The organism is Pseudomonadota bacterium (assembly GCA_040752895.1).
Classification (GTDB): Bacteria; Pseudomonadota; Alphaproteobacteria.
Genome location: JBFMHN010000002.1, coordinates 55580 through 109601 on the forward strand (window position 1 = coordinate 55580; position 54022 = coordinate 109601).

The 54022-nt window shown below is 65.2% G+C and carries 58 protein-coding genes, 1 tRNA gene and 1 riboswitch (2 of these 60 cut by a window edge); of the genes, 30 read left to right on the top strand and 29 right to left on the bottom strand.

Going from position 1 to position 54022, the window contains the following annotated elements; translation table 11 throughout:
* A protein-coding gene (locus AB1781_04020; protein MEW5703739.1) for a pyrimidine 5'-nucleotidase crosses the window boundary here: on the bottom strand, nucleotides 1-110 show its 5' end (the start). Its footprint begins 583 nt before the window's first position; only the first 110 of its 693 coding nucleotides appear in the window; the start codon lies at nucleotides 108-110; its stop codon lies off the left edge, out of view.
* A gap of 166 nt (nucleotides 111-276) precedes the next feature.
* Here AB1781_04020 and AB1781_04025 point away from each other — a divergent pair, with 166 nt between their 5' ends.
* Complete coding sequence (locus tag AB1781_04025) at nucleotides 277-1971, top strand: sensor domain-containing diguanylate cyclase (GenBank protein MEW5703740.1); 1695 nt, start codon at nucleotides 277-279, stop codon at nucleotides 1969-1971.
* Nucleotides 1968-3596, top strand: a complete 1629-nt coding sequence (locus AB1781_04030; protein MEW5703741.1) for a DUF2336 domain-containing protein — start codon at nucleotides 1968-1970, stop codon at nucleotides 3594-3596. The genes AB1781_04025 and AB1781_04030 overlap by 4 nt, the downstream gene beginning before the upstream one ends.
* Here AB1781_04030 and argB read toward each other — a convergent pair.
* Genes argB through rpmH form a run of 6 tightly spaced genes read right to left on the bottom strand, consistent with a single transcriptional unit; the run spans nucleotide 3593 to nucleotide 7803 of the window.
* A complete protein-coding gene (gene argB, locus AB1781_04035; GenBank protein MEW5703742.1) occupies nucleotides 3593-4525 on the bottom strand; it encodes an acetylglutamate kinase in 933 nt (310 codons plus the stop codon). The genes AB1781_04030 and argB overlap by 4 nt on opposite strands.
* 11 nt (nucleotides 4526-4536) lie before the next feature.
* Nucleotides 4537-5232 carry a ribosome biogenesis GTP-binding protein YihA/YsxC gene (yihA, locus tag AB1781_04040; GenBank protein ID MEW5703743.1) on the bottom strand — a complete coding sequence of 232 codons (696 nt, stop codon included), beginning with the start codon at nucleotides 5230-5232 and terminating at the stop codon, nucleotides 4537-4539.
* Between the two features lie 45 nt (nucleotides 5233-5277).
* Nucleotides 5278-6996: a membrane protein insertase YidC gene (gene yidC, locus AB1781_04045; GenBank protein ID MEW5703744.1), complete on the bottom strand. Its 1719-nt coding sequence runs from the start codon at nucleotides 6994-6996 to the stop codon at nucleotides 5278-5280.
* A gap of 9 nt (nucleotides 6997-7005) precedes the next feature.
* The gene (gene yidD, locus AB1781_04050) at nucleotides 7006-7263 is read right to left on the bottom strand and encodes a membrane protein insertion efficiency factor YidD (protein ID MEW5703745.1); all 258 of its coding nucleotides are present in this window, start codon (nucleotides 7261-7263) and stop codon (nucleotides 7006-7008) included.
* The gene (rnpA, locus tag AB1781_04055; protein ID MEW5703746.1) at nucleotides 7260-7658 is read right to left on the bottom strand and encodes a ribonuclease P protein component; all 399 of its coding nucleotides are present in this window, start codon (nucleotides 7656-7658) and stop codon (nucleotides 7260-7262) included. The genes yidD and rnpA overlap by 4 nt, the downstream gene beginning before the upstream one ends.
* Nucleotides 7659-7668: 10 nt before the next feature.
* Nucleotides 7669-7803: a 50S ribosomal protein L34 gene (gene rpmH, locus AB1781_04060; protein ID MEW5703747.1), complete on the bottom strand. Its 135-nt coding sequence runs from the start codon at nucleotides 7801-7803 to the stop codon at nucleotides 7669-7671.
* 207 nt (nucleotides 7804-8010) lie between these two features.
* Between rpmH and AB1781_04065 the strand changes: the two genes are divergently transcribed.
* From AB1781_04065 to AB1781_04080, 4 genes are all read left to right on the top strand, one after another.
* Nucleotides 8011-8772 (top strand): TVP38/TMEM64 family protein, encoded by a 762-nt coding sequence (locus AB1781_04065; protein ID MEW5703748.1) that lies wholly within the window; start codon nucleotides 8011-8013, stop codon nucleotides 8770-8772.
* Nucleotides 8769-10193: an FAD-dependent oxidoreductase gene (locus tag AB1781_04070; GenBank protein MEW5703749.1), complete on the top strand. Its 1425-nt coding sequence runs from the start codon at nucleotides 8769-8771 to the stop codon at nucleotides 10191-10193. Before AB1781_04065 ends, AB1781_04070 begins: the two co-directional genes overlap by 4 nt.
* A gap of 69 nt (nucleotides 10194-10262) precedes the next feature.
* Nucleotides 10263-11714 (top strand): HAMP domain-containing sensor histidine kinase, encoded by a 1452-nt coding sequence (locus AB1781_04075; protein MEW5703750.1) that lies wholly within the window; start codon nucleotides 10263-10265, stop codon nucleotides 11712-11714.
* 65 nt (nucleotides 11715-11779) lie between these two features.
* A complete protein-coding gene (locus AB1781_04080; protein MEW5703751.1) occupies nucleotides 11780-14104 on the top strand; it encodes an MMPL family transporter in 2325 nt (774 codons plus the stop codon).
* Here AB1781_04080 and acnA read toward each other — a convergent pair.
* Nucleotides 14101-16776, bottom strand: coding sequence for an aconitate hydratase AcnA (acnA, locus tag AB1781_04085; GenBank protein ID MEW5703752.1), 2676 nt, complete (start codon nucleotides 16774-16776; stop codon nucleotides 14101-14103). The two genes, AB1781_04080 and acnA, sit on opposite strands and share 4 nt — an antisense overlap.
* Nucleotides 16777-16959: 183 nt before the next feature.
* Here acnA and ccmA point away from each other — a divergent pair, with 183 nt between their 5' ends.
* From ccmA to ccmI, 9 genes are read left to right on the top strand one after another with little or no spacing between them, the layout of a single operon-like run.
* Nucleotides 16960-17598, top strand: a complete 639-nt coding sequence (gene ccmA, locus AB1781_04090) for a heme ABC exporter ATP-binding protein CcmA (GenBank protein ID MEW5703753.1) — start codon at nucleotides 16960-16962, stop codon at nucleotides 17596-17598.
* On the top strand, nucleotides 17595-18260 hold the full coding sequence (ccmB, locus tag AB1781_04095; protein ID MEW5703754.1) for a heme exporter protein CcmB: 666 nt from the start codon (nucleotides 17595-17597) through the stop codon (nucleotides 18258-18260). The genes ccmA and ccmB overlap by 4 nt, the downstream gene beginning before the upstream one ends.
* Nucleotides 18261-18276: 16 nt before the next feature.
* Nucleotides 18277-19032: a heme ABC transporter permease gene (locus AB1781_04100; GenBank protein ID MEW5703755.1), complete on the top strand. Its 756-nt coding sequence runs from the start codon at nucleotides 18277-18279 to the stop codon at nucleotides 19030-19032.
* A 10-nt stretch (nucleotides 19033-19042) separates the two neighbouring features.
* Nucleotides 19043-19222, top strand: coding sequence for a heme exporter protein CcmD (ccmD, locus tag AB1781_04105; protein ID MEW5703756.1), 180 nt, complete (start codon nucleotides 19043-19045; stop codon nucleotides 19220-19222).
* Complete coding sequence (gene ccmE / locus AB1781_04110) at nucleotides 19219-19665, top strand: cytochrome c maturation protein CcmE (protein MEW5703757.1); 447 nt, start codon at nucleotides 19219-19221, stop codon at nucleotides 19663-19665. The genes ccmD and ccmE overlap by 4 nt, the downstream gene beginning before the upstream one ends.
* Nucleotides 19662-21629, top strand: a complete 1968-nt coding sequence (locus AB1781_04115) for a heme lyase CcmF/NrfE family subunit (protein ID MEW5703758.1) — start codon at nucleotides 19662-19664, stop codon at nucleotides 21627-21629. The genes ccmE and AB1781_04115 overlap by 4 nt, the downstream gene beginning before the upstream one ends.
* Before the next feature lie 2 nt (nucleotides 21630-21631).
* Complete coding sequence (locus AB1781_04120; GenBank protein MEW5703759.1) at nucleotides 21632-22159, top strand: DsbE family thiol:disulfide interchange protein; 528 nt, start codon at nucleotides 21632-21634, stop codon at nucleotides 22157-22159.
* A complete protein-coding gene (locus AB1781_04125) occupies nucleotides 22156-22614 on the top strand; it encodes a cytochrome c-type biogenesis protein (protein MEW5703760.1) in 459 nt (152 codons plus the stop codon). Before AB1781_04120 ends, AB1781_04125 begins: the two co-directional genes overlap by 4 nt.
* Entirely contained in the window at nucleotides 22611-23462 is an 852-nt protein-coding gene (gene ccmI / locus AB1781_04130; protein ID MEW5703761.1) for a c-type cytochrome biogenesis protein CcmI, read from the top strand. The genes AB1781_04125 and ccmI overlap by 4 nt, the downstream gene beginning before the upstream one ends.
* Before the next feature lie 6 nt (nucleotides 23463-23468).
* Here ccmI and AB1781_04135 read toward each other — a convergent pair whose 3' ends face one another.
* Nucleotides 23469-24302, bottom strand: a complete 834-nt coding sequence (locus tag AB1781_04135; GenBank protein ID MEW5703762.1) for a phosphodiesterase — start codon at nucleotides 24300-24302, stop codon at nucleotides 23469-23471.
* A 216-nt stretch (nucleotides 24303-24518) separates the two neighbouring features.
* Here AB1781_04135 and AB1781_04140 point away from each other — a divergent pair, with 216 nt between their 5' ends.
* Nucleotides 24519-25991: a DASS family sodium-coupled anion symporter gene (locus tag AB1781_04140; protein ID MEW5703763.1), complete on the top strand. Its 1473-nt coding sequence runs from the start codon at nucleotides 24519-24521 to the stop codon at nucleotides 25989-25991.
* 93 nt (nucleotides 25992-26084) lie between these two features.
* Here AB1781_04140 and AB1781_04145 read toward each other — a convergent pair.
* Nucleotides 26085-26160 (bottom strand) — tRNA-Ala (locus tag AB1781_04145).
* 177 nt (nucleotides 26161-26337) lie between these two features.
* On the opposite strand from AB1781_04145, the gene AB1781_04150 reads away from it, so the two are divergent.
* Genes AB1781_04150 through folD form a run of 3 tightly spaced genes read left to right on the top strand, consistent with a single transcriptional unit; the run spans nucleotide 26338 to nucleotide 27818 of the window.
* Nucleotides 26338-26616 carry a YggT family protein gene (locus AB1781_04150; GenBank protein ID MEW5703764.1) on the top strand — a complete coding sequence of 93 codons (279 nt, stop codon included), beginning with the start codon at nucleotides 26338-26340 and terminating at the stop codon, nucleotides 26614-26616.
* Nucleotides 26609-26938: a DUF167 domain-containing protein gene (locus AB1781_04155; GenBank protein ID MEW5703765.1), complete on the top strand. Its 330-nt coding sequence runs from the start codon at nucleotides 26609-26611 to the stop codon at nucleotides 26936-26938. The genes AB1781_04150 and AB1781_04155 overlap by 8 nt, the downstream gene beginning before the upstream one ends.
* Nucleotides 26931-27818, top strand: a complete 888-nt coding sequence (folD, locus tag AB1781_04160) for a bifunctional methylenetetrahydrofolate dehydrogenase/methenyltetrahydrofolate cyclohydrolase FolD (protein ID MEW5703766.1) — start codon at nucleotides 26931-26933, stop codon at nucleotides 27816-27818. Before AB1781_04155 ends, folD begins: the two co-directional genes overlap by 8 nt.
* 1 nt (nucleotide 27819) lies before the next feature.
* Here folD and AB1781_04165 read toward each other — a convergent pair whose 3' ends face one another.
* From AB1781_04165 to AB1781_04175, 3 genes are all read right to left on the bottom strand, one after another.
* Nucleotides 27820-29028, bottom strand: coding sequence for an argininosuccinate synthase (locus AB1781_04165; GenBank protein MEW5703767.1), 1209 nt, complete (start codon nucleotides 29026-29028; stop codon nucleotides 27820-27822).
* Entirely contained in the window at nucleotides 29018-30142 is a 1125-nt protein-coding gene (gene rlmN, locus AB1781_04170) for a 23S rRNA (adenine(2503)-C(2))-methyltransferase RlmN (GenBank protein ID MEW5703768.1), read from the bottom strand. Before rlmN ends, AB1781_04165 begins: the two co-directional genes overlap by 11 nt.
* A 104-nt stretch (nucleotides 30143-30246) precedes the next feature.
* Nucleotides 30247-30810 carry an invasion associated locus B family protein gene (locus tag AB1781_04175; GenBank protein ID MEW5703769.1) on the bottom strand — a complete coding sequence of 188 codons (564 nt, stop codon included), beginning with the start codon at nucleotides 30808-30810 and terminating at the stop codon, nucleotides 30247-30249.
* 95 nt (nucleotides 30811-30905) lie between these two features.
* Here AB1781_04175 and AB1781_04180 point away from each other — a divergent pair, with 95 nt between their 5' ends.
* From AB1781_04180 to AB1781_04190, 3 genes are all read left to right on the top strand, one after another.
* The gene (locus AB1781_04180; GenBank protein ID MEW5703770.1) at nucleotides 30906-31889 is read left to right on the top strand and encodes an NADPH:quinone oxidoreductase family protein; all 984 of its coding nucleotides are present in this window, start codon (nucleotides 30906-30908) and stop codon (nucleotides 31887-31889) included.
* 78 nt (nucleotides 31890-31967) lie between these two features.
* Complete coding sequence (locus tag AB1781_04185; GenBank protein MEW5703771.1) at nucleotides 31968-32684, top strand: CoA transferase subunit A; 717 nt, start codon at nucleotides 31968-31970, stop codon at nucleotides 32682-32684.
* A 12-nt stretch (nucleotides 32685-32696) separates the two neighbouring features.
* A complete protein-coding gene (locus AB1781_04190) occupies nucleotides 32697-33341 on the top strand; it encodes a CoA transferase subunit B (GenBank protein MEW5703772.1) in 645 nt (214 codons plus the stop codon).
* A gap of 10 nt (nucleotides 33342-33351) precedes the next feature.
* Here the strand turns inward: AB1781_04190 and AB1781_04195 are convergent, their stop codons facing one another.
* Nucleotides 33352-33651, bottom strand: coding sequence for a YciI family protein (locus tag AB1781_04195; GenBank protein ID MEW5703773.1), 300 nt, complete (start codon nucleotides 33649-33651; stop codon nucleotides 33352-33354).
* Nucleotides 33652-33754: 103 nt separating this feature from the next.
* On the opposite strand from AB1781_04195, the gene AB1781_04200 reads away from it, so the two are divergent.
* Nucleotides 33755-34792, top strand: a complete 1038-nt coding sequence (locus AB1781_04200) for a DMT family transporter (GenBank protein MEW5703774.1) — start codon at nucleotides 33755-33757, stop codon at nucleotides 34790-34792.
* A gap of 3 nt (nucleotides 34793-34795) precedes the next feature.
* On the opposite strand, the gene AB1781_04205 is transcribed toward AB1781_04200, so the two are convergent.
* The 3 genes from AB1781_04205 to AB1781_04215 are packed head-to-tail and all read right to left on the bottom strand — an operon-like array spanning nucleotide 34796 to nucleotide 36469.
* Nucleotides 34796-35104, bottom strand: coding sequence for a 4a-hydroxytetrahydrobiopterin dehydratase (locus AB1781_04205; GenBank protein MEW5703775.1), 309 nt, complete (start codon nucleotides 35102-35104; stop codon nucleotides 34796-34798).
* A 46-nt stretch (nucleotides 35105-35150) separates the two neighbouring features.
* Entirely contained in the window at nucleotides 35151-35744 is a 594-nt protein-coding gene (locus AB1781_04210) for a uracil-DNA glycosylase family protein (GenBank protein MEW5703776.1), read from the bottom strand.
* On the bottom strand, nucleotides 35741-36469 hold the full coding sequence (locus AB1781_04215) for an NAD-dependent deacylase (GenBank protein MEW5703777.1): 729 nt from the start codon (nucleotides 36467-36469) through the stop codon (nucleotides 35741-35743). Before AB1781_04215 ends, AB1781_04210 begins: the two co-directional genes overlap by 4 nt.
* Before the next feature lie 42 nt (nucleotides 36470-36511).
* Here AB1781_04215 and AB1781_04220 point away from each other — a divergent pair, with 42 nt between their 5' ends.
* Both AB1781_04220 and AB1781_04225 read left to right on the top strand, forming a co-directional pair.
* Complete coding sequence (locus AB1781_04220) at nucleotides 36512-36997, top strand: low molecular weight protein-tyrosine-phosphatase (GenBank protein ID MEW5703778.1); 486 nt, start codon at nucleotides 36512-36514, stop codon at nucleotides 36995-36997.
* Nucleotides 36994-37845, top strand: a complete 852-nt coding sequence (locus AB1781_04225) for a fructosamine kinase family protein (protein MEW5703779.1) — start codon at nucleotides 36994-36996, stop codon at nucleotides 37843-37845. Before AB1781_04220 ends, AB1781_04225 begins: the two co-directional genes overlap by 4 nt.
* On the opposite strand, the gene thpR is transcribed toward AB1781_04225, so the two are convergent.
* Both thpR and arsC read right to left on the bottom strand, forming a co-directional pair.
* The gene (gene thpR, locus AB1781_04230; GenBank protein MEW5703780.1) at nucleotides 37842-38384 is read right to left on the bottom strand and encodes an RNA 2',3'-cyclic phosphodiesterase; all 543 of its coding nucleotides are present in this window, start codon (nucleotides 38382-38384) and stop codon (nucleotides 37842-37844) included. The two genes, AB1781_04225 and thpR, sit on opposite strands and share 4 nt — an antisense overlap.
* 15 nt (nucleotides 38385-38399) lie before the next feature.
* Entirely contained in the window at nucleotides 38400-38741 is a 342-nt protein-coding gene (gene arsC, locus AB1781_04235) for an arsenate reductase (glutaredoxin) (GenBank protein ID MEW5703781.1), read from the bottom strand.
* Between arsC and AB1781_04240 the strand changes: the two genes are divergently transcribed.
* Nucleotides 38740-41082, top strand: coding sequence for a mechanosensitive ion channel domain-containing protein (locus tag AB1781_04240; GenBank protein ID MEW5703782.1), 2343 nt, complete (start codon nucleotides 38740-38742; stop codon nucleotides 41080-41082). The genes arsC and AB1781_04240 overlap by 2 nt on opposite strands.
* A gap of 2 nt (nucleotides 41083-41084) precedes the next feature.
* Here the strand turns inward: AB1781_04240 and AB1781_04245 are convergent, their stop codons facing one another.
* Nucleotides 41085-41705 (bottom strand): RecX family transcriptional regulator, encoded by a 621-nt coding sequence (locus tag AB1781_04245; protein MEW5703783.1) that lies wholly within the window; start codon nucleotides 41703-41705, stop codon nucleotides 41085-41087.
* A gap of 97 nt (nucleotides 41706-41802) precedes the next feature.
* Here AB1781_04245 and AB1781_04250 point away from each other — a divergent pair, with 97 nt between their 5' ends.
* The 4 genes from AB1781_04250 (at nucleotide 41803) to AB1781_04265 (ending at nucleotide 45362) form a co-directional block, all read left to right on the top strand.
* Nucleotides 41803-42594, top strand: coding sequence for an ABC transporter permease (locus tag AB1781_04250; GenBank protein MEW5703784.1), 792 nt, complete (start codon nucleotides 41803-41805; stop codon nucleotides 42592-42594).
* Between the two features lie 112 nt (nucleotides 42595-42706).
* Nucleotides 42707-43876: an aspartate aminotransferase family protein gene (locus AB1781_04255; protein MEW5703785.1), complete on the top strand. Its 1170-nt coding sequence runs from the start codon at nucleotides 42707-42709 to the stop codon at nucleotides 43874-43876.
* Nucleotides 43873-44775 (top strand): ornithine carbamoyltransferase, encoded by a 903-nt coding sequence (gene argF, locus AB1781_04260; protein ID MEW5703786.1) that lies wholly within the window; start codon nucleotides 43873-43875, stop codon nucleotides 44773-44775. The genes AB1781_04255 and argF overlap by 4 nt, the downstream gene beginning before the upstream one ends.
* Nucleotides 44763-45362, top strand: a complete 600-nt coding sequence (locus tag AB1781_04265; GenBank protein MEW5703787.1) for a hypothetical protein — start codon at nucleotides 44763-44765, stop codon at nucleotides 45360-45362. The genes argF and AB1781_04265 overlap by 13 nt, the downstream gene beginning before the upstream one ends.
* Before the next feature lie 10 nt (nucleotides 45363-45372).
* Here the strand turns inward: AB1781_04265 and AB1781_04270 are convergent, their stop codons facing one another.
* The 9 genes from AB1781_04270 to trpB all read right to left on the bottom strand — a co-directional run.
* Nucleotides 45373-46821, bottom strand: a complete 1449-nt coding sequence (locus AB1781_04270; GenBank protein ID MEW5703788.1) for a TrkH family potassium uptake protein — start codon at nucleotides 46819-46821, stop codon at nucleotides 45373-45375.
* A 91-nt stretch (nucleotides 46822-46912) separates the two neighbouring features.
* Nucleotides 46913-47554, bottom strand: coding sequence for a GTP cyclohydrolase I FolE (gene folE, locus AB1781_04275; GenBank protein MEW5703789.1), 642 nt, complete (start codon nucleotides 47552-47554; stop codon nucleotides 46913-46915).
* Between the two features lie 54 nt (nucleotides 47555-47608).
* Nucleotides 47609-48001, bottom strand: a complete 393-nt coding sequence (apaG, locus tag AB1781_04280) for a Co2+/Mg2+ efflux protein ApaG (GenBank protein MEW5703790.1) — start codon at nucleotides 47999-48001, stop codon at nucleotides 47609-47611.
* Between the two features lie 94 nt (nucleotides 48002-48095).
* Nucleotides 48096-49292: an O-succinylhomoserine sulfhydrylase gene (gene metZ, locus AB1781_04285; protein MEW5703791.1), complete on the bottom strand. Its 1197-nt coding sequence runs from the start codon at nucleotides 49290-49292 to the stop codon at nucleotides 48096-48098.
* A gap of 69 nt (nucleotides 49293-49361) precedes the next feature.
* Nucleotides 49362-49440: riboswitch (SAM riboswitch) on the bottom strand.
* A 52-nt stretch (nucleotides 49441-49492) separates the two neighbouring features.
* Complete coding sequence (locus AB1781_04290) at nucleotides 49493-50506, bottom strand: radical SAM protein (protein ID MEW5703792.1); 1014 nt, start codon at nucleotides 50504-50506, stop codon at nucleotides 49493-49495.
* A gap of 13 nt (nucleotides 50507-50519) precedes the next feature.
* Nucleotides 50520-51857 (bottom strand): Mur ligase family protein, encoded by a 1338-nt coding sequence (locus AB1781_04295; protein ID MEW5703793.1) that lies wholly within the window; start codon nucleotides 51855-51857, stop codon nucleotides 50520-50522.
* A 26-nt stretch (nucleotides 51858-51883) separates the two neighbouring features.
* Nucleotides 51884-52789 carry an acetyl-CoA carboxylase, carboxyltransferase subunit beta gene (accD, locus tag AB1781_04300; protein MEW5703794.1) on the bottom strand — a complete coding sequence of 302 codons (906 nt, stop codon included), beginning with the start codon at nucleotides 52787-52789 and terminating at the stop codon, nucleotides 51884-51886.
* Nucleotides 52786-53673, bottom strand: a complete 888-nt coding sequence (trpA, locus tag AB1781_04305; protein ID MEW5703795.1) for a tryptophan synthase subunit alpha — start codon at nucleotides 53671-53673, stop codon at nucleotides 52786-52788. The genes accD and trpA overlap by 4 nt, the downstream gene beginning before the upstream one ends.
* Nucleotides 53670-54022: the final stretch of a tryptophan synthase subunit beta gene (gene trpB, locus AB1781_04310; GenBank protein MEW5703796.1), read on the bottom strand. The gene runs 874 nt beyond the window's last position; 353 of the gene's 1227 nt are visible here — the last part of the coding sequence; its start codon lies beyond the right edge, outside the window; its stop codon occupies nucleotides 53670-53672. The genes trpA and trpB overlap by 4 nt, the downstream gene beginning before the upstream one ends.

Sequence of the window (54022 nt, forward strand, 5' to 3'; positions counted from 1 at the left end):
TGCGCGAAGAGACCGCAGTCCGCCGGGTAAAGCGTGTTGTCGAGATCGAAAATCCATGTCTCGACGTCTTCAAGGGCCGGCGGCCGGCGGCGGGGTAACGGAACATCCATGGCGTTTCGCGGCGGAACCCTTAAAGCCCCAAGGCTTGCCGCCCCCAAGGCGCTTGAGGAGCCGGTGGAAGGGCCGTGCCTGAAGGGTTCCTTAACCACCCTTTCTTAAGATTCCCCCAAGAGATAAGCCGACGTTCCAAAACAAGCAAGGCGAGGGCGACGCCGAATGAGCGGACCGCTTGCATCAAGGTTACCCGACGCGCCGCGGGCCAGTCCGGCGGCGGCGCGTTTGCTATCCCTGTTCGAGGACGGCGGCGCCATGGCGGGTGCGACCTTCCCGGCGCTGCTGGCCGACGGCGCGGGGCAGATTCTGCGCGCCAACCCGCAGGCCGGCATTCTTTCGGCGGGAAGCGCGGCCGAGCTCGCCACCCTCATCCGCGAAACCTTTCTGGCTGGCGTGGCGCGGCACGTCGAGGTCCAGCGCGTCGAAGGCAGTGGCGAAGCCGCGCTTGAGCTTTCGCTCATTCCCCTGCCGGAAGACAACCTTGTCCTCGTCCTTGCCACCGACGTCACGCTGGACCGCAACCTGCGCAAAGCGCTGATCGAATCGCGCCAGCGCTACAAGGCGCTCGTCGAGACGGCGAGCGACTTCGTATGGGAGACGGCGGCCGACGGCACCTTCGCCTTCGTCTCGCCGAAGGGCGCCCTTGGGTTCGATGCCGAAGCGCTCATCGGGCGCGGCGCGGCGGAACTGCTTTTCGACGCGGCGGAGACCGGGTTTGCCCTTCCCTTCACCACGCGCCGGGAAGTGAAGGAGGTCGAGCTTTGGTTCCAGAGCGAAAGCGGCGAGGCGGTTGCCCTCGCGATCTCGGCCCAGCCGATATTCGATGCGGAGGGCGTCTGGTCGGGCGCCCGCGGGACATGCCGGGACGTGACGAAGGCCCGCCTGCATCAGATGGCGCTTGCCCGCTTCCAGAACCGGGAACGCCTGCTTCTTTTTCTCGTGCGGACGATCCGGGACGAGGTCGCGCCGGACGCGATGCTGGCGCGGGCGGCGACCGCCATCGCGCACGCGGCGAACGCCGACGGCTGCCGAATTCTTACCCTGGACGAGGCCGGCCGCTTCCGCCAAGGCGCCATCGAAGGCGAAGCCCCTGCCTTCGAAGACGAGGCCCTGGCCAGCCAAGACCCGCACGAGCCCGCCCCCGCCCTCTTCGAGGAAGTCGGCCACGGCCACGGCCTCGTGCTCGCGACCTGCTACCGCAAGCGGCGAAACGGCGCGGTAAGCCTGTGGCGCAAGGGCAAACCCTTCGGCGAAGAGGACAAGGAATTGCTGGCCGGCGTCGCCGACCAGATCGGCATCGCGAATGAGCAGATCGCCGTTCACCAACGCCTGCTTCGTCTTTCGACGACGGACGCGTTGACGGGCCTTCTCAACCGACGCGCCTTTCACGAGAAACTCGATCGCCGTTTCGCGCGCGTGGCGCAAGGCCGGGAGCGGGCCGCCCTTTTTTACCTCGACCTCGACAATTTCAAGCAGGCGAACGACCGCCGCGGCCATGGCGCGGGCGATGCCGCCCTCAAGAAGGTCGGTGAAATCCTTCTGCGAAACACCCGCAGCGGCGACCTCCTCGCCCGCCACGGCGGGGACGAGTTCGCGCTGTGGCTGGAAAACACGAACGCGAAGGCGGCCGGGGAAAAGGCCGCCGCCCTGCTTGAGGGCGCGGCCGCGCTGGCCGATTTTTCCGGCGGGGTGGACGCCCCCCTCGGCTTCTCGATCGGGATCGCCGTCTTCGATCCGGACCACCCGGAGAACCTGCACCATCTCCTGAACCGGGCGGACGCCGCCATGTACCGGGCGAAACGCGGCGGCAAGGGCGGCTACGTCCTCGCCGATGCGGCGCAGGAGAAGGCGGAATGAACCGGCTGGGGCCCGCGAAAATCGGCTACGAGAAGGCGAAGGCCCTGGCCCGCGACGAGGACCCGCGCGTCCGCCGCGAGCTTGCCGCGCGCGCCGACGTCCGCCCGGAAGTTCTTTACTACCTGGCGGAAGACGCGGACGTAGAGGTGCGGGCGGCGATCGCCGCCAACGCGACCACCCCGGTCAAGGCGGACCTCCTGCTGGCGCGCGACACGGACGACGACGTCCGCCAGCGGCTCGCCCGCAAGATCGGCCGCCTGGTGCCGAACCTGCCGGAGGACACCCGGGACCGGGCCCGCGACTTAACCCTAGAGGTGCTCGAGGTCCTCATGCAGGACCGTCTGCCGCACGTCCGCCGGATGCTGGCCGAGGAGCTGAAGGCGACGGCGAAGGCACCGGCCGACGTCATTCGCCGGCTGGCTCAGGACCCGGCGATCGAGGTCGCCATGCCGGTCCTCGAATTCTCGCCGCTGCTGACGGAGGCGGACTTGCTGGCGATCCTCGCCGCGGGCCCGGTGGAAGAAGCGATCGCCGCGATCGCCCGCCGGAACGGCGTGTCGGAACCCGTCTCGGACGCCATCGTCGATATGGAAAGCGTCCCGGCGATCGCCGCCCTTCTCGCCAACCCGGTGGCGCAAATCCGGGAAGAAACCCTCGACCGCATCGTCGCCAAGGCGCCGGGGGTGCGGTCCTGGCACGAACCCCTCGCCCGCCGGCCGCATCTGCCGCCACGCATCCTGCGAAAGCTGACCGATTTCCTTGCCGTCTCGCTTCTTCAGACGATGCAAAAACGCGGCGATCTGGAGCCGGAGACGGCAAAACTGGTCGCCGCCGCCTTGCATGCCCGCGTCCGGAAGGAAGAAGTCGAAGAGGGGGACGCGGGGGACGCGGAAAGCGAAACGCGGGAAAGTATCGCGCAGGAAGTCCGCAAGCTCCATGCGAAAGGCGCGCTCGACGAAAAAGCGGTCGCCCTGGCCTTAGGCGCCGGCCAGCACGCCTTCGTCACCGAAGCCCTGGCCGTGCTCGGCCGGATTCCCGCCAAGATCGCCGAACGCGTCTTGAACGCGGGCAACGCCTTTGCCGTCGCCGCGCTCAGCTGGAAGGCGGGGCTTGGCGCGCGCTTGGCCTCCCGTATCCAGACGCGCCTTGCCCATATCCCGCCGACGGAGGCCTTAAGCGTCGAGTCGGACGCCTACCCGATGAGCGAGGACGCCATGCGCCTCCAGCTCGATTCCTTCCAACCGGCGCCGGACCGGACACCCGCGGAAGAGCAGCCGACGAGCGCGCACGAACCGCCGCCGGACCAAACGCCCGAAGACGCAAAACGCCGCACGGGCCCCATCGACCCGGATTGGTCGATGGACGGCGCCGCACGGCCGGTCCGGCGCGCGGTCGAGCCGGACTGGGCGGCAAGGCGGCCTGCCCGGTCGCAGGTCGCCGAGCCGGACTGGGCGCGGGAAACGCCGGCCGACGGGGCGGCAGGGGATAGGGGGGATACGCAAGAAGAACAAGAAGAAATCGGCGCGACCGGCGAAGCCGAAACCGCGGCAAGCTTGGAAGAAGCGTTGAAGGAAGGGATGGACCCGGCCGCGCCGAGGCCGAAAAAGCCGGCCTCGATCCTCTAGCCGGCCTCGATCAACGTGCCGACGCCGTGTTCCGTAAAGATCTCAAGCAGCAGCGCGTGCGGCACGCGCCCATCCAGAATGACGGCGGCGCCCACCCCCGCCCGGACCGACGCCAGGCAGGTTTCGACCTTCGGGATCATGCCGCCGTGAATCGTGCCATCGGCCACGGCGGTTTCAACGGCGCTGGCCGTCATCTCGGGGATGAGCGCGCCTTGCTTGTCGAGCACGCCGACGATGTCCGTCAATAAAAGCAGGCGCGTCGCGCCCACCGCCGCCGCGACGGCACCCGCCACCGTGTCCGCGTTGATATTATACGTCTCGCTATCCGCGCCGATGCCGATCGGCGCGATGACCGGGATGATCCAGGATTTAACGAGCGAGACGAGCGTTTCCGGATTCACGTGGGTCGGTTCGCCCACGAAGCCGAGATCGAGAACGTTTTCGATGTTCGAATCCGCGTCCCGCTGGGTGCGCTGCAATTTTCTCGCCTGGATCAGATTTCCATCCTTTCCGGAAAGGCCCACCGCTTTGCCGCCGGCCGCGTTGATCGCCGCGACGATTTCCTTGTTGATGTTGCCGGCCAGCACCATCTCGACGACCGTGACGGTTTCCTTGTCCGTGACGCGAAGCCCGTCCACGAATTCGCTTTTGATCTTGAGCCGCTTCAGCATCTCGCCGATCTGCGGCCCGCCGCCATGCACGACGATGGGATGAATACCGACCTGCTTGAGCAGGACGACGTCACGGGCGAAAAGCTTGGCCAGCTCCGGATCCCCCATCGCGTGGCCGCCATACTTGATGACGAAGGTTTCGCCGGCGTAGCGCCGCATATAGGGCAGCGCCTCCGAAAGCGTCTTCGCCTGGGCGAGCCACTTGGGGTTGACCTCGAATTTTTGTGCTGCTTTCTGCTCGGTTTTTTTCTCCGTCATGGTGCGGCACTCTAGTGGAATTCGCCCCCCCGCGCCAGCCGGGCCAGGCCGGCGCGCAGTTCCGGAATGCCTTCGCCGGTCCGGGCGCTCGTCACCAGGATTTCCGGATGGACCGGCCCGTGGGTCAGCGATTCCTCGGCGGTGGCGCGCAGCGCGGCGGCCAGGGCGGCGGTCGTCGGCTTGTCTCCCTTCGTCAGAACGATCTGGACGGAGACGGCCGCCTTGTCCAACAGGGCGAGCAGTCGGCGATCGACTTCCTTCAACCCGTGGCGGGCGTCCACCAGTAGAAGCACGCGCTTCAAGCTGGGCCTTGTCTTGAGGTAGCATTCGACGAGCGCCGTCCATTGCCGCACGGCCTGCTTGGAGGCGCGCGCGAAGCCGTGGCCCGGCAGGTCGGCAAGCATGAGTTTCTCGTCCAACCGAAAAAGGTTGATCTGCTGGGTGCGGCCCGGCGTCGTCGAGATGCGGGCCAACGCCTTCCGCCCGGTGAGGGCGTTCAGCAGGCTCGACTTGCCGACGTTCGACCGCCCGCAAAACGCCACTTCCGGCAATTCCGCCGGCGGAAGAACGGCAAGGCTCGTGGCACCGGCCACGAACGCGCAAGGACCCGCAAAAAGCCGCCGCCCGGCCTCCAGCGCCTCTTTTTCCAAGGAAGGCTTCAAGGCGGGGTTTTCAGCCCCGGGCGGCGCCTTTTCCGTTGCGGTCATCGGTGTTCGCCTCTTGAGGTGGCCTTGGGCGGCCTTGCGGAAGCTTCAAGCGTTCGACGATTGCTTGCTCGTCTGGCGCAGGATCATCCACTGCTGGGCGATCGAAAGCACGTTGTTCCACGCCCAATAGATGACCAGCCCGGCCGGGAACCGCGCAAGCAGAACCGTGAAGATGATGGGCATGAGCTGGAAGAGCTTCGCCTGGATGGGGTCGGCCGGCGGCGGGTTCAGCTTGAACTGCGCCCACATCGTTATACCCATGACGATCGGCCAGAGACCGATCTGCAGGAAGTCCGGCAGCGTCCACGGTATCAAACCGAACAGATTGAAGATCGAGGTGGGGTCCGGCGCCGAAAGATCCCGAATCCAGCCATAAAACGGCGCGTGCCGCATTTCGATCGTCACGAACAACACCTTGTAGAGCGCGAAGAAGACGGGCAGCTGTATGAGCACCGGCAGGCACCCGGCCAGCGGATTGATTTTCTCCCGCTTATAAAGCTCCATCATTTCCTTGTTCATGCTTGCGCGGTCGTCTTTGAAACGCTCGCGCAGCTCCATAACCTTCGGCTGCAGCAATTTCATCTTGCTCATCGAGCGATAGGACTTGTTGGCAAGCGGGTAGAAGAGAAGCTTGACCAGGACCGTCATCAGAAGGATGGCAAGCCCGAAATTGCCGAGCAGGGTGTTCAGGTAGTCGAGCAGATAGAAGATCGGTTTCGTCAGAAAATAGAGCCAGCCGAAATCAACGCTGCGATCGAAAAGCGGAACGTTGAGCGTGTTCGAGTAACGGTCGAGCAGGCGGACCTCCTTCGCGCCGGCGAAGAAATGGCCCGTCGTCTCCAGCGTTCCCCCCGCCGGAACCGTCGCCCCGGCGCCCAGAAAATCCACCTGGTACTTGTCATGGCCATCCGCCAGACGATGGGTGAAGCGGTAGTGGCTGGGGCGCGCCGGGTCCGGGATGAGCGCGGCCTGCCAGTACTTGTCCGTGATTCCGATCCAGCCGTCCGGGCTGTCGCGTTCCATGACGCGCGCCGCGGCGAGATCGTCGTAGTCGATCTCCTCGAGGGTGTGGTCGAAGACGCCGAGCAGCCCTTCATGCAGGATGAAGAAGCCCGCCGTCTTCGGGGTGCCGGTCCGGGAGAGGAGGCCATAGGGATGCAGCGTGACGTCGTGTTGGCTGGCGTTCCTCACGCTGTCTGTAACGGTGAAAAGATACGCGTCGTCCAGCGCGACGCGGCGGGTGAACTCAAGCCCCTGGTCGTTCCGCCAGGTAAGGGTGATCGGCTTGTCCGGGGTAAGCGTCGTGGCCGTCGTTTGCCATACGGCATCGGCGCCCGGCGTTTCGACGGCGCTATCCCCGCTCATCCAGCCGAACTCGGCGTAATAGGGCGCCGCCGACGCGGCCGGGTGCAGAAGAACGATTTCCGGGCTCTTGGGGTCGGTCGTCTCGCGGTAGGCCTTGAGCGCCAGGTCGTCGATCCGGCCGCCCTGGAGGCGGATCGAGCCGCGCACGCGGCCCGAAACGATCGGAATGCGCGCATCTTCCACCGCCGCGGCGGTCGAACCGTTCGCCGCCGCGCCGTTGGAAGGCGGCCGCGGCGTGTCACGGATCGGTGCGGGCACTTCCGGAACGGCGGCGCCAGATTTCGTTTCCTCGGTCGGGGTTACCGGCGGGGGGTAGTAATAATCGTAGAACGCCTGAAAGCTGAGCAGGATTCCAAGCGATAGGACGACGGCGAGAATAAGGTTGCGTTGTTCCATCATTCTTCCGTCTCAGGAATTCGGCATTTCGCTTTGCCGAGGCGACGACGGGCCGGGCACGGGATCGAAGCCATGGCCGCCGAAAGGATGGCAGCGTAGAATCCGGCGAAGCGCGAGCCAGCTTCCCCGGCCCGGCCCGAAACGCGCGATCGCCTCGCCCGCATAGTCCGAGCAGGTCGGAAGGTACCGGCAACAGGGCGGCAGCAACGGCGAAAGCGTCCACCGGTAAAGCCGGATGAGCGCTTGCAAGAGTAAGGTGAGTCCCCTCATGCCTTCCCCCTCGGGCCGGCGCCACCCGCCGGCCGCGGCCCGGCAAAAGAATCCAACCGTTCGAGAGCCATTCCCAGATCCTGAACCAGCGCCCCATAGGGGCGGGTAAGCGAGGAACGCCTTCCGATCACAACGTAGTCGCGGCCGGCCTTGCCATGGACCGCGAGCACCTCGCGGACGGCGGCCCGCAAACGGCGGCGAACCCGGTTCCGCGCAACTGCGTTGCCGACCCGGCGGCTCACCGTGAAGCCAATTCGTAAGCCCTTCTCCTCAGACCCGTCTGCCAAGGCGGGTCGGGGAGCAACCTGCAGAATTAATCCGGGAGTGACCCACTTGCGACCCCGGCCGGCGATCCGCAGGAAATCGGCCCGGTGCGTCAGGCGCCCGACCGACATCCCAAGCCCCTTAAGCCGACAGTCGCTTGCGGCCCTTCGCGCGACGGTTCGCCAACACCCGCCGGCCGCCGACCGTTGCCATCCGGCTGCGAAAACCGTGGCGGCGCTTGCGAACCAGGACACTCGGTTGATAGGTGCGTTTCACGATCGACTCCGTCCGGCGGTATCATACCTCGTAGGGCCCGGTGTATAAGGGCTTGGGACGGGCAAGTCAACGCCGGCGAGGGCGGTCCGGGCATCCTCGCGCGCTTCACGTTTTTTTGATAACCTGTTGACTTGGCGAAGCTCTCGGCGCCCGTTACACCCCAATCCTGGTTCATACCGCGGGGGAAGGGAAACCGCAAAAACCGCCATGACCGATCCGCACCGTCCCGAGGCCAGCCCGCCGGTCAAGCCGGAAAACCGGTGGCGGTACCTGCCGATCGCTTTCCTCGCCGTGGGGCTTTTCGCCTTCTTCGCCTTCGGCCTCCACCGCTATATCGCCTTCGAGACCCTCAAGGCCCACCGGGCCGAGATGCTCGACTTCGTCGGGCGCCATTACGTTCTGGCGATCCTGCTCTATGTCGCAGGCTACGCCCTCGCGATCGCCTTCTCGATTCCGGGGGGTGTCGTTCTGACGGTGACCGGCGGGTTCCTGTTCGGGCTCACGGTCGGCACCCTTGCCACCGTGGTCGGCGCCACCCTTGGCGCGGTCGGCCTCTTCCTCGCCGCCAGGCTTGCCTTCGGTAACGTACTCCGCCGCAAGGCCGGCCCAACCCTCCGCAAGATGGAAACCGGCTTCCGGGAAAACGCTTTCCATTACCTTCTCGTGCTCCGGCTCGTGCCGCTCTTTCCGTTCTGGCTCGTCAACCTGGCGGCCGCCCTTTTCGGCATGCCGCTTTCGGTTTACCTGCTCGCCACTTTCATCGGCATCGTTCCCGGCACTTTTGTGTATACAAGCATCGGAAACGGGCTGGGCGCCATTTTCGACCGCGGGGGCGCGCCGGACCTCAGCCTCATCTTCGATCCGGCGATATTGATCCCTATTCTGGGGCTTGCCCTTCTGGCGTTGCTTCCCATCGCCTACAAGAAATTCCAAACCCGGCGCGCGGCCCACGACGGAGAATCGCGATGACGGACCTGCTCACCCCGGACCTGTGCATCATCGGCGCCGGCTCCGGCGGCTTGTCTCTGGCGGCAGGCGCCTCGCAGATGGGCGCCGAAACCGTGCTGATCGAACGGGGCCGGATGGGGGGGGATTGCCTGAACACCGGCTGCGTGCCGTCGAAATCCCTGCTCGCCGCCGCCCATGTGGCGGAAACCATCCGGAAGGCTCACCTCTTCGGGGTGAAGGTGGCGGTGCCGGAGGTCGACTTTCCGGCCGTCCAGCGCCACGTGCGCGACGTCATCGCGGCGATCGCGCCAAACGATTCGGTCGAACGTTTCGAAGGCCTCGGCGTGCGCGTCATCCAGGCGGAAGGACGCTTCGCCGGCCCCCGCGAGGTGGCGGCCGGCGGGTTCCGCATCCGGGCGCGGCGTTTCGTCGTTGCCAGCGGCACGCGCGCGCGCGTGCCGGCGGTCCCGGGCTTGGAAAGCGTCCCCTATTTCACGAACGAGACGATCTTCGACAACACGGCGCTGCCCGAGCACCTGCTCGTGGTCGGCGGCGGGCCGATCGGGATCGAGATGGCCCACGCCCACCGCCTGCTCGGCGCCCACGTCACCGTGCTGGAAATGTCCAGCATTCTGCCGCGGGACGACCCCGAGCTCGTCGAACTTCTCCGCCAGCGGCTGCGCGGGGACGGTATCGATCTCCGCGAAGGCGTCGCCCTCGCCCGCTTCGAAAAAAGCGGCGAGCGGATCGTCGCCGTGCTGAAAGGAAAAACGTCCGAGGAGCGGATCGAAGGCTCGCACCTTCTGATCGCGGCCGGGCGCCAGGCAAATATCGAGGGGCTTGGCCTTGAGGCCGCCGCCGTCGCCTACGACCACAGGGGTATCCGGGTAAACGCTCGGCTTCGCACGACGAACCGTCGGGTCTATGCGATTGGAGACGTCGCTGGCGGCCCCCAATTCACCCACGTCGCCAACTACCACGCCGGAATCGCGATCCGGAACCTGCTTTTCCGCCTGCCGGCGAAGGCCGACACGGCGAACGTCCCCTGGGTCACCTACACGAACCCCGAGCTTGCCCATGTCGGGGCAAGCGAGGAAGCGGCGCGCAAGACCTGCGGAACGATCCGCGTTCTGCGCTGGCCGTTTGCGGAAAACGACCGCGCCCAGGCCGAGCGGATCACGGAAGGGCTGGTCAAGGTCGTAACGGACGGCAAGGGACGTATCCTCGGCGCCGATATCCTGGGCCCCCGGGCGGGCGAACTGATCCAGCCCTGGGCGCTGGCGATCGCGCAAAAGCTCAGGATCGGGGCGATGGCCAACGTGGTCGCCCCCTACCCAACCCTCGGTGAGACAAGCAAGCGGGCCGCCGGCAGCTACTACGCGCCGGCCCTGTTCGGGGAGCGCACCCGAAGGCTGGTTCGCTTCCTGGCCCGATTCGGCTAAGAAAGCCGGCCTGTGGCGGCGGCCCGGGCCCTCTGTGCCGAGACGGCAAGCCGGGGTAAGATAGCCCCCATGAAATGGCAAAAGTTTCCCTTGCCCGGGTTGGCGACCAGCCTTTCGGCCCGCCTGCTCGTTCTCACGATCGCTTTCGTGATGATGAGCGAGCTTCTGATCTTTTTTCCCTCCATCGGCAACTTCCGGATCGCCTACCTCCAGGAACACATCAACGCCGCCCACGTCGCAACGCTTGCGCTGGAGGCGACGCCTTTGCGCGAGGTCAGCCTGGCACTGGAAGAAAAACTTCTCGACAACGCCCGCGTCGACGAGGCGGCGACCTTCCGGGAACGCTCGACGACCTACATGCTCCGGCGCGCCATGCCGACACCGATCGAGGTGAGCTTCGATCTTCGGGAAGGCAACTTCTTCACCTTCATCCGGGATGCCGTCCAGACGATGACGCAGAAGATAAACCGCGTCATCCAGGTGACCGGCGTGCCAACGACGGCGACGGACTCCATCGTGCGCATCGTCATGGACGAACAGCCGTTGCGCGAGGCGATGTACGACTTCGGCATCCGCGTTCTCGCGCTTTCCATACTCATTTCCGTGATCACCGCCACGCTCGTCTATATCGCGCTGCACCGCCTCTTCGTTCAGCCGATGCGGCGGATCACCGCCAGCATGATGGCTTTTCGGGAATCGCCGGAAGACGCGACGCGGCACTTACCCGCCAGCCGACGTCGGGACGAAATCGGTATCGCCCAGCGCGAGCTTGCGCGCATGCAGGAAGAACTGCGGGCGGCGCTGGCCCAGAAGACGCGCCTTGCCGCCCTCGGCGAAGGGGTGACGAAAATTCATCACGACCTTCGCAATATTCTCTCGACGGCCTCGCTCGTCTCCGACCGTCTCGCCTTAAGCAGCGACCCCGAAGTGAAACGCCTGACGCCGAGACTTCTCGACGCGATCGACCGGGCCGTGAAGCTTTGCACGCAGACCCTGGCCTTTGCCCGCGAGGGCCCGCCGCCGCTCCAGGTTTCGCAGGTATCCCTTCGCAAGCTCATGGACGAGGTCGGCGCCAGCCTTTCGTTCGCCGAAAACGAGGGGCGCGTCTTCGCCATCGACAATCGCCTGCCGAACGATTTCGTCCTGGAAGTGGACCGCGACCAATTCTTCCGGGTGCTGACGAATCTCGCCCGCAACGCCGTCGAGGCGGGCGCCCACTGGCTGACGGTTTCGGCGACGATCACCAAGAACGACGTTACGATCGACGTCGCCGATGACGGCCCCGGCATCCCGGCCAATATCCAAAAGCGCCTCTTTCATCCCTTCGCCGCCTCGGCGCGCGCCGGCGGCACCGGCCTCGGGCTTGCCATCTGCCAGGATCTGCTGGAGGCGCACGGCGGCGGACTTGCGCTGGTGCAGACGTCCAGCCAGGGCACCCTGTTCCGCATCCGCCTGCCCGCCAAGCTGCACGTCCCCTCCCGCCGGCGACGCTTGTTCCAGACCGGCGGGTCCGCCGCATGATCCACCGCCCATCCTGCGGGCACGGCGCGAAATCCCCGGCCGCGAAACCCCTGGAAGTTTGAGCGATGACCATGGACGAGCGCATCGTTCGCTATACCCGGTGGGTGATCCGCTGGCGGTTTGCCATCTTGTTCTTCTCGCTCGCCGCGGTGGCGCTGGCGGGTATCGGCATGGGCCGGCTGCAATTCGAGAAGGACTACCGCGTCTATTTCGGCGAGAACAACCCGCAACTCAAGGCCTTCGAAGCGCTGCAGAACATTTACGCCCGCAATGACAATGTTCTCTTCGTGCTGGCGCCAAAGGATGGCGACGTCTTCACGAAAGAAACCCTTGACGCCGTCTGGGCGCTGACGGAGGCGGCCTGGCGAACCCCCCATTCGACCCGCGTCGATTCGCTCACGAACTACCAGCACACGCGGGCGGCGGGCGACGAGTTGCTCGTCGGCGATCTGGTGCCGGCCCCCAATGCCCTGACACCGGAAACGCTCGAAGAAATCCGGCGCATCGCCCTCTCCGAACCGCTTCTTGTCCGCCGCCTGGTTTCCGAGAAGGGACATGTCACCGGCGTCAACGTGACGGTGCAACTAAAGCGCGGCGACCCGAGGGCGGAAGAAGAGACCGTTGCCGCCGCCCGGGCGCTGGCCGACGCGATTCACGAATCCCATCCGGACATCGACATCTACCTTACCGGCCTCGTGATGCTGAACGCCGCCTTCGCGGAAGCCAGCATCGCGGATATCGAAACGCTTACGCCTTTGATGTACGGCTTGTTGCTGCTTGCGATCGCCTTCACGCTGCGTTCGGTTACGGGCACGGTCGGTACGATCTTCATCATCGCTTTTTCCGCCGTCACCGCCATGGGGATCGCGGGCTGGATCGGCATCCAGCTGACGCCGTCTTCCGTCGGCGCGCCGATCGTGATCATGACGCTGGCCGTCGCCGACAGCGTTCACCTGCTGCTCACGATGCTTGCCCTGATGCGGAAAGGCAAACCGCGCGAGGAGGCTCTTTCCGAAAGCCTCCGCGTCAACGCGCAGCCGGTCTTTCTGACCAGCCTCACGACCGTCATCGGTTTCCTGAGCATGAATTTCAGCGACGCCCCGCCCTTCCGCGACCTCGGCAATATCACGGCCATCGGCGTTGTGGCGGCCTATTTCTATTCCATGCTGTTTCTGCCGGCGCTGGTCACGACGTTTCCGGTGCGCGTCGGGAAGAAGAAAGCCGGCCCGTTCGAATTGCCGATGGAAGGAATCGCCAATTTCGTCATCCGCCACAGAAAATCGCTGCTTTACGGGATGACGGCCCTTCTTCTCCTGGTCGGCTCCGTGATCCCGCGCATTCAGTTCAACGACGAGTGGGTCGGCTACTTCGACGAGAAACTGCCCTTCCGGCAGCACACGGAATTCGTGATGAACAACTTGACCGGCATCTTGATCGTTGACTACTCCCTCAACGCCGAGGGAAGCGGCGGCATCGCGGAGCCGGAATACCTGCAAAACCTGGAGCGCTTTGCCGAATGGTGCCGGGCGCAGCCCGGCATCGTTCACGTGAATACGATCACGGACACGTTCAAGCGGCTGAACAGGAACATGCACGGGGACGACCCCGCCTGGTACCGCCTGCCCGAAACCCGCGAGATGGCGGCGCAGTACTTGCTTTTGTATGAATTTTCGCTTCCCTTCGGGCTCGACCTCAACAACCAGATCAACGTGGATCGCTCGGCCACGCGCTTCGTCGTCACGACGAAGAACATGGACACCGAATCCCTCAAGACGCTAACCGCGAGATCGGAAAACTGGCTGCGGGAGAACGCGCCGCCCTATATGTGGGCGGAAGGCAGCGGGCCCTCGATCATGTTCGCCCATATTTCGGAACGCAACATCCGGAACATGCTGGGCGGCACGGCGGTGGCGGTGCTCCTCATCGGCCTGACGCTCGTCTTCTCGCTTCGCAGCCTTAAGATCGGGCTCTTCAGCCTGATTCCGAATCTGGTGCCGATGGTGCTTGCCTTTGGCTTCTGGGGCGCCATCGTCGGCCAGATCAACGTTTCCTCGGCCATCGTCGCCTCGATCTGCCTGGGAATTGTCGTGGACGACACCATCCACTTCCTGAGCAAGTACCTGCGCGCCATGCGGGAAATGAAGCTGAGCGCGACGGACGCCGTGCGCTACGCCTTCTCAACCGTGGGCATGGCGCTGGTGGCGAACTCGTTCATCCTTGCCATAGGCTTTCTCGTGCTGACGTTTTCGACCTTCAAGGTGAACGAAACCTTCGGGCTGCTGTCGGCGATCACGATCGTGCTGGCGCTGGTCGCCGACTTTTTCCTCCTGCCGCCGCTTCTGATGTGGCTTGAAGAGCGAAAGGGAAAAAGCCCGGCCGGCACCGCCTAGGCGGCGTCCAGGCGGCGAAGGACGTAGTGCAGGATGCCGCCGCTCTTGAAGTATTCCGCCTCGTCCGCCGTATCGATCCGGCAAAGCAGCCGCACGGTTTCGGCTTTTCCGTTCGCCCGCGTGATCCGGCATTCCACTTCCATCCGGGGCCGTATGCCCGCCTGCAAGCCCAGAAGGTCGAAGGTCTCGCTGCCATCGAGGGCGAGCGTCTTCCGGCTGACGTCTTCCGGAAAACAAAGAGGGAGGACGCCCATGCCGATCAGGTTGGAACGGTGGATGCGCTCGAAACTTTCCGCGAGCACGGCAAGCACGCCCAAAAGCCGCGTCCCCTTCGCCGCCCAGTCGCGGGAGGAGCCGGTGCCGTACTCCTTGCCGGCCACGACGACGAGCGGCACGCCTTCGCGGGCATAGGCCATTGCCGCCGCATAGATCGACATGGCCTCGCCGTCCGGCAGGTGGCGGGTGACGCCGCCTTCGGTGCCCGGCGCCATTTCGTTGCGAAGGCGAATGTTCGCGAAGGTCCCCCGCATCATTACCTCGTGATTGCCGCGCCGCGCGCCGTAGGAGTTGAAGTCGGCCTGCGAAACGGCGTGTTCGAGCAGGTATTCGCCGGCCGGGCTTGCCTTCTTGATGGCGCCGGCCGGCGAGATGTGATCCGTCGTGACGCTGTCGCCCAGGATGGCGAGCGGACGGGCGGACCGAATATCGCCGATGGCCGCCGGCTTGCTTGCCATGTCGACGAAATAGGGCGGGTGCTTGACGTAGGTGCTGGCGGCGTCCCATCGGTAGGTCTCGCCGGAGGGCGCCTCGATTTCACGCCACTCCTTAAGGCCTTCGAAGACGTTCGCGTAGCGCTTCCGAAACATGGCGGGGGTAAGCGACTTCTCGATCACGGCGGCGATTTCCTGGTTGGTCGGCCAGACGTCGCGCAGGTAGACGGGCTTGCCGTCCTTTCCTTCACCAATCGGGTCGTTCTTGAGATCGATGGCGACGGTGCCGGCCAGGGCGTAGGCGACAACGAGCGGGGGCGAGGCAAGGTAATTCGCCTTCACGTGCGGGTTGATGCGGCCTTCGAAGTTGCGGTTGCCGGAAAGGACGCCGGCGACGACAAGCTCCTTCGCCTCGATGGCCTTGGCAATCTTGGGGTCGAGCGGCCCGGAGTTGCCGATGCAGGTCATACAGCCATAGCCGACGAGATTGAAACCAAGCGCATCGAGGCTGTCCTGCAGCCCGGCGGCGGCCAGATATTCGGTGACGACCTGCGAGCCCGGCGCCAACGAGGCCTTCACCCAGGGCTGGCGGCGAAGCCCTTTCGCGATGGCCTTCTTGGCCAACAGCCCGGCGCCGATCATGACGGCGGGGTTCGAGGTGTTCGTGCAGCTCGTGATGGCGGCGATCACGACATCGCCGTCGGCCAGCGCGTGGTCCATGCCCGCGATCGGCTGGCGGCGAGGGGTGGCGCTGCCCGCTTCCTTCAACCCCTTTTCGAAGGACGGCTTCACCTGCGAAAGCAACAGGCGGTCCTGGGGCCGCTTCGGCCCGGCGAGGCTGGGTTCGACCGCGCCCAAGTCCAGTTCAAGGATCGCCGTGAAGACCGGGTCCGGCGTTTTCGCGTCGCGCCACAGGCCTTGCGCCTTTGCGTACGCCTCGACGAGGGCGATCTGGTCGTCCTCGCGGCCGGTCAGGCGAAGGTAGCGGAGCGTTTCCACGTCCACCGGGAAGAAACCGCAGGTCGCGCCGTATTCCGGCGCCATGTTGGCGACGGTGGCGCGGTCGGCGAGCGGCAGATGATCGAGACCGGGACCGAAGAACTCGACGAACTTGCCGACGACGCCCTTCGCCCGCAGCATCTGGGTGACCGTGAGCACGAGGTCCGTCGCCGTGGCACCTTCGGCCAGTTTGCCCGTCAACTTGAAGCCCACGACCTCGGGGATCACCATCGAGATCGGCTGGCCCAGCATGGCGGCCTCCGCCTCGATGCCGCCCACCCCCCAACCGAGAACGGCGAGACCGTTGACCATGACGGTGTGGCTGTCGGTGCCGACCAGGGTGTCGGGGTAGGCAAGGGCCGCGCCCTTTTCTTCCACGGTCCACACGACGCGGGCCAGGTATTCGAGATTGACCTGATGGCAGATGCCGGTTCCCGGCGGCACGACGCGGAAATTATCGAACGCCTTCTGACCCCAGCGAAGGAAGGCGTAGCGTTCGTGGTTGCGCTCGAACTCCTTGGCGACGTTTTCCTGAAAAGCGGTCTTGGTGCCCGCAAAATCGGCGGTGACGGAATGGTCGATGACGAGATCGACCGGCGAGAGCGGGTTGATCGTCTTCGGGTCACCCCCCATCGCGACAACCGCGTCCCGCATCGCCGCGAGATCGACGACGGCGGGAACGCCGGTAAAATCCTGCATGAGCACGCGGGCCGGACGGAAGGCGATTTCGCGCTCCGAGGTCCGCTTCTCCGCCCACTTCGCCAGCGCCTCGATATCCTCGACCGTGACGGTCTTGCCGTCCTCGAAGCGCAGCAGGTTTTCCAAAAGCACTTTCAGCGAAAGCGGAAGCCGCGAGACGTCCCCAAACCTTCCGGCGGCGGCGAGGGCAAAATAGTCGTAGGTTTTATTGCCTAGCTTTAAGGACGTTCTCGCCTGCAAGCGATCCGAGCCGGTTTGCGACATACACCCTTCCTCCTTAGCTTTTCTTTAAGAAGAAAAAAACTTAGCATGAATTCACTTCCCAGTCCTTAAGCGACCGGCGCCGGCTTGACCCTGTGTTTTTATCTGGGCTAGGAAGGCCAGCGCTTCGGGGCTTCTCTTGGCCACCCGCTCGAAGCCCCTGAAACGAACGAGACACGGCACGGCATGGCGGAATTCACGGGCCACGAACTGACCTGCCTGCGCGGGGAACGCCGGGTTTTCGCAGGTGTCGCCTTCCGGGCGGCAAGCGGCGACGCCCTCGTGCTGCAAGGCCCGAACGGCGCCGGCAAGACGAGCCTTCTGCGCCTGATGGCGGGCCTTGGCGCGCCCGCCAGGGGCACCCTCCGCTGGGACGGCGCCGACATCGCGGAACATCCCGACGCCCACCACGCGCGGCTTTGCTTCGTGGGCCATCTCGACGGCGTCAAGCCGGCCTTCAGCGTGCGGGAAAACCTCGCCTTCTGGGCGGCGATCGGCGGCCATGGGGAAACGGCAAGGGTGGCGGCGGCGCTTGACGCCTTCCGGCTGCTGCCGCTCGCGGACTTTCCGGCGCGCTTTCTTTCGGCCGGCCAACGCCGGCGCCTCAACCTTGCCCGCCTGCTCGCGACGGAAGCGCCCCTTTGGCTGCTGGACGAACCGGAAGCCGCCCTCGACCGCGAGGCAAGGGAAACGCTGCGCGAGGCCATCGCCGGCCACCGGCGCGGCGGCGGCATCGTCGTTGTCGCGACCCACGGCGAGGCAACGCCGCCGGCAGGCATTCCCCTCGAACTGCGCTTTGCAAGCTCGGGGGGGCGCGCCGCATGAAGCGTTTTCTTCTTCTTCTCCGCCGCGAGCTCAAGCTTGGTCTCCGCCACGCGAACGACAGCCTGTCGGCGGTCTTCTTCTTTCTTTTGGCCGCACTTCTTTTCCCGTTCGGGGTAGGGCCGGAGGCGGCACTTCTGGCCCGCATCGCCGCCGGCGTCATCTGGGTAACGGCGCTGCTCGCCGCGATGCTTTCCTTCGAGCGCCTATTTCAGACGGATTACGACGACGGCAGCCTCGATCTTCTGGCCGTAGCGCCGGTGCCGCTCGAAGCCGTCGTCCTTGCAAAAAGTATCGCGCACTGGCTGACGACCGGTTTTCCCCTGCTCGTCGCCAGCCCAGTCCTCGCCCTGCTCCTGCAGCTTCCCCCGCAAGCCATCGGCACGCTGATGCTTGCGATGCTGATCGGCACGCCGACGCTGAGTTGCCTGGGCGCCATCGGGGCGGCGCTGGTCTTGGGCGCCAGGCGCGGCGGCGTGTTGTTGTCGCTTTTGCTGCTGCCGCTTTTGGTGCCGGTCCTGATTTTCGGCGTCGCCGCGGTTGAGGCGGGGGCGGCGGGCCTTGACGCCACCCCGCGGCTTGCCGCGCTCGGCGGCTTCCTCGTGCTGGCAGGCGGCTTTTCGCCCTGGGTAAGCGCAGTGGCCTTGCGCCAAGCGCTGGAATAGACTGCGGGCGACCCCGATGTTCCATATCGCCAATCCCAACCGTTTCCGAAAGCAGGCCGAGCAGATTCAGCCGTGGGCGGCAGGCGTGGCGCTCGCCACCCTTGTCGGCGGCCTCTTTCTCGGCCTCTTCGCGTCGCCGCCCGACTACCAGCAGGGCGAAAGCGTGCGCATCATGTATGTGCACGTGCCTGCCGCCTGGATGGCGCTTGGGGTCTACACCCTGATCGCGGTGGCGAGCGGGCTTTTCCTGGTCTGGAAGTACCCGCTGGCCGATGTCATCGCCCGCAGCGCCGCCCCGATCGGAGCGGCCTTTACGTTCGTCACGCTCGTCACCGGCGCGCTTTGGGGAAAACCGACCTGGGGAACCTGGTGGGTGTGGGACGCCAGGCTCACCTCCGTCCTGGTTCTTTTCTTCCTCTACCTCGGCTATCTCGCCCTGCAAAACGCCTTCGAGGACGGCCCGCGCGGCGCCAAGGCAGCCGCCGTGCTGGCGCTTATCGGCTTTGTCAACGTGCCGATCATCAAATGGTCGGTCGAATGGTGGCACACGCTGCACCAGCCGGCGAGCGTCCTGCGCCTCGGAGGCCCTTCGATCCACCCTTCCATGCTCCTCCCTCTCCTGCTGATGGCGACGGGCTTCGCCGCCTATTTCGTGGCCTTGCTCTTCATTCGCATCCGCAGCGCGCTTCTGTTGCGGAAAATCCGCGCCCTTCGCCTTGTCCGGGCCGGGGCGGGCACGCATAGTGAAGAACACCCGCATCCGAACCCATAGAAGAGGCGACATGGACGCAATCGAGAATTTTCTGGCGATGAAAGGGGTTGGCGTGTTCGTCTGGCCCGCCTTCGCCGTGGCGCTGATCGTGCTGGGGGGGCTTCTGGTCGTGAGCCTTTGCGAGTTAAGGGCGCGCGAGCGGACCCTGCGGGCGCTTCAGCTAGACGACGCGGACGAACGCAAGCCATGACCCGCAAGCGAAGGCGGCTTCTGTTCGTGCTGTCCGGTCTCCTTGCTTTGGGCGTCGCGGCGACGCTTCTTTTTTCCGCGCTTGAGGAAAGCCTCGTTTTCTTCTATTCGCCTTCGGACCTCGAAACCAAAATCCTGGCGCGCGATGAGCGCGTCCGGATCGGCGGGCTGGTCGAGGAAGGAAGCCTCAACCGAGACGGCGACGGGCAGATCGTGACCTTCCGGGTGACCGACTTCCACCGCGCGCTCACCGTTCGCTACCGAGGCTTGCTGCCGGACCTTTTCCGGGAAGGCCAAGGCATCGTCGCGGAAGGAAGGCTTGGCGCGGACGGCGTGTTCGAGGCGAGCAGCGTGCTCGCCAAGCACGACGAGAACTACATGCCGCCGGAAGTGGCGGACGCCTTGAAGCGGGCCGGAAACCGGCCGGAAGCGGCACCGGAATGATCCCGGAAATCGGCCATTACGCGCTGGTCCTGGCGTTGTTCGCGGCGGGCACGCAGGCCATCCTCGGGCTTTTCGGCACGGCCCGGAAGGACGCCTACTGGGCCCTGGCGACGGGGCCGACCGCCTCGACGCTGTTCCTGTTTCTGGCGATCGCGTTTCTCGCCCTCACCCACGCCTTCGTCGTTTCCGATTTTTCGGTGTGGACGGTCGCCAACTATTCCCATTCCGCCAAACCCCTGCTCTACAAGCTGACCGGCGTTTGGGGAAACCACGAAGGCTCGATGCTGCTTTGGGTTTTCATCCTCGCCATCTACGGCCAGGCGATCGTCTCCTTCGGAAAAAAACTGCCGCCTGTGCTGCGCGCCGGCGCCTTGGGCGTGCTCGGCCTGCTGGCGGCGGGGTTTCTCCTCTTCATCCTTTTCACCTCGAACCCGTTCCTGCGCCTCGACCCGGCGCCGCAGGACGGGCGCGGCTTCAACCCCTTGCTGCAGGACCCCGGGCTCGCCTTCCATCCGCCCTTTCTCTATCTCGGCTATGTCGGCTTCGCCGCCGCCTTCGCCTTTGCGATTGCGGGTCTCCTCGAAGGGAAAATCGACGGCGCCTGGGCGCGGCGCGTCCGCCCGTGGGTGCTGGTGGCGTGGAGCTTCCTCACCATCGGCATCGGGCTTGGCAGCTGGTGGGCCTATTACGAACTGGGCTGGGGCGGCTTCTGGTTCTGGGACCCGGTCGAGAACGCGTCGCTTCTTCCCTGGCTTGCGGGGACGGCACTTCTGCATTCCATCGGCGTCGTCGAGAAACGCGGGGCCTTGAAAAGCTGGGTCGTGCTGCTGGCGATCCTGGCTTTTTCCTTAAGCCTGATCGGGACCTTTCTCGTGCGCTCCGGCGTGCTGGTTTCCGTCCACGCCTTCGCAACCGACCCGGCGCGCGGCGTCTTCATCCTGGGTCTTCTCGCCGTGGCGATCGGCGGGTCGCTTGCCTTGTTTGCGTGGCGCGCGCCGAAACTGAAGGCCGAGGGAAGCTTCGCGCCGATCTCGCGGGAGGGCGGGCTGCTGCTCAACAATCTCCTTCTGGTGACGGCGGCGGCCAGCGTGTTCCTGGGCACGCTTTACCCCCTGCTTCTGGACACGCTAAGCGGCGAGAAGGTTTCCGTGGGCCCGCCCTTCTTCAACGCGACCGTGCTGCCGCTTTTGATGCCGCTTCTTTTGGCGATGGGGATCGGGCCGTTCCTGCCCTGGAAGAAGGCGGACGCGATGCCGGTCCTCCGCCGGCTTTGGATCGCGGGCATTGTCGCCCTCGCCGCCGCTGGCGCCGCGGCGGCGCTGGGGTCTGGGAAATCGCCGCTTGCCCTGCTCGGACTTTGGCTCGCCGCCTGGCTTTTCGCCGGAACATTTTTTCTCGTCCTGGAACGGCTCCGGCTCTTCCGCCTGCCCTGGAAGGAAAGCTTCCGACGCCTGCGCGGACTTCCCGCCGACTTCCTCGGCATGGCCATCGCCCATGGCGGGATCGCCGTGCTGGCGGCCGGCGTTACCGCCGCGACCCTTTGGCAGACCGAAAAAATCCTGGCGATGACGCCCGGCGAGAGCGTGACGATCGCAGGCTACGACCTGCGCTTCGAAGGCGTCGAACTGGTCGCCGGCCCCAACTACGAGGCCGAGCGCGCCACCTTCCACGCCGAGAAAAACGGTAAGCCGGTCGCCACCCTCACGCCGGAACGGCGTTACTACCCGATCGAGCGCCAGTGGACGACGGAAGCGGCGATTTACACCACCGGCTTCGCCGACCTTTACACCGTGATCGGCGAACAGGCGCGGGCGGACGGCCCGCGAACCGTGCGGCTCTATCACAACCCGCTGGCGCCCTGGATCTGGATCGGGGCCTTGCTTGCCGCCCTAGGCGGCGGGGTTTCCCTGGTTGGGCGCGGCCGCGGCCGGCGCCCGCCAAAAGCCGCGCGCGGAAAGGCATAGCCATGCGGGCCAAATTCTTCCTGCCGCTCGTGCTGTTTGCCGGCCTCGTCGCCGTTTTCCTGTTCGGACTCAGGCTCGACCCCTCGCGCGTGCCCTCGCCCTTGCTCGACCGGCCGGTGCCGGCGTTCGCGCTGCCCGACCTCGAGGGCGGCGAAGACGGCCTCAAGACGGCCGACTTCCTGGGCGGGCCGACGCTCGTCAATTTCTTCGCCTCCTGGTGCCTGCCCTGCCTCGTCGAGCACCCGCTGCTTCTCCGGCTTGGCCACGAGGGGCGCGTCCGCATCTTCGGCGTCGCTTACAAGGACAAGCCCGAAGACACGGCGCGCTGGCTTGCCGAGCGGGGTAACCCTTACGACCGGATCGGGGTCGACCGCACGGGACGCGCCGCCATCGAGTGGGGCGTCTATGGCGTGCCCGAATCCTACCTCGTGGACGGGGAAGGCCGCATCCGCTGGAAACATGTCGGCGTATTGACGCCGGAGGTGTGGGAGGAAGACTTCCTCCCCCGCCTTGAAGGAGTTGGCAAATGAAGGGATTTATAGTCGCGCTTTTTCTCGTGCTGGTGTGGCCGGCCTTTGCCATCGGGCCGGACGAGATGCTGGAAGACCCCGCCCTGGAGGCGCGCGCCCGCGAGATCGGAAAGGAGCTTCGCTGCCTGGTCTGCCAGAACCAGTCCATCGACGATTCGGACGCCGAGCTGGCGCGGGATTTGCGCGTCCTGATCCGCGAGCGGCTTAAACGCGGCGATACGAACGCCGAAGCCATCGCCTTCGTCGTCGCCCGTTACGGCGACTACGTCCTCTTGCGGCCGCCCGTCAAGCCTTCGACCTACCTCTTGTGGCTGGGGCCGCTTCTTATCCTGTTGGCCGGCGGCTTCGGCCTTGGCCTCTATCTGCGGCGGCGCAAGCAGGCCGCCCTGGAGGTGCAGGCGCTTTCGCCCGAGGAGGAGCGCCGCATCCAGAACATACTGGATCGGCACCGATGAGTATTTTCTGGCTGATCGCCATCGCGATGACCGGGCTGGCGCTTGTTCTGCTGGTGCGCCCCTTCATCCGCCGGCGTGAAAAGATCGAAGCCCTCTATGCCGAGGGCGGCGACGGCGCGCTCTACCGCAACCAGCTGGAGGAACTTGCGCGCGAGGCGGAAGCGGGCACGGTGCCGCCGGAGGAAGCGGAAGCCCTGCGCGCCGAGATCGCCCGCCGGCTGCTCGCGGCGGAAGCGGTTTCCGAAAAACCCCGCTTCCATTTCGACCCCTTGCGGACGGCCGGCGTCATCGTGCTCAGCGTCACGATCGGCGCCGTTATTCTTTACGCGTTGCAAGGCTCGCCCTTGCTGCCGAGCCAGCCCTACCGGGCGGCAAGCGCCCAACGCGACCCGGGCGGCGAGATCGCGCATCTTGTGGCCAAGCTCAAGGCCGAGCTGAAAGAAAACCCGGACAATCTCGAAGGCTGGACCCGGCTCGGCCAAGCCCACCAGTTCCTCGCCCGTTACGACGAGGCGGCGGACGCCTACGCCCAAGCCATCAGCCTTGCCGGCACCGAGCGGCCGGACCTTCTCTCCCTTTATGCCCAGAATTTGGTGCTGTCGGAAAAAGGCAAGGTAACGCCGGCGGCAAGGCGCGCCTTCGTTTCCGTCCTCGACTACGACCCGAAGGACGTTGCCGCCCGTTATTATATTGGCCTCGCCGACGCCCAGGACGGCGACACCGAAGCCGCGCTCGGGCGCTGGCGGGAACTGGCCAGGGACCTGCCGCAGGACCACCCGCTCGCCGCGCCGCTCGGCACCCAGATCCGGATGCTGGAAGAGAACCCCGCGCAACCTGCGCCCGAGTGACGCCGCCTAGCGCAACTCGCCCCGGTGATCGGCCCGCGCGGTGGTGTGGAAATCGAACGGCCCGGGGAAATCGCCGACATGGGCCATGTGGGTGATAATGCCCTCTTCCGCGTCCCAGAGATGGACGTGGAAGCCGGCCGGCTCCAGCGTGTAGCGCACCAACTGCTCGGGGGTAAAGTCGAGGTGGAGCTGGTGGACAGCACTGGGTGCGACGTTGACGATCGCATGCTCCCAATGGACCTGGACCGGCCGGTGCACGTGGCCGCAGGTGACGCGCTGAACCTGGGGATGGCCGCGCAACAGCGCGCGCAGCTTGTCCCCGTTCACGCAACGCAGGCTGTCCATCTCCGGCATCCAGGTGCGGATCGGCGGGTGGTGCATGAAGACGACCGTCGGGCGATCCTTCGCCTCGTTGAGGCGGGCTTCGAGCCAGTCCAGCCGCGCCTCGCAAAGCATGCCGCCGTCCGAACCCGCAACCGTCGTGTCCAAGGCGACCAGACGAAGGGGGTGATCTTCGACGACGTATTGGAGGAAGCCTTCCTTCGGCAGGTAGGCGTGATGGGGGCGCAGGACTTTGCGGAAAGTCTCGCGCTCGTCGTGGTTGCCGGGGATCAGGTAAACCGGAACCTGGATCGGCTTCAGGATTTCGAGGAGAAGTCCGTATTCGTCCTCCCGGCCGCAATCCACGAGATCGCCCGTTACGATGACGGCGTCGGGCTTCGGCTCGAAGGCGCCGAGCGTACCCACCGCCTTGCGAAGAAGCGCGTTGATGTCGAAGGGGTAAATCGCGGGCACCTTCGGCGAACGAACGTGGAGGTCGGTAATCTGGGCAAGGATCATCGCAAAATCCTGACTTTCGTTTGACGTCGGATAGGGGGATGGGAGGCGGACCTTACACCACCCCCATGGCGTTTGAAAGACGGCCGAAAACCGGCCGAAAACGAGAGGCCGGGAAGAAAACGGGGCGGCTGTGCCGGTTGCCCGCAGGCCGGCGATGGTGCTCTATGTCTCCGATATCTCCCCATCCTTAAGACGGCGGGCACGGTTAATCCGACGATGAATCTAAAACCGACATTCCCGTTGCCGCTTTCCTCCCTCGTCGGACTCCTGGCGGGTCTCGTGCTGTTCCTCGGGACAATGGCCCTGCCGCCGCCGGGTGACCTGCCGTTGGCCGGTTGGCGCACGCTTGGCCTCGCGTTGATGATGGCGGTCTGGTGGAGCACCGAACCCGTCCCGATCGGCGTCACGGCGCTGCTGCCGCTGATCGTGCTGCCGCTTCTCGGTATTGCCGACATCGGCGCGGCGGCGGCGCCCTATGCCAATCCGCTCGTGTTCCTGTTCATGGGCGGCTTCTTGCTGGCGGCCGGCGTCAAGCGGTGGGGGCTGCACAAGCGGCTGGCCCTTGCGGCCGTGCGGGCCATAGGCACCGATCCACGCCGGCTCGTGTTTGGCTTCATGGTGGCCAGCGGCTTCCTGTCCATGTGGATCAGCAACACGGCCGCCGTGGTGCTCATGCTGCCGGTCGCGGTCTCGATCCTTTCCGTCGTGGAGGAAGCGCGCGGGACCGGCGAAAACGTGCGCCGCTTCGCGCTCACCCTGCTGCTCGGCCTCGCCTACGCCGCCAGCATCGGGGGGATGGGCACGCTGATCGGCACGCCACCCAACGCGCTGCTCGCCGGCTATCTCTCGGAGAAGCACGGGATCGATTTGTCGTTCGCCGTCTGGTCGGCGGTGGCGGTACCGCTGGTCCTGATCTTCCTGCCGCTTGCCTGGCTCGTCCTGACACGGCTGGTGTACCCGATGACGCCCGATTTCGTGGCGGCGTTTCGGGGGGGCAAGCTGGTCGAGGGGCTGGCTTTAGATGGCGCCATGACGCCAGCCGAGCGGCGCGTCGGCCTGGTGTTTGTTGCAGCGGCCGCGTTGTGGATCACACGGCCGCTCCTCAACCGGGTGCCCGGCCTCGAGGGCCTCAGCGATCCCGGCATCGGGCTGCTTTGCGCCGCCGCGCTTTTTCTGATTCCAAGCGGCGTGGCCACGGATCGCCGCTTCCTGATGAGCTGGCGCGAGGCGCAAGAGATTCCCTGGCAGGTGCTGATTCTCTTCGGGGGCGGGCTCTCGCTCGCGGCGGCCATGGACGCAAGCGGGCTCGCCGCCTGGATAGGCCGGGGACTCGCCGGCCTGGAGGGAGTGCCCATGCCGCTGTTCCTGCTGGCGCTGACCGCGACCGTCGTCCTGCTGACCGAGCTTGCCAGCAACACGGCGACGGTGGCGGCCCTGCTGCCGATCGTGGCGACGATCGCCGCCGGCACCGGCATGGACCTTGTGACCATATCCGCAGCCGTTGCGATGGCCGCCAGCTGCGCCTTCATGCTGCCGGTGGCGACGCCGCCCAACGCCTTAGTTTTCGCAACCGGGCACGTCACCGTCGCCGCCATGATGCGCGCCGGGATCGTCATGAACCTGCTTGCCATCGGGCTCGTGTCGCTCGCGGCTTGGTTGCTTGGGCCGCTGTTGCCCGCCATAAATTGAACGGAGAACCGCCGCCGAAACGCCAGAACCCCAGGAAAACCGAGGGCTCTGGCAAGGCGTTGTCTCTTGGTCGGAGACTCCGGAAAATTTAAGTGGTGGAGCCGAGGGGGGTCGAACCCCTGACCTTCGCATTGCGAACGCGACGCTCTCCCAACTGAGCTACGGCCCCGGAGGCGGCGGGGAGTGTGTTCCTGAGGCCCGCCCAATGTCAAGACTCCCTGCCCGCGCGGCCCCTGTAAACGGGCAGGCCCTCGGACCGCACCCGGCGTTTGCCGGGTTGCGGAGGACGGGCCTTAAGGGTAGGGTTCCCCGTCTTCCTCCTGGCAGGGCCATCTTCGTTCACGCAATGCATTCTTTCCTTCTTCTTCTCGACACCGTGATCGAGCTTTACATCTGGCTTGTGATCCTTTCCGTAGTCTTGAGCTGGCTCGTCACCTTCAACGTCGTGAACACCAGCAACCGCTTCGTCGCCATGGTCGGCGAGTCCCTCTACCGTGTCACGGAGCCGGTGCTGCGCCCCATCCGGCGCGTCCTGCCTTCCTTGGGCGGGATCGACATCTCGCCGGTGATCCTGATTCTCGCCCTGATCTTTCTTCGGAATTTGCTGTTCGAATACCTTGGTTAAAGGATCCCCCTTTTCGGAGCGCGCGGGCGAGCTTTACGTTGCCGTACAGGTGACGCCGAAGGCGAGCCGCACCCGGATCGAGGGCCTGCGGACGGACGCGAAAGGCGAAACCGCGCTCAAGATCGCGGTGACGGCAGCACCGGAACAAGGGAAAGCGAACGCCATGGTGGTGCGCCTGCTGGCCAAGGCCTGGGACCTGCCGCAGGGGCGGATCGCCGTCGTGCGGGGCGAGAAGGACCGCCGAAAAGTGCTGCGGCTTGCCGAAGACCGCAAAACCCTTGCGCGGCGCCTCGATGCGTGGCTCAAGTCCCGCCATGACTGACGCCAAGATCATCGACGGAAAGGCCTTTGCCGCGAACCTGCGGGCCGAGGTGGCGCGTAAGGTTGCCCGCCTGAAGGAAACCGGCGGGCCCACACCGGGCCTTGCCGTCGTCCTGGTCGGCGACAACCCGGCCAGCCAGATCTACACCAAGAACAAGGTGAAGCAGACGGCCGAGGCCGGCATGCGCTCCTTCAAGCACGACCTTCCCGCCACGACAAGCGAGGAGGAACTGCTCGCCCTCGTCGGCCGGCTCAACCACGACCCCGCCGTGCACGGGATCCTCGTGCAGCTGCCCCTGCCGAAGCAGATCAACCCGAACGCCGTCATTGACGCGATCGACCCCTTGAAAGACGTGGACGGCTTTCACGTCGTGAACGTCGGCCGCCTGGTAACCGGCGGCGAAGGCATGATCCCCTGCACGCCGCTTGGCTGCATGCTGCTGCTCAAGCATACGCTCGGCGATCTCCGGGGAAAGAAGGCGCTGGTGCTCGGGCGGTCGAACATCGTCGGCAAGCCGATGGCGTTCCTGCTGCTGCGCGAGCACTGCACGGTGACGCTGGCCCATTCCCGAACCCGGGACCTCGCCGCCGAATGCCGCCAGGCGGACATCCTGATCGCCGCCACCGGCCAGCCCGAAATGGTGCGCGGAAACTGGATCCAGCCGGGCGCCACCATCATCGACGTTGGCATCAACCGGATCGCGGAAAAGGAAGGCGCGGCGCGGCTGGTCGGCGACGTCGCCTTCGCCGAAGCGCTGCCCATCGCCGGCGCCATTACGCCGGTACCGGGGGGCGTCGGCCCGATGACCATCGCCTGCCTTCTGCAGAACACGCTGACGGCGGCCTGCCGCCAGCGGGGCCTCAACCCGGAAAATCTCTAAATCAGCGACGCTTGCGGGCGGCAAGCCTAAGTCTAAGCGCGTTGAGTTTGATAAAGCCCTCCGCGTCGCGCTGGTCGTAGCCGGCGCCCGCCTCGAAGGTGGCAAGCCCTGCGTCGTAGAGACCGACCGGCGATTTCCGGCCGATCACGCTCGCCGTTCCCTTATAGAGTTTGAGCCGCACGGTGCCGGTCACGTTCTTCTGGCTGGCGTCGATTGCGGCTTGCAGCATCTCGCGTTCCGGCGAGAACCAGAAGCCGTTGTAGACGAGCTCGGCGTAGCGCGGCGCAAGTTCGTCCTTGAGGTGCATGGCGCCACGGTCGAGCGTCAGGCTCTCCACCGCCCGGTGCGCGATATAAAGAAGCGTGCCGCCGGGCGTTTCATAGACGCCCCGCGACTTCATGCCGACGAAGCGGTTCTCGACGAGATCGACCCGGCCGATGCCGTGGGCGCCGGCCAGTTCGTTCAGCCTTTGCAGAAGGGCGGCCGGGCTCAAGCGTTCGTCGTCCACGGCGACCGGATCGCCGGCCTGGAAGGTGATCTCGACACGGCCGGGCGTGTCGGGAGCCACCTCCGGGGCGACCGTGCGGAGGAACATGGTCTCCTCCGGCTCGACCCAGGGGTCCTCGAGCGCCTTGCCCTCGTAGGAAACGTGCAGGAGATTCGCGTCCATGGAATAGGGCGGCTCGCCTTTCTTGTCCTTCGTGACCTTGATCCCGCGCCGGTCCGCGTACTCGACAAGCTTCGTCCGCGAGTCCAGGTCCCATTCCCGCCACGGCGCCACCACGCGGATGTCCGGGTTGAGCGCGTAGTAGGCAAGCTCGAAGCGTACCTGGTCGTTCCCCTTCCCCGTCGCCCCGTGGGCGACGGCGTCGGCGCCGGTTGCGGCGGCGATTTCGACCTGGCGTTTCGCGATCAGGGGCCGCGCGATCGAGGTGCCGAGCAGGTAAACCCCTTCGTAGAGCGCGTTCGCCCGGAACATCGGGAAGACGTAGTCGCGGACGAAGGTTTCCCGTAAGTCCTCGACGAAAATCTCCTTCACGCCGGCCGCCTGCGCCTTCGTTTTCGCCTCATCGAGTTCCTCCCCCTGGCCGAGGTCGGCCGTGAAGGTGACGACCTCGCAGCCATAGGTTTCCTCAAGCCATTTCAGGATGACGGAGGTATCGAGCCCCCCGGAATAGGCAAGCACCACTTTTTTCACGTTACCGACCATCGCCGATGCTCCCTTCCACGATTAAAGTCCGCCTTGATTTCCGTTCGCTCGCGGATTTCAACTGGCCGCAGGCGGCCAGGATATCCTGGCCGCGCGGCGTACGCACCGGCGAGGCATAGCCGGCGGCGTTGACGACATCGACGAAGGCGGCGATGGCGGAAGCCTCCGAACAGGCGTAAGGGGCGCCGGGCCAGGCGTTGAAGGGAATGAGGTTCACCTTCGCCGGGATACCCGCAATCAACCGCACGAGGCGTTTCGCATCCGCGGGCGTATCGTTCACGCCCTTCAGCATGACGTACTCGAACGTGATGCGCCGCGAGTTCGCCGCCCGCGGGTAGTTCCGGCAGGCCTCCAGCAAGGCGTCCAGCGGGTATTTCCGGTTGAGCGGCACGAGTTCGTCCCTAAGCGCATCCGTCGTCGCGTGCAGCGAGATGGCAAGATTCACCCCAAGTTCCTCTCCGGCGCGCCGGATCATCGGCACGACGCCGGCCGTCGAAAGCGTAATGCGCCGTTTCGAAAGCGCGATCCCCTCCCCATCCGAGAGGATGTGGATCGCCTTCGCCACGTTCTCGTAATTGTAGAGCGGCTCGCCCATGCCCATGAAGACGACGTTCGAGACGCGCCGCGCTTCCTTCGGGCTCGGCCATTCGCCGAGATGATCGCGCGCGACCATCATCTGGCCGACGATTTCGCCGGCCGAAAGATTCCGCACCAGGCGCTGGGTGCCGGTGTGGCAGAACCGGCAGTTGAGCGTGCAGCCGACCTGGGAAGATATGCAAAGCGTACCGCGGTCTTCTTCCGGAATGTGGACGGTCTCCGCTTCCTCCCCGTCCGCGAAAGCCAACAGCCATTTCCGGGTACCGTCCGCCGATTCCTGAAGCCGGCGAACCACTGGCCGGTCCAGGGCATGGCCTTCCGCAAGGCGGGCGCGCAGCCGCTTGGCCAGCGTCGTCATCTCGGGAAAGCGCGCGGCGCCCCGGTAGTAGATCCAATGCCAAAGCTGCTTCGCCCGGTAGGGCGATTCGCCAAGTTCGACAAGGGCGGCGGCGAGTTCCTCGCGGCTTAAACCGATGAGGCCGCGCGCCACCTTTACCGCCGGCAAGGGCGGCGGCATGAGAGGCGATTTCCGCGTTTCGATCCGGCCATCCATGAGGGCCTCGTGTGTAGCGGGGGAGGCGCGCGACGCGCAACGGGTTTCTTGGGGCCCCAGTCTAGCGCCTATTTCAGGCCGCAGGCGAGGGAGCTTGCCCGGTGAGAGGCCGTAAAGCCGGCCAGCGAATAGGTGTCCGTCGTCTTCGTCCCCCGGCTGGAAACGCCGACAACGACCATCCGCCCCCCCTTCTTCATGGCGACGACCAGCGCCTGGTCCGTTTTCTTGTCCTTCGTCCAGGCCATGTCCCCCTCGGTGAACAGATGGAAAGCCTTGCCGCCGTCAACCGTGAGCGTGGCCTCGCTGCCTTCCTGGAACGGGTAGCCCGCCTGAATGCTCACGACGTCGCGGGTGGACGCGGCGGGCCGGTGGGTTACCAGGATGAAGGCCTCGCCGCGACGGGTATAATCCCCCTCCTGCTGGATCGGCCGGGAGGCGTTGTAGCAAACCTTGGCGGCCTGCTCGATATAGAAATAGGCCCCCCACTGCCCGAATTCGCCGAGCGTCTTGATTTCGTCGGCACGGGTATTTGCCACCCAGGCGGGCGCAAAAAAAAGCAGGGCCGCCGCCAGCGGAAGCAAACCGCGCAGTTTTAAGGGTCGAATTCGCCTTGTCGCGCCGTGCCTTCCCATCGCCTTTCCTTGTCTTTCCGGTTCAGGTAAGAAAATTCCCCAGCAGGGGCTGGGCAAGACTGCCAGTCATACGAGATGGAGCCGAGAAAACCAAGATGCAAGCCGTTCTTTGCCGGGAATGGGGACCGCCGGAAAAACTTTCCTTCGAATCGGCACCGCCGCCCGCCCTTTTCCCGACCGGGGTCCGGATCCGGGTGCACGCGGCCGGCGTCAATTTCGCCGATCTCTTGATGATCACCGGCCAGTACCAGGAAAAGCACCCATTTCCGTTCACGCCCGGCCTCGAGATCGCGGGCACGGTCATGGAATGCGGGGCCGAGGTCGAAGGCCTTGTTCCCGGCATGCGCGTCATGGCCATCCCCCGGCACGGGGGCTTCGCGGAAGAAGTCGTCGCGGAAAGCGCCGCCACCTTCCCGATCCCGGACGGGCTGGATTTCGTCCACGCGGCCGGCTTCGCGGTCGCCTACGGCACCGCCCACGGGGCGCTCGCCTGGCGAGCCGATTTGCAGGCCGGCGAGACGCTGCTCGTCCATGGCGCCGGCGGCGGCGTCGGCCTGACGGCGGTCGAGGTCGGCAAGGCGATGGGGGCGCGCGTCATCGCCACCGCAAGCAGCGCGGAGAAGCTTGCCCTTGCCCGCGCGCACGGCGCCGATGTCGGGATCGATTCGCAGGCGGAGGATATCCGGGCACGAGTCAAGGAACTGACCGGCGGCCGGGGTGCCGATGTCGTCTACGACCCGGTCGGCGGGCCCGTCTTCGATGCCTCGCTGCGGGCGATTGCCTGGGGCGGACGCATCGTCCTCATCGGGTTTGCAAGCGGGACGGTGCCCCAGATCCCGGCCAACGTGCTCCTGGTTAAAAATGTCGCCGCCTTCGGTTTCGCGTGGGGGGCCTATATCGAGCGAAAGCCCGCCCTGGTGCGCGAAAGCTTCGCGACGCTATTCCGCTGGTGGGAGGAAGGCAGGCTTAAGCCCCACGTTTCGGAAACTTTTCCTCTCGCCGACGCGGGGGAAGCCTTAAACCGATTGAAGACGCGGCGGGCAACCGGCAAGATCGTGCTGGTGTCGAAAAGGCCTTAACGGGCCGGCGGCCCCATCGAACAAACGCCAAACGCCAAACGCCAAACGACACTGGCGGAGACGGGGAGAGGAAAAACAATGTCTTCAAAGGTCTACCCGGACGCGATATCCGCCCTCGACGGGATTCTCTTCGACGACATGACGATCCTGGCCGGAGGCTTCGGGCTCTGCGGCATTCCCGAACACCTTATCGCGGCGATTCACGCGGCCGGCGTCAAGGGCTTGACCGTCGTCAGCAACAATTGCGGGGTTGACGGCTTCGGTCTCGGCATCCTTCTTGAAACCCGCCAGATCCGCAAGATGGTCTCCTCCTATGTCGGAGAGAACAAGCTTTTCGAGAAGCTCTACCTGAACGGCGAACTCGAACTCGAATTCAACCCGCAAGGCACGCTGGCCGAACGGATCCGCGCCGGTGGCGCCGGTATCCCCGCCTTCTTCACGAAGACCGGCTTCGGCACGGTCATCGCCGAGGGTAAGGAAACCCGCGAATTCGACGGCGAGCGCTACGTGATGGAGCGGGGCATCACCGGCGATCTGGCGATCGTGAAGGCCTGGAAGGGGGATACGGCCGGCAACCTCGTCTACCGGAAGACGGCGCGGAACTTCAACCCGATGATGGCGACCGCCGCAAAGGTCACCGTCGCCGAGGTCGAGCACCTCGTCGAACCCGGCGAGATTGACCCCGAGCTTGTCCACACGCCCGGCATCTTCGTGCAGCGCATCCTGCACGGGGGCCGTTACGAAAAACGGATCGAGCGGCGGACGACACGGCCGCACCCCGGAAAAGCGGCTTAAGGAGGGCGCGCGATGTCCTGGACACACGAAGAGATGGCGCGACGCGCCGCGAAGGAGTTGCGGGACGGTTTCTATGTCAACCTAGGCATCGGCATGCCGACGCACGTCGCGAACTATATCCCGGAAGGCATGACGGTCACGCTGCAGAGCGAGAACGGCATGCTCGGCATGGGCCCCTTCCCATACGAGGGCGAGGAGGACCCCGATCTCATCAACGCCGGCAAGCAGACGATCACGGAACTCGACAGCAGCAGCTATTTCGACAGCGCCGCCTCCTTCGCCATGATCCGCGGCGGGCATATCGACCTTTCGATCCTGGGCGCCATGCAGGTGGCCGAGAACGGCGACCTGGCGAACTGGATGATCCCCGGCAAGATGGTGAAAGGGATGGGGGGCGCCATGGACCTCGTCGCCGGCGTCCGGAAGGTCGTCGTCCTGATGGAGCACAACGCGAAGGACGGCTCGCCGAAACTCCTGAAAAGCTGCATCCTGCCGCTGACCGGCAAGGGGGTCGTCGACATGGTGATCACCGAGCGTGGCGTCTTCACGATCGGGAAGTCCGGGATGAAGCTCGTCGAACTGGCGCCGGGGGTGACCGTTGAAGACGTCAAGACGCGCACGGAGGCGCATTTCACGGTCGCCGATGGGCTTGCCTGAAGGAAACGCGCTAGCCCTTGCGGCCTAGGGCGGCGACCCGAAAAGGCCGCACCTCGATTTCCCGCCACACCCCGCCGGTCGTGTAAGGGTCCTTTGCGAGCCAGGCGTCCAGCTCCTTACGGGACGGGAATTCGACGATGCAGCAGGAACCCACCATCCGGCCTTCCGCGTCGAGTATGGCCCCGCCTTCAATCATCTCGCCCTTCGCGTGCATCTGGCACGCCCCTTCGAGATGCGCCTCCCGCGCCTGCATCCGGCGCGCAAGCGCGCCTTCGTCCGTGCCGTCCTTGGCAATCACCAGAAATTGCATGGGCTTTCCTCTGTCCTGCCTGCGGAGAAGTATGGCAGCGCGGAGCCGCCTTGGCGAGGCCTTGGCCATTGCCGCCGCGCATCGCCGCTCCTAAGTTGAGGCGATGACGCGACGATCTTCTTCCCGAAAAAGCCGGGTACCCCTTTCCATCCCCCTGCAAGGCGCGCTTTGGATGACGCTGGCGGCCGTCGCTTTTGCCGTCCTTATCGCCCTCATCCGTTACATCGCCGAAAAATACGCGTTCCACCCTTTCGAGATCGCATTCTTCCGTAGCTTCTTCGGACTTGTCTTCATGCTGCCGTGGCTTTTTCGCGCCGGCGTCGGCGCGCTGCACACGGCGCGGCTTGGCGTGCACGTGACGCGCAGTGTCATCGGCCTCTTCGCGATGCTGACCTGGTTCACGGCCCTCACGCTCATGCCGCTGGCCGAAGCCGTCGCGCTCAGTTTCACGGTGCCGCTCTTCGCCACCGCCGCCGCCCCCTTCCTTCTCAACGAAAAGGTCGGCTGGCGGAGGGGCAGCGCCACCTTCGTCGGATTTCTGGGTACGCTCATCCTGCTGCGGCCGGGGACGGCGGCGATCGAGCCGGCGGCGATTCTCGTTCTTCTTTCAGCGGTCGCCATGGCGAGTTCCGTCATCACGGTCAAGAAGCTGTCCCGCACCGAATCGACGAACGCGATGGTGACTTACATGGTCCTCATCCTGACGCCGCTCTCCCTGGTGCCGGCGCTTTTCGTCTGGAAGACGCCGGGTTTCGAGGAGCTTTTGTTCCTGATTGCGCTCGGCGGGGCAGGCACGGCGGGCCATATCGCGATGACGCGCGCCTTCGCCGTCACCGACATAAGCGCCATCCTGCCCTTCGACTATCTGCGGCTTCCCTTCGTCGCCATCCTCGGCTTTCTTCTCTTTCAGGAAGTGCCGGACATCTGGACCTGGGTGGGGAGCGGCGTCATCGCGGTCGCCGCCATCTATATCGCCCAGCGCGAGGCGCGGCTTCATCACACGCCGATAACCCCGGCCTCGGCCGGCGCTGTCGAGGGCACCGATCCGGTGGCGATAGCGAAAGGATTACCCCGCCCAAAGCCCGCGTGGAAGAAATGGCGGGGGCGGAAACGCAAGGAAGAACGACCGGAATCGGGGTAAGGGCTATTTCTCGCGGAGCGAGGCAACCTCGTCGATGAGGCGGGCAAGGTCGATGTCCTTCTGGGTAAGCCCGCCGGCGTCGTGGGTGCTCAAGATGACCTCGACCCGGTTATAGACGTTGAACCATTCCGGGTGGTGGTCGCGTTTTTCAGCCAGGATCGCGACCCGCGTCATGAAGGCGAAAGCCTCGGCGAAGTCGGCGAAATGGAAGGTCTTGCGGATGGCGTCGCGCTCTTCATGCTCGGCCCAGCCGTGGATTTCGTGAAGGGCCGTTGCGCGATGGGCGCCGACGAGCTTTTCGGACATAGGCATTCTCCCTGAAAATTCCCTCCCAAGATGACGCGAGCGGCAGGCAAGATCAAGGAAGGCCTCGAAGCTCAGCCCGGACGGCGGCGCGGATGGCGGGCACAACGTCCCGCTCGAACCACGGATTTTTTCTGAGCCATAATTGATTTCTGGGGCTTGGGTGCGGCAGGGGATAGAAATTCGGCGCGAACTCCCGCCAGGCGCGGACGGTCTCGGAGAGCGTGGGGCGGACGCGCTCGCCCAGATAGCGGGCCTGCGCATAGCGCCCGAACAGCAAAGTCACCCGAATTTCCGGCATGTGCCCAAGCAGCGAAGCGTGCCATTTTGGCGCGCATTCGGGGCGTGGCGGGAGATCGCCGCCGCGGCCCTTCCCCGGGTAGCAAAACCCCATCGGCACGATCGCGATTCGCGTTTCGTCGTAAAACGTCTCGCGGTCGAGATCGAGCCAGGCGCGAAGCCGGTCGCCCGAGGCGTCGTTCCAGGGGATGCCGGTCGCGTGCACGCGGGTGCCGGGCGCCTGGCCTACGATCAGGACGCGGGCGGCGGAGTTTGCGCGCACGACCGGCTTCGGCGCGAAGGGAAGCGCCGCCTCGCAGAACCGGCAGGCCCGAACCTCGCGCAGCAGTTTTTCGAGGGCGGCCGTCATGCCGATACCTTTGCCAACAGCGCGCCCACGAAAGCGGGCACGACGACCGTCGCCGGGCCGGTGCGCTCTTCGTCGAAGAAGGAGCGGCCCTCCGAGGGTTCCAGGTTGAGTTCGACCGTCCGCGCCCGGCCGTGCGCGCGCACCTCCCGCACGAAACCCGCCGCCGGGTAGACGCTGCCGGAGGTGCCGATCGAAAGAAAGAGGCCGCACGCCGCCAGGGCCTCGTAGATCCGCTCCATCTCGAAGGGCATCTCGCCGAACCAGACGACGTGCGGGCGCAAGCCGCCGGCGCGCCGACATTCCGGACAGGGCATTGCGACCGAAAGATCGAACCCGCAGGCGAACACGGCGCGGCACGCCGCGCAGCGCGCCTTCAGAAGCTCGCCGTGCATATGCAGGACGTTTTGCGCGCCGGCGCGCTCGTGCAGATCGTCGATGTTCTGGGTAACGATCCTCACCTCGCCCGGCCATTCGGCCTCAAGCCTGGCGAGCGCCAGGTGGGCGGCGTTCGGGCGAACGGTGTCCGCCAGCAGGCCGCGACGGCGTTCGTTATAGAAAGCGTGGACGCGCGCCGGGTCGCGCCGGAACGCCGCCGGTGTCGCGACATCCTCGATAGCGACCCGCGCCCAGATGCCGTCTCTGTCCCGGAAGGTGGAAAGACCGGATTCTTTCGATATTCCGGCCCCCGTCAAGACGACGATGGATGGGCTTCCCGCGTCTCGCATGGCGGCGTAATACTAGCCCCGGTCGACGAAAAAGAGGTAAGGGTGATTCGCGTTCTCTTCGTCTGCATGGGGAACATCTGCCGCTCGCCGACGGCGGAGGGCGTTTTTCGCGCGATGGTCGAGGCGGCAGGCTTCGCCCGGTTGGTCGCCATCGATTCGGCGGGCACCCACGGTTACCACATCGGCGACCCGCCGGACCCGAGGGCCGAAGCCGCCGCCCGCCGGAGGGGAATCGAGATCGGCCATCTGCGCGCCCGCCAGGTCCGAAAACGCGACTTCGCGGATTTCGATTACGTGCTGGCGATGGACCGCCAGAACCACACAATCCTGCAACGCCTCTGCCCGCCGGACCACGCGGACCGGCTTCACCTTTTCCTGAACTTCGCGGCGGCAACCGAGGTCCGCGACGTGCCCGACCCCTATTATGGCGGCGCTGACCACTTCGACCGTGCGCTCGCGCTGATCGAGGAAGGAGCGGCGGGGCTTCTGGCCGAAATCCGGGCCCGGCTGGCGGACGCCAAGGCGTGAAGACGCTCGAAGCCGCGATCGAACAACACATGGGCAAGCGCCCGAAACGCCTGACGCCGCTTGGCGGCGGCGCCAGCGCGGCGGTCTACCGCGTCGATTTCGAGGACGGCGCGAGGGTGGCCGCCAAAGTCGGCAAGCAAGGAGGCGATCTCGCGCTGGAGGGGCGCATGCTTCGCACCCTTCGCCAAAGAAGCCGCCTGCCGGTGCCGGAGGTCGTCTTCGCCGGGGATACCCTTCTCCTGATGAGCTATGTCGAAAGCGCCGGCCCCATCACGCCCGCCGTCGAAGAGGACGCGGCCGAGCTTCTGGCCAACCTCCACGACATCACGGCGCAGACCTTCGGCTTCGAGGAGGCGACGCGGATCGGCGGCTTGCCGCAGCCGAACCCGTCCACCGCCGGTTGGCGGGATTTCTTCCGCGACCAGCGCCTTCGCTACATGGCGGGCGAGGCGGTAGCGGCGGGCAAGCTGCCGGTCGCCTTTCTCGGCCGCATCGAGAGGCTTGGCGCCCGCCTCGACGAATGGATCGCGGAGGATGCGAGGCCCTCCCTCATCCACGGCGATCTATGGGGCGGCAACGTGCTGGCCAAGAACGGCCGCATCGCCGCCTTCGTGGACCCCGCCATCTATTTCGCGGATGCCGAGATCGAGCTTGCCTTCGCAACGCTTTTCTCGACTTTCGGAGAAACCTTCTTCCGTCGCTATGGCGAGCTTCGGCCCTTGCGGCAAGGCTTCTGGGAGGCGCGGCGTGACCTTTACAACCTCTATCCCCTGCTCGTGCACGTCCACCTTTTCGGCGGCGGCTACGTGAACGCCGTCGAGCGGACCTTGCGGCGCTTCGGCGTCTAGCCGCCGGTGAGAGGGTATTCGGCCTCCGCCACGTAGATCGACCCCTGGTCCGAAAGCGTGCTCGAAAAAAGCGTGAAGTTCCGCACCGCGATGGCATCTTCGCGCAGCGGCTCGTGCTGCAGGAGAAACGCCTGCAGGCGCGGGGCCCGCTGGCCGCGAAGCCTGGCCAGGGTGACGTGGGGAATGAATTTTCTCCCTTCCGGCGGAAGGCCCGCCCGCACGATCGCCGATTCGACCTTTTCCTGCAGGTGAAGAAGGGCCGGGTTTCGCGTAACCCCCACCCAGATCTGGCGCGGGGCCGATCCGTTGCCGAAAAAGCCGAGCCCGCAAAGTTCCATCGCGAAGGCGGGCGGGCGGACGGCGCTTAAGGAATCGTCGATATCCTCCGCCACGTCCTCGGTCACCTCGCCGATGAAGCGAAGCGTAAGATGCAGGTTTTCCGGCCGCACCCAGCGGGCGTTCGGCAACCCGGCGCAAAGCGCGCGCAGACGGGCGCGGACCGCTTCCGGCAACGGGATCCCTACAAAAAGACGCAGCATCGCATGCCTGCCCGCTCAGAGGATGGCGAGGACGTTTTCCGGCGGGCGGCCGAGGGCGGCGCGGTTATTGGCGACGACGATCGGCCGCTGGATGAGTTTCGGATGCTTCGCCATGACGGCGATGAGCCCTTCCGCGTCGAGGTCGAGGTGCTGGATGGCCTTGTATTCGTCTTCGTTCATACGAATAAGGTCCTTGGCGCCAAGCCCGAGCAGGCGCAAAAGCCAACGCAGCTCCGCCGCCGTCGGCGGCGTTTTCAGATAGTCGATCACCGCAGGCTGCACGCCGCGGGACCGCAAAAGCTCGAGCGTCGCTCGTGATTTACTACAGCGTGGATTGTGGTAAATTGTTACGGACATGCTTTTTTTCTCGATTTCCCGCCTTTATAGCGCGATCTGGAAAGCGGGGCGACGGTTTCTGACGCGCCGTCACGCGGCCCGCGGATGGGCACCGGCGTGGGCCGTCGGCGGCCTTTTCCTCCTTTTCTGCAGCGTCCCGGCACCCGCCGGGTGGGCAGCGGAAGCGGCCGGAAACGCCCAAGGCGTAACGCCGGCGGCGGCGGAAACGCTGCTCAAGACCCTGGAGAACGAGGAGGAGCGCGAACGCTTCCTCGAACGCCTGCGCACCCTCGCGACGGTGGCGAAGGAAGGCGAGGCGAAGCCGGAAGAAACTTTCGGCGCGCGGACGGAAGCCCTGCTTATTGGGCGGGTCCGGACCGTGAGCATCGAGCTGCAAGACACCATCGCCGTGCTGGCGGACGCGCCCAAGGCATGGGCGTGGCTTCTCGCCCAGGCAACGGATGAAGCGGCGCGCCAGTATTGGCTCGACGTGCTGCTCTGGCTCGGGCTGGTGTTGACGGCCGGTTTCGCCGGCGAATGGATCGCACGCGCGCTGCTGCGGCCCGCCCGCCGCACCGTCGAGGACCAGGCGGCGGAAAACCCGTTCTTGCGCGCCGGGTTGCTGGTGGCGCGGACGCTGCTCGACCTTTTGCCGATCGCCGCTTTCGCCGCCTTCGCTTACGGCACGCTGTCGCTGACGACGGCCGCCGGCGATGAGCGGCTTGCCGTCATATTCCTGATCAACGCCAACCTGCTTGCCCGCGCCATCCTCGCCGCCGCGCGGATGCTACTCATGCCCCACGCGGGGTCGCTTCGCCTGCTCCCCATCGGCAACGCGACGGCGCGCTATGGCTACATCTGGGCGCGGCGGTTCACCCACGTCGCGGTTTACGGCTTCTTCATCCTGGAGGCCGCCTTGCGGCTGGGCCTCTCCCGCGGGGCCTCCTTGGGCTTCGTCAAGGCGGTCGGCCTGGTGCTGGCGGCGCTCGCCGTCGTCTTCGTCCTGCAGAACCGGAAAGGCGTCGGCGACTGGCTACGGACGATCGGAGGAGCGTTCAAAAAGAAGCCTTTTCCCCTTCGTGGCCTCCGCAACCGCTTCGCCGCCGTCTGGCATATCCTTGCCATTCTTTACATCGTCGTTCTCTTCGGCATCTGGGCCTTGGGAATAGAGGAAGGCTTCGCTTTCGTGCTCCGGGCGAGTCTCCTTTCTCTCAGCGTTTTGATCGCCGCCTGGGTTTTGCTCGCCGGACTTCATCGCCTGATCGACCGCGTCTTCGAAATCAGCGACGCGCTTAAGCGCGACATGCCGGGCCTTGAAGAGCGGGCGAATCGCTACCTCGTCGTTCTGCACTACGCGGTGCGCTATCTGGTTCTTCTCGCCGCCGCGCTTTGGCTGCTGGAAGCCTGGGGGGTCGACGCCTTCGGCTGGCTCACCACCGATTTCGGCCGGCGGGTCTTCGGAACGCTGCTCACGATCGGTCTCGTTGTCTTCCTGGCCGCCTTTTTGGCCGAGCTTGCGACGGCCTTCATCGAGCGGCAGCTCAAGAAATCCGAACGCAAGGACGGGGCCGTCAAGGCCCGCGCGATGACCCTGCTGCCCCTTTTTCGGATGGCGGTTCTCGTTCTCATCACGGTCGTGGCGACCATGATCGTGCTGTCGGAGCTTGGCCTCGACATCGCGCCCTTGATCGCCGGCGCCGGTGTTGTCGGCCTGGCCATCGGTTTCGGCGCACAAACGCTCGTCAAGGACATCATCACCGGCCTTTTCATCCTGATGGAAGATCAGATCGCCGTAGGCGACGTCGTGCGAATCGGCACCCACGCCGGTCTTGTCGAGGGGCTGACGATCCGAACCATCCGCCTGCGGGACCTGGAGGGCAAGGTGCACATGATCCCGTTCAGTTCCGTCGATACCGTCCTCAACATGACGAAGGATTTCTCCTACGCCGTGGTCGAAATCGGCATCGCCTACCGGGAAGATGTTGACGCCGTCATTCCGGTGCTGGAGGAGATCGGCGCCGAGATGCAGGCGGACGCGGCCTTCGCCGATCGCATCCTGGAGCCGATCGAGGTGCTGGGGCTCGACCGTTTCGACGATTCAGCGGTTATCATCAAGGCCCGGATAAAGACGCGCCCCTTGCAGCAATGGGCCACCAACCGCGAATTCAACCGCCGGATGAAGCAGCGTTTCGACGCGCTTGGGATCGAGATCCCCTTTCCGCACCGCACCGTCTACCAAGGCGAGGCCAACCGCGTCTTCCAAGGGCTGGGCCGGTCGCCGAAGGCCCCGCCGACCAACCGCGCGACCCGGACGGGCGGCGGCCGCGGCGGAACGGCGGACGAGGCGGGCGATTCTTACTAGCCTTAGGCGTCTTCCTCCTCGCGCAGCGCCTCAAGGGCCTCAACGTCTTTCGCAGCCAGAACCTTTTGTGCAACTTCGTAGGAAAACCCCGCCCGCGCCAGCGCCGCCAAGTCGCGCGCATGGCGGCCCGGCCTTTCCGCCGACGGCCGGCAGGGACCCAAGCGCCGGCGGCGCACATAGGCGATGGCGGCGGCCAGGTCCGGCGCCGCGGTCCCTTCGCGGAGCTTGGCAACCGCCCCGCCGATTGCCTCGGCCTCGACCCCTTTCGTCCGCAAGTCCGCGTGGATGCGGCGAAGCGCCAGGCCCTTGCGATGCAACTGGGTGACCTTGGCTTCCGCGTAAGCTGCGTCGTTGAGCAGGCCCGAGCGCACATAGCGCTTGATCAAATCCTCGACGATCGCAGCGCCTTCCTCGACGTCCGTGCCGTGAAAGCTGGCCGAGCGGCGGACCTTGTTCATCAGCACGCGCCGGAAATGGGCGACGGACGCGGCGGTGCGTCCAAGATAGAAAAGGGCGGCGTTTTCGAGATAGGTAGGCGTGACGCGCTTCGGCCCACGCGGGGGCTTGCGCCCTTTTCCCGCCGGCTTTTCTTTTTGCGAAGACCCCGCCATCGAACGAAGCATGCCACGGCCACGCCTTTCCCGCCAGCGCTTGCGAGGCGTTTCGGTAAACCCTATCGTGGGCGCGGAGCTTCCGAAGGCTGAAGGGATATTCCGCCCCATGACACCCGAGACCCATCTTTCCGGCCCGGTGAACTGGCTTGGCCTTTGGACGCTTTGCGCCCGGGAGATTCAGCGTTTCCTGAAGGTCTATGCGCAGACGATCCTGACGCCCGTGGTGACGGCGCTGATTTTTTTCGCGATCTTCACGCTGGCGCTGGGCCGGGTGGAAGAAACGGCGAGCGGCCTTCCCTTCGCCCGCTTCCTGGTCCCCGGCCTGATCATGATGGCAATCATCCAGAACGCGTTTGCGAACACGTCTTCCTCGCTGATGATCGCAAAGGTCCAGGGCAACATCGTGGATACCCTCATGCCGCCCTTAAGCGCGGGCGAACTCACGGTGGGCTATGCGGTGGGCGGCGTGATTCGAGGGCTCCTCGTCGGCGGCGCGACGGCGGCGGCGCTTGGCCCCTTCGTGGGGCTGTCGATACATAATTTTTTCTTCCCCGTTTTTCACGCCATCGCCGCCTCGCTCATGCTTTCCCTGCTCGGCACGGTGTTCGGCATCTGGGCGGACAAATTCGACCACATCGCGGCGGTGACGAATTTCGTCGTTATGCCGCTCGCCTTCCTTTCCGGCACCTTCTATTCGATCGAACGGCTGCCCGCCGCCTGGCGCTGGCTGGCCGAGATCAACCCCTTCTTCTATGCGATCGACGGCTTCCGCTATGGGCTAACCGGCCACGCCGACGGCTCGCTGCCCGTCGGGGTCGCGGTGTTGGCGTTGACCAATCTCGCGCTGCTTTTCCTCTGCTACCAGATGTTTCGGACGGGGTACAAACTGAAGCCCTGAACCGGCCAAAGCCTTGCGTTGACAGGGGGCGTTGCAGGCAAGATACTCGCCAGCTTTTCGTGAGCCCGCCCGAGTTTGTGATCCCAGGCAACGCGCTTTTGGGGAGTAAAACGTGATTCCGGCAATCCTGCCCACCTACGCATCGGCCGATATCGCCTTCGAGCGGGGCGAGGGGGTCTATCTCTTTGCGACGGACGGCAAGCGTTACCTGGACTTCGCTTCCGGCATCGGGGTGGACGCGCTGGGCCACGCTCACCCGAAGCTCGTCCGAGCGCTTTGCGAGCAGGCGGCGAAGCTTTGGCATTGCGGGAACCTCTATCGGATTCCGGGCCAGGAACGGCTGGCGGAAAAGCTCGTCGCGGCGAGCTTTGCCGACACCGTCTTCTTCTGCAATTCCGGCGCGGAAGCCGTCGAATGCGGAATCAAGATGGTGCGGCGCCACCATTTCGCGAACGGCCATCCGGAACGCTACCGCATCCTGGTTTTCGACGACGCCTTCCACGGCCGGACGCTGGCGACGCTGGCCGCCGGCGGCCAGCCGAAACATGTCGAAGGCTTTGGCCCTCTCGTCGAGGGCTTCGATCGCGTGCCGTTCGCCAACCTGAACACGCTGCGGGCGGCGATCGGTCCGCAGACGGCCGCCATCCTCGCCGAACCCATCCAAGGCGAAGGCGGCGTACGACCCTGGCCGGTGGAGGATTTGCGGGAACTGCGCGCCATCGCCGACGAGTTCGGGCTCCTGCTTTTCCTCGACGAGGTACAGTCCGGCATGGGCCGGACGGGCAAGCTTTTCGCCCACGAATGGGCGGGGATTTCGCCCGATATCCTGGCCACCGCGAAAGGCCTGGGCGGCGGTTTTCCGGTCGGTGCCTGCCTGGCGACGGAACGCGCCGGCGCCGGCATGACGGTCGGAAGCCACGGCAGCACCTTCGGCGGCAACCCGCTGGCGATGGCAGCCGCCAATGTCGTCCTCGACGAATTGCTGGCGAGCGGCTTCCTTCCCCATGTCCAGCGGATCGGCAAGACGCTTCTTGCGCGCCTGGCTGAACTGGTCCGGCGGAATCCGAAGATGTTCTCAGACGTGCGCGGCAAGGGGCTGATGATCGGCCTCAAGGTAGTGCCGCCCTGCCGCGACGTCGTAGCGGCACTTCGGCGGGAGGGGCTGCTTACGGTCGCCGCCGGAGACAACGTCGTCCGACTGCTGCCGCCGCTGATCATCGAGGAGGCCCACATGGAGGAAGCGCTCGCCATCCTGGAGCGCATCGGCCGGGTGGCCGCATGAGCACGCCCAGGCACTTTCTCGATCTTGCCCGGCTCGATTCGGATACGCTGCGCGGCATCCTCGACCGCGCCAGCGCCTACAAGAACGGCAAGCAAAAACCGCCTTCCCTCGCCGGGAAAACGCTGGCGCTCGTCTTCGAGAAGCCTTCAACCCGGACGCGCATCTCCTTCGAGGTCGGCATGTACGAGCTCGGCGGCGCAAGCGTCGTGCTAAACCAGGTCGATTCGCAACTTGGCCGGGGCGAGACGATTGCCGACACGGCGCGCGTTCTGTCGCGCTACGTCGATGCGGTCATGCTGCGGACGTCGCAGGAGAAAAAACTGCTTGAAATGGCGGAGCACGCCGACGTCCCCGTCATCAACGGCCTGACGGATTCAAGCCATCCCTGCCAACTGATGGCGGACATCATGACCTTCGAGGAACGCCGCGGGCCGATCAAGGGCCGGACGGTCGCCTGGTGCGGGGACGGCAACAACGTCGCCCGCACCTGGGTCCAGGCGGCCGTGCGGTTCGGCTTCGAACTTCGGCTGGCCTGCCCGGCGCCGAGGCGGCCGGCCAAGGCGCTTCTGGAATGGGCGGCCGCCGAGGGGGGGCGCGTTGCGCTTTTCGATGAAGCGGCGGCGGCGGCGGCCGGCGCCGATGCCATCGTCACGGACACCTGGTTCTCGATGGGCCAGCCGGACGACGCGAAAGCGCACCAACTGCTTGCGCCCTACCAGGTGAATGCCCATCTGATGAAGAGGGCGAAAGCCGATGCGCTTTTTCTTCATTGCCTGCCCGCCCATCGCGGCGAAGAAGTAACGGCGGACGTGCTCGACGGCTCGCAATCGGTCGTCTGGGACGAGGCGGAAAACCGCCTTCACGCACAGAAGGGGATTTTGGTCTGGTGCCTAACATAGAAAAGTTTTTTCTGGGAGCGTTTCTTTTGCTCCTTGCCGTGACGATCCCGGCCGCTTGCACGACGGCGCCGCCGGCAATAAGCCAGCCGAGCCTCACCTTCGGCCACCTGCCTCCCATCCGGCTGGGCGTCGACCGGATCGAGATCCTCGACGCTACCCAGCCCTCGATGCAGGCGCCGAACGTCGAACACCGCTTCCCCACCCCGCCGGCGAAGGCCGCGGAGCGCTGGGCGCGGGACCGGCTGCACGCGGCGGTTGGGCCAGCCACCGCCCGCGTCGTCATCCGGAACGCCAAGGTCACGGAGGAGAAGCTGCCAAAGACCAGCGGCCTTACCGGCTTCTTCACCGTCGATCAGGCGGTGCGTTACGACGCCACCCTCGACGTGCTCATCGAAATCGTGGATGCGAAAGGCAAACGCCTTGCCTTCGCCGAAACGCGCGTCGAGCAAAGCCAGACCGTGCCGGAGGATGTGAGCGTGAACGAGCGCGAAGCCTATTGGTTCCGGCTGGTGGAAGCGCTCCTCAGAACGTTCGACGCCGAGATGGAAGCAAATATCCGCACCCATCTTGCCGGCTATCTGCGCTAGAAAAAACGCCTCAATCGCGCCAGAAGTGCGGGGCGAACAGCACCAGCACCGTGAAGATTTCAAGCCGGCCGAGCAACATGCCCGCCGCCAGCAGCCATTTCGCCGCGTCCGGCAGATGGGCGAAATTGCCGTCCGGCCCGATCACGCTGCCGAGCCCGGGACCTACGTTCGCCATCGCCGTCGCCGCCCCCGACGTCGCCGTCAGGAAGTCGAGACCAAGCAGGCCAAGGCCCGCCGCCAGCACGACGAAGCACAGCATGAAAAGAAAGATGAAGCTTAAGACCGAAAAGATGACGGATTCGGAAACCGGCCGGCGGTTGTAGTAAGGCACGAACACGCCGTGGGGATGCAGCAGGCGCTTCGTCTGCGCCTGCATGGCCGCGTACAGCACCTGGTAGCGGAAGATTTTAATGCTGCCGACCGATGAGCCGGCGCAGCCGCCCACGAACATGAGCAGGAAGAAAAGGATCAGGGCGAAGCTGCCCCAGAGATCATAGCTTGCCGTCACAAAGCCGGTCGTCGTCATGATGGAAACGACGTTGAAGGCCGCGTAGCGAAGGGCCTCTTCCACCGCATAGCCGTGCATTGCCCACAACCAGCCGGCCATCAGCAGGACATAGAAAAGAACGGCGCCCAGGAACCAGCGCGCCTGGCTGTCGCGCACAAGGGGAAGCAAGTCGCCGCGGACGGCCCGCAGGTAAAGAACAAAGGGTAGACCGCCGAGCAGCATGAAGACGGTGATCGTCCACTCGATCGCGGGGTTGTGAAAATAGCCGATGGAAGCATCCGCGGTGGAGAAGCCGCCCGTCGACAGCGTCGCCATCGCATGAACAACGGCTTCCAACCAACTCATCCCCAACGCCCGAAGGGAAAAGGCGCAGAGCGCGACCAAACTACTGTAAATGATGACGATGCCGCTTAAAATCTGGGCGATACGCGGCAACGCTTTCTCGAACTTATCCGAGCTTTCCAACTGGAAAAGGCGCATGCCGCCCACCTGCAGGAACGGCAGGACGGCCATCGCCATCACGATGATCCCGATGCCGCCCAGCCATTGCAGGATCCCCCGCCAAAGCAGAATCCCGGGCGGCGCGTAGTTAAGGCCGACGATGACGGTCGAGCCGGTCGTCGTCAGCCCCGACATCGCCTCGAAGAAGGCGTCCGTGTAGGAAAGGCCGAGATTCGCAAAGGCCAGCGGCAGGGCGGCGAAGACCGTGATCGCAAGCCAGCTCAGCGTCGTCAGCAAAAAAGCCTGGCGGATCGTCAGGTGTAGCTTGGTCACACGGCAGGCGAGGACCAACGCGCCCCCGGTGAACAGGGTAAAGCCGGAGGAAACCGCGAAAACCAGCCAGTCCTCGTTCCCGGCCAGCGCATCGGTCGCCGCCGGCACCGCCATCGCCACCGCGAGCGTCGTCAGCAAAACACCGATAACGAAAAAAATGGGCCGGAAGTCGAGCAAGGCGGGTGCTACCTTACGTGTTCGGACCGAAGGAAGCGGATCATCGGAAAACCCGGGCCGCTTGTCCAGCCCGGGCCGCCACCCCCGCCGGTCACGAAGCGGTGGATTGCAATCCCCGCGGCTGGCTAATCATCGCCAGAAACTCGCGCCGGGTTGTCGGGTCGTCGCGAAACGCGCCAATCATATGGCTGGTGATCATTGCGACACCCGGCTTGTGAATGCCGCGCGTTGTCATGCATTCGTGTTCTGCCTCGATCACGACAGCCACGCCTTTCGGTTCCAGAACATCGTGAATGGCGGTTGCGACCTGGACGGTCATTTTTTCCTGAATCTGTAGCCGCTTGGCGTAGACCTCGACGACGCGGGCCAGTTTGCTTATCCCGACGACGCGATGATTCGGCAGGTAGGCAACATGCGCAACGCCAATGATCGGGGCAACGTGATGTTCGCAGTGCGATTCAAAACGAACGTTGCGCAGCACGACCATCTCGTCGTAGCCGTCCGTCTCCTCGAAGATGTTCTGAAGAAACTCGACCGGGTCTTCCTTATAGCCGGAGAAATATTCCTGATAGGCCCGCGTCACGCGATCCGGCGTGTCCCGAAGCCCCTCGCGGGCCGGGTCGTCACCGGCCCAGCGGAGCAAGATGCGGACGGCCTCCTCCGCCTCTTCTTTCGCCGGCCGCGGCGAGGCGACGGCAAGCGAGCGACGGGACGTGGTCGGCTTTGATCTCATGCTACGTTTCCTTTGTCGTTCGTTCGGCAAGGCCGGCAAGAGCGGCCTTTTCCGCTAGTGCAGGGGCGCTTTTTCATGGGGCGAGTCCAGCGAGAAGGCCGGAATGGTGATGTCGAAGGCCTCGCCGTTTTCCGATTCCATTTCATAGGTCCCCATCATGAACCCGCTGGATGTGCGCAGCGGCGTCCCGCTCGTGTATTCGAAGGTCTCGCCTGGCCGTAAGACCGGCTGTTCGCCGACGACGCCCGCGCCCCGCACCTCCTGGACACGCCCCTGCGCGTCCGTGATCCGCCAGTAACGGTTAAGCAACTGGACGGTCTCGCTGCTGCGGTTTTTGATCCGCACGCGATAGGCCCAGACGAAATGCGCGGACTCCGGGTCCGACTGGTCTTCGAGGTAAATGGGCTCAACCGTTACCTCGATCGAGCGGGTGGTCTCCGTGTACATACGCTTCCTAACATCCTGGCGTGCCAAAGGATGGCTTTCCCTATTCTACGACGCGCCAAAACGATGTCCAGCGCGCCAAGAAACCCGCCTTTTCCTAAAGGGTCTCGAACGCCTGGGCAAGGTCTTCCTGAAGGTCTTCCGGGTCCTCTAGGCCGATGGAAATCCGGATCAGATTTTCGCCTATTCCCATGCGAAGGCGCTCCTCCTTTTCGACGTTCTGGTGGGTTGTCGTCGCCGGGTGCGTGATCAGGCTTTTCGTATCCCCGAGGTTGTTCGAGATATCGATCAGTTTCAGCGAGTCGAGGAAACGGAAAGCCTCCTTTTTGCCGCCATTGATCTCGAAAGAGATGACGCTGCCGGCGTCCTTCATCTGGGCCTTGGCGAGGGCGTACTGAGGGTGGCTCGGAAAGCCCGGGTAGCAGAGCTTCGTCACCCGCCTTTCCTTTTCCAGGAAGGCGGCGATCTTGCGCGCGTTCTCGCAATGTTTTTCGACGCGGAGGACCAGCGTCTCGAGCCCCTTCAGCAACAGCCACGCGTTGAATGGGCTTAAAGCCGGCCCGGTGTTTCGCAGGAAACGCATATAGTTTTCCTCCGAGAATTCGGCGCTGCACAGGATGGCCCCACCCAGGCAGCGGCCTTGCCCGTCGATGTGTTTCGTCGCCGAGTAAACGACGATGTCGGCGCCCAGTTCGAAAGGCGACTGCAAAACCGGCGTGGCGAAGACGTTGTCGACGATGAGCTTCGCCCCCGCCTTGTGGGCGAGCTTGGCGACGGCGGGTATGTCGATGATCTCGAGTGTCGGGTTCGAGGGCGATTCGATAAACACCAGCTTCGTCTTTTGGCTTAAGGCGCGCTTCCACTGGTCAAGGTCGGTGCCGTCAACGACGGCGACCTCAACCCCGTAACGCGGCATGACGTCGCAGGCGACGTAACGGCAGGCGCCGAACAGGGCGCGCGAAACGACCAGCCGGTCCCCGGCCCGCAAATAGCCGGCAAACGCGCCGAAGACGGCCGCCATCCCGGTCGCCGTCGCGTGGCAGACCTCGGCGCCTTCGAGCAGCGCCATCCGCTCCTCGAACATGGCGACGGTCGGATTCTTGAAGCGGGAATAGATGTAGCGATCCAGCTCGCCCTTGAAGGCCATCTCCGCCTGCGCGGCCTCGTCATAGACGTAGCCGGAGGTCAGGAAAAGCGGCTCGCAGGTTTCCTGAAATTGGGTGCGGCGCTGCCCGCCACGGACAAGCTTCGTGCTGGGCCGCCAGTTTTCCTGATCGGGTTTCCGTTCCGCCATCCTGCGCTCCTCAAACCTTGCGGCATAGGGAAACCTAAGAAACCGAGAAAAAACCCTGCCCGCCGGGTCAGGGTCGTTACCAGGGACCTTTTAGCGGTTTCTTTTCCGTGGCCGCAAGCCGGTCGAACAAATCACCACGGGGCCTAAACCATAAAAATCGAAGGCCTCGCCGTCAAGCGGCCTTTCCGGCAAGGCGGCGCTTAGGCGACCCCCCGGCTGCAAGAGCTGCCGCCCAACACGCAAAAACGCGCGCAATGCGGATGGTTGAGTTGAACCTGGGCGGCCGCCTCTTCCAGCGTTTCGCCCATCTCGAAGGCGGGATCGTAGGCGATCAGCGTGCAGGCCAGCACGACCGGACGGGTGGCGCCCTTGCGCTTGGCGACCATGCGCGAGGACGCGCACATGACCGAGGTCGCCTCGATGCCCAACGTCTCCCAGCAAGTTTCGGTGATTTCCGGCACGTCCAGCGCCGCGTCCATTTCGGGGAATAGAATCAGGGCTTGCGGATTCCGTGCCGCGACGGCAACGCCGCGCTCGCGGAAAAGCCGGCCATAGCCTTCCCGCATTTCGTCTTCGCTCTCGCCCCAGCAGGTGCGGCCGGCGACCCCGACGTTGAAGCCGGCCCGGCTAAGCCATACGAGGCCGTCGAGTGTTTTTTCCCATGTGTTTTCGCCGCGCTCCCTGTCGTGCGGCGCCTTCCCATAGTGATCCAGCGAAACCCGGACCGCGAGCTTTTCCCCGAAGATTTCTTTCAGTTCAAGCAAAGCCTCGCCGTGGCGCCGCATGGGCCGCATCGCATTCGTCAGAACAAGGACGCGGAAGCCGCGACCAAGCGCGCCCCGAAGCATCTCAAGGAGGTCAGGGTTGAGGAAGGGCTCGCCGCCGGTGAAGGCGATCTCTTCCGTCGGCAGCCGCCCCGCCGCGATTTCATCAAGATAGACCGCCACTTCCGAAGCGGTGATATAGGCCAGCCGGTCGTTCTTCGGTGACGATTCGATGTAGCAATGCGCGCAGGTGAGATTGCAAAGCGTGCCGGTGTTGATCCAAAGCGTCTTGAGGCCGGCGAACGGCACGGTGGCCCGCGACTTTCCGTCCGCGGTCACCATTGGGTCGCGGAACTTGCCTGGATCGAGGGCGGGGGATGGACAAGCAAGGGCGGAATGGTGCATCGGCGCGAATTGTAGCCGGAAGCGCCCCGCAAGGCCATGCGTCACGGTACAAAAACTTTCAGCCGATCCCGCCGGAACCGGCGCTCGCCGTCCCTTCTTCCATCGCTTCTTCCATCGCTTCCAGCACCTCGCCCGCCAGGTAAAGCGAGCCGGCGATCAGAATCTTCGGTTGCGACTCGCTTTTCACGAATCCGCGAATGGCAGCAGCCGGGCTGTCCGCAACCCAAGCCTTGGCGATTCCGGCGCGGCGGGCCGCCGCCACCAACTCCGCCGGCGGAAGGGCGGCGGCACTTTTCCGGATCGGCACCGCGGCCAGGGCGGCTGCCTGGGGCGCCAGCGCCTGCAAAAAGCGAACCGGGTCCTTCGTGTTCAGCATGCCGACGATAAGAAAAAGCGGGCGCCCCCCCGCCTTTGCCCAGGCCGCCAAGGCTTCCGCAGCGGCCGGGTTGTGGCCGCCGTCCAGCCAAAGCTCAGCGCCGGGCGGTAAAAGGTCGGCGAGCGGCCCTTCGCCGATCCGCTGCAGGCGTGCCGGCCATTTCGCCTGCCGCAGGCCTTCGGCCAAGGCGCGCGGGCCGATGGCAAAGCGTTCGAGCCGGCGGGCGGCGGCAAGGGCGGTGCCGGCGTTCGCGATCTGGTGATCGCCGGGAAGGGCGGGCGGCGGCAGGGCGATTTCCAGGCCCCCTTCCCGATAGATCATGCCGGACGCGGTTTTCTCGGCTCGCCATTCGCGGCCCTCCCGGAAAAGGAGCGATCCCGTCGCCGCGGCTTGCGCTTCGATCACCCGTGCCGCCGCCGCGGTTTGCGGGCCGACGACAGCGGGCACGCCGGGCTTTAAGATTGCCGCCTTCTCGGCGGCGATTTCCGAAAGGGTGGTGCCGAGATACTGCGTATGATCGATGGCGATCGGCGTCAGCACTACAAGGAGGGGGCGCGGCACGAGGTTCGTTGCGTCCAGCCGGCCGCCGAGACCGGTTTCGAGAAGCAGCGCGTCGGCCGCCGTCCTCGCTTCCGCGAAGGCGAGAAAGGCGGCGGCGGTCGTGATCTCGAAGAAGGTGATAGGTTTGCCTTCGTTCGCCCCCTCGCAACGCTTAAGCAGGCGGAGAAGATCCGCCTCCCCTATCGGGCGGCTCGCCAGGCAAATCCGTTCGTGAAAACGAACGAGATGGGGAGATGTATAGCGATGCACGCGAAGGCCGCCCGCCTCTAGGATCGCGCCTAAGAAAGCGACGACGGAACCTTTCCCATTGGTGCCCGCCACGTGCACGACGGGCGGCAGCATAGCCTCCGGGTGGCCAAGGGTGGCGAGCAGGCGCCTTATCCGATGCAGCGAAAGATCAATTGCTTTCGGGTGAAGCGCCGATAACCGTTCGAGAATCGGGTCTACCGTCCGCGTCAAGTGTGCACCAAAGCTTGCGGCACGAATCAATCCGGAGAGGGCTGCACTTCCGTCCACGCGATAGGAACGATATCCGCCGCCGGTCCACGGTTGGACAGAATGCCGAGAATGCGCGCCAGCGTGTCGCGAAGCTTGCTTCGCGGCACGACCATATCGATCATGCCGTGCTTGAGAAGGTATTCCGACCGCTGGAATTCCTCCGGAAGCGATTCGCGAATTGTCACCTCGATTACGCGCACCCCCGCAAAGCCGATGACCGCGCCCGGTTCGGCGAGCGTCACGTCGCCCAGCATGGCGAAGGAAGCCGTCACCCCACCCGTCGTCGGGTTGGTCAGAACGACGACGTAGGGCAGGCCCGCCTCCTTGACTTCCTTGACGGCAACCGTCGTCCGCGCCATCTGCATGAGCGAAATCGCACCTTCCTGCATCCGCGCCCCCCCGGAGGCGGGAACGATGACAAGCGGCGCTTCCTGCAGCACGGCAAGCCGGGCTGCCGTGAGGATCGCCTCGCCCACGGCCGCGCCCATGGAGCCGCCCAGGAAATCAAAATTGAAGGCGGCGACGACGGTGTTGACCCCGCCGATCCGGCCATGGGCGACGACGACGGCATCCTTGGCGCCGGTCTTGCTCCGGGCGTCCTTCAGCCGATCCAAATAGCGCCGCCTGTCTCGGAATTTGAGGGGGTCCGCCGGCGCTTCCGGAAGTTCGATCTTTTTGTACGCCCCCTGATCGAACAGCATCTTGAGACGCATCTCCGGCCCCAGCCGCATATGGAAACCGCATTCCTGGCATACCCGCAGATTTGCCTCCAGTTCGCGGCGGAAAAGCATCTGCCCGCATTCCGGGCACGTCTCCCAAAGATTCTCCGGCATGTCTTTTTTGCGAACGAAGGCCTGTATCTTCGGGCGCACGAAATTACGAAGCCAGTTCATGCCACAACGTCCTTTCTGGAAGTTCGCGTTTCTGGCCGGCGGATGGCGTGGCGGACGCCGGCCGCAAGCTCACCTACGAAGCGAAGAACGCCGGCCGCAAGCTCGCCTGACGATTGCCCGGCGGAGAGTCCTTCCTTGATTCTTTCGACGATGGCGGAACCGACGACCACCGCATCGGCATGGCCGGCGATCTCGGCGGCCACGTCGGGCGTGCGGATGCCGAACCCGACCGCGATCGGAAGATCCGTATGCCGGCGCAGGAACCGCAAGGCCTTTGCGACGGCGGCGCCGGGGGCCGCCTTGGTACCGGTAACGCCGGCAATCGCGATGTAGTAAAGGAAGCCGCTGGCGTTCGTGAGGACCTTCGGCAGGCGCGCCGCGTCCGTCGTCGGGCTGGCCAGCCGGATGAAGGGGAGACCGACCGCCGCGGCCGGCAGGCAAAGCTCGCGGTCCTCCTCCGGCGGCAGGTCGACGACGATCAACCCATCGACGCCGGCGGCGAGCGCATCCTTCAAAAACGCATCCACACCGTACACGTAGATCGGGTTGTAGTAGCCCATCAAAATGAGCGGCGTCTTGGAATCTTCCTCGCGGAACGCGCGCACCAGACCGAGCGTGCGCTTCAGGCTGGCGCCGGCCTTAAGCGCGCGCGCCGAGCTGGCCTGGATGGCGGGGCCGTCCGCCATCGGGTCGGAGAACGGCATGCCGAGCTCGATCAGATCCGCACCCGCTCCGGGCAGGCCCCGAAGAATGGCGAGCGCGGTCTCCGGGTCCGGATCCCCCGCCGTGACGAATGGAATGAAAGCGGCGCGCCCTTCTTCGGCAAGGGCGGCGAAACGGCGGGCGACCCGGCCCGCCTTCGGGTGTTTCGGGGCGGCCTTCAAAGTTCAACCCCCAAGGCCGCGGCCACCGTGAAGATGTCCTTGTCGCCACGGCCGCACAGGTTCATGACGAGGAGGTGGTCCTTGGCCAGGCCCGGCGCCACCTTGGCGACATGGGCCAGCGCGTGGGCCGGCTCCAGCGCCGGAAGGATGCCTTCCGTGCGCGCGCACAACCGGAAGGCCTCCAACGCCTCCCAATCCGTGACCGCGACGTATTCGACGCGGCCCGCCTCGTGAAGCCAGGCGTGTTCCGGCCCGATGCCGGGGTAGTCGAGGCCGGCCGAGATCGAATGGGCGTTTTGGATCTGGCCGTCCGCGTCCTGCAACAGGTAAGTCCGGTTGCCGTGCAGCA

What these genes read in the sequence shown, in the direction of transcription:
- AB1781_04025 (MEW5703740.1), top strand. Translation starts at nt 277, where the DNA reads ATGAGCGGACCGCTTGCATCAAGGTTACCCGACGCGCCGCGGGCCAGT.
- AB1781_04030 (MEW5703741.1), top strand. Translation starts at nt 1,968, where the DNA reads ATGAACCGGCTGGGGCCCGCGAAAATCGGCTACGAGAAGGCGAAGGCC.
- argB (MEW5703742.1), bottom strand. Translation starts at nt 4,525, where the DNA reads ATGACGGAGAAAAAAACCGAGCAGAAAGCAGCACAAAAATTCGAGGTC.
- yihA (MEW5703743.1), bottom strand. Translation starts at nt 5,232, where the DNA reads ATGACCGCAACGGAAAAGGCGCCGCCCGGGGCTGAAAACCCCGCCTTG.
- yidC (MEW5703744.1), bottom strand. Translation starts at nt 6,996, where the DNA reads ATGATGGAACAACGCAACCTTATTCTCGCCGTCGTCCTATCGCTTGGA.
- yidD (MEW5703745.1), bottom strand. Translation starts at nt 7,263, where the DNA reads ATGAGGGGACTCACCTTACTCTTGCAAGCGCTCATCCGGCTTTACCGG.
- rnpA (MEW5703746.1), bottom strand. Translation starts at nt 7,658, where the DNA reads ATGTCGGTCGGGCGCCTGACGCACCGGGCCGATTTCCTGCGGATCGCC.
- AB1781_04065 (MEW5703748.1), top strand. Translation starts at nt 8,011, where the DNA reads ATGACCGATCCGCACCGTCCCGAGGCCAGCCCGCCGGTCAAGCCGGAA.
- AB1781_04070 (MEW5703749.1), top strand. Translation starts at nt 8,769, where the DNA reads ATGACGGACCTGCTCACCCCGGACCTGTGCATCATCGGCGCCGGCTCC.
- AB1781_04075 (MEW5703750.1), top strand. Translation starts at nt 10,263, where the DNA reads ATGAAATGGCAAAAGTTTCCCTTGCCCGGGTTGGCGACCAGCCTTTCG.
- AB1781_04080 (MEW5703751.1), top strand. Translation starts at nt 11,780, where the DNA reads ATGACCATGGACGAGCGCATCGTTCGCTATACCCGGTGGGTGATCCGC.
- acnA (MEW5703752.1), bottom strand. Translation starts at nt 16,776, where the DNA reads ATGTCGCAAACCGGCTCGGATCGCTTGCAGGCGAGAACGTCCTTAAAG.
- ccmA (MEW5703753.1), top strand. Translation starts at nt 16,960, where the DNA reads ATGGCGGAATTCACGGGCCACGAACTGACCTGCCTGCGCGGGGAACGC.
- ccmB (MEW5703754.1), top strand. Translation starts at nt 17,595, where the DNA reads ATGAAGCGTTTTCTTCTTCTTCTCCGCCGCGAGCTCAAGCTTGGTCTC.
- AB1781_04100 (MEW5703755.1), top strand. Translation starts at nt 18,277, where the DNA reads ATGTTCCATATCGCCAATCCCAACCGTTTCCGAAAGCAGGCCGAGCAG.
- ccmD (MEW5703756.1), top strand. Translation starts at nt 19,043, where the DNA reads ATGGACGCAATCGAGAATTTTCTGGCGATGAAAGGGGTTGGCGTGTTC.
- ccmE (MEW5703757.1), top strand. Translation starts at nt 19,219, where the DNA reads ATGACCCGCAAGCGAAGGCGGCTTCTGTTCGTGCTGTCCGGTCTCCTT.
- AB1781_04115 (MEW5703758.1), top strand. Translation starts at nt 19,662, where the DNA reads ATGATCCCGGAAATCGGCCATTACGCGCTGGTCCTGGCGTTGTTCGCG.
- AB1781_04120 (MEW5703759.1), top strand. Translation starts at nt 21,632, where the DNA reads ATGCGGGCCAAATTCTTCCTGCCGCTCGTGCTGTTTGCCGGCCTCGTC.
- AB1781_04125 (MEW5703760.1), top strand. Translation starts at nt 22,156, where the DNA reads ATGAAGGGATTTATAGTCGCGCTTTTTCTCGTGCTGGTGTGGCCGGCC.
- ccmI (MEW5703761.1), top strand. Translation starts at nt 22,611, where the DNA reads ATGAGTATTTTCTGGCTGATCGCCATCGCGATGACCGGGCTGGCGCTT.
- AB1781_04135 (MEW5703762.1), bottom strand. Translation starts at nt 24,302, where the DNA reads ATGATCCTTGCCCAGATTACCGACCTCCACGTTCGTTCGCCGAAGGTG.
- AB1781_04140 (MEW5703763.1), top strand. Translation starts at nt 24,519, where the DNA reads ATGAATCTAAAACCGACATTCCCGTTGCCGCTTTCCTCCCTCGTCGGA.
- AB1781_04150 (MEW5703764.1), top strand. Translation starts at nt 26,338, where the DNA reads ATGCATTCTTTCCTTCTTCTTCTCGACACCGTGATCGAGCTTTACATC.
- folD (MEW5703766.1), top strand. Translation starts at nt 26,931, where the DNA reads ATGACTGACGCCAAGATCATCGACGGAAAGGCCTTTGCCGCGAACCTG.
- AB1781_04165 (MEW5703767.1), bottom strand. Translation starts at nt 29,028, where the DNA reads ATGGTCGGTAACGTGAAAAAAGTGGTGCTTGCCTATTCCGGGGGGCTC.
- rlmN (MEW5703768.1), bottom strand. Translation starts at nt 30,142, where the DNA reads ATGCCGCCGCCCTTGCCGGCGGTAAAGGTGGCGCGCGGCCTCATCGGT.
- AB1781_04175 (MEW5703769.1), bottom strand. Translation starts at nt 30,810, where the DNA reads ATGGGAAGGCACGGCGCGACAAGGCGAATTCGACCCTTAAAACTGCGC.
- AB1781_04180 (MEW5703770.1), top strand. Translation starts at nt 30,906, where the DNA reads ATGCAAGCCGTTCTTTGCCGGGAATGGGGACCGCCGGAAAAACTTTCC.
- AB1781_04185 (MEW5703771.1), top strand. Translation starts at nt 31,968, where the DNA reads ATGTCTTCAAAGGTCTACCCGGACGCGATATCCGCCCTCGACGGGATT.
- AB1781_04190 (MEW5703772.1), top strand. Translation starts at nt 32,697, where the DNA reads ATGTCCTGGACACACGAAGAGATGGCGCGACGCGCCGCGAAGGAGTTG.
- AB1781_04195 (MEW5703773.1), bottom strand. Translation starts at nt 33,651, where the DNA reads ATGCAATTTCTGGTGATTGCCAAGGACGGCACGGACGAAGGCGCGCTT.
- AB1781_04200 (MEW5703774.1), top strand. Translation starts at nt 33,755, where the DNA reads ATGACGCGACGATCTTCTTCCCGAAAAAGCCGGGTACCCCTTTCCATC.
- AB1781_04205 (MEW5703775.1), bottom strand. Translation starts at nt 35,104, where the DNA reads ATGCCTATGTCCGAAAAGCTCGTCGGCGCCCATCGCGCAACGGCCCTT.
- AB1781_04210 (MEW5703776.1), bottom strand. Translation starts at nt 35,744, where the DNA reads ATGACGGCCGCCCTCGAAAAACTGCTGCGCGAGGTTCGGGCCTGCCGG.
- AB1781_04215 (MEW5703777.1), bottom strand. Translation starts at nt 36,469, where the DNA reads ATGCGAGACGCGGGAAGCCCATCCATCGTCGTCTTGACGGGGGCCGGA.
- thpR (MEW5703780.1), bottom strand. Translation starts at nt 38,384, where the DNA reads ATGCTGCGTCTTTTTGTAGGGATCCCGTTGCCGGAAGCGGTCCGCGCC.
- AB1781_04240 (MEW5703782.1), top strand. Translation starts at nt 38,740, where the DNA reads ATGCTTTTTTTCTCGATTTCCCGCCTTTATAGCGCGATCTGGAAAGCG.
- arsC (MEW5703781.1), bottom strand. Translation starts at nt 38,741, where the DNA reads ATGTCCGTAACAATTTACCACAATCCACGCTGTAGTAAATCACGAGCG.
- AB1781_04245 (MEW5703783.1), bottom strand. Translation starts at nt 41,705, where the DNA reads ATGCTTCGTTCGATGGCGGGGTCTTCGCAAAAAGAAAAGCCGGCGGGA.
- AB1781_04250 (MEW5703784.1), top strand. Translation starts at nt 41,803, where the DNA reads ATGACACCCGAGACCCATCTTTCCGGCCCGGTGAACTGGCTTGGCCTT.
- argF (MEW5703786.1), top strand. Translation starts at nt 43,873, where the DNA reads ATGAGCACGCCCAGGCACTTTCTCGATCTTGCCCGGCTCGATTCGGAT.
- folE (MEW5703789.1), bottom strand. Translation starts at nt 47,554, where the DNA reads ATGAGATCAAAGCCGACCACGTCCCGTCGCTCGCTTGCCGTCGCCTCG.
- apaG (MEW5703790.1), bottom strand. Translation starts at nt 48,001, where the DNA reads ATGTACACGGAGACCACCCGCTCGATCGAGGTAACGGTTGAGCCCATT.
- metZ (MEW5703791.1), bottom strand. Translation starts at nt 49,292, where the DNA reads ATGGCGGAACGGAAACCCGATCAGGAAAACTGGCGGCCCAGCACGAAG.
- accD (MEW5703794.1), bottom strand. Translation starts at nt 52,789, where the DNA reads ATGAACTGGCTTCGTAATTTCGTGCGCCCGAAGATACAGGCCTTCGTT.